The sequence below is a fragment of the Allobosea sp. 10L417 genome (genome assembly GCF_056395485.1).
On record NZ_JBFTJP010000015.1, the window covers coordinates 1 to 56207 of the forward strand.

Below are 56207 nucleotides of genomic sequence, written 5' to 3' on the forward strand. Positions count from 1 at the left end.
CAAGGAATCGCAAAATCTTTGTCCTGTCTGGCAGGAGATGAGCTCGTCGCAGCTCTGTCTGTTCGTATGCAGGTTTCACCGTCCAGCCCGGCATTAGGCCTCGGATCCGACGCCCGTTCAACGGGTAAAGGCGACCGAGGCCACGCATAACCGTGCGTGTCGGCTCGTGACACCTTGAGACCGCAAAATCGGTAGAGTGCGGGCCTAACATTTGGCGAGATCGTCGCGCCATGAAGGAAGGAACGATGCGGCATTCAGCAGCAAAGACCACCAAACGCTTGTTAAGAATCTGAATTGGAAGGGGGTTATTGCCAAGAAATTAGGTGGCGTGCTGCCCGCCTTTCCCGTGATGCGGCGTTCCGGACATCGCAAAAGCGCCACTTGCGCCAGAACCGAACCCTAGCTCCTCGTCCGAAACCGGACCTTCCCGGTGCGGGACGCGATGCGCATTGCACCCAGTTGCGGAGGCCGAATTCGCGCCCACAAACACGACGGCGGCAGCCAAAATACCAGCGGCCATCGGGCGTAGTGCCGGGCCGGCTAAATTACCTGCAACCCAGCTCGCTCAGGCGCTGCCTCTCTGTACAAGAGCATAATCTACATTCTTGATCGCCGCATCGATCGGCGAGCCCTCGATGCGGCAGATCAGCATGTCAGCGGCCGCCCAACCCATCTGATAGCCTTGGGTCCTGATGGTCGTCAGACCGGGAGGGATCTCGGCCGCGATCTCGAAGTCGCCAAATCCTGCAACGGCGAGATCCTCCGGGATCCGCATGCCGCGGCGTTGCGCCTCGAAGATGACACCGACGGCCAGGAGATCCGATGCGCAGAGCACGGCCCGCACACCGCCAGCATCGAGCAACTGCTGCAGCCCGCTCGCTCCTCCACGAAAGCTAGATGCATCCTCCGTCCCGTCCGAAGACACGGGTGAAACCACGATATCGGCCGGCAGGCCCGCCTGACGCAGCGCTTCCAGCGCTCCGTCTCGGCGGGCCTCGTAGCGCCGCAGGCCGGATACGGGGTAGTCGACATATCCGATCCGATCGTAGCCCCTGGCGATCAGGTAGTTCGCAATCTCGGTTCCCGCCTCGCGGTTTCGGAACCCTGTCGCCATGTCGATGATCGGCCCTTCAGTCTCCCAGACCTCGACCACGGGTAGGCCGGAGCCGCGCAGCAGCGCGTAGGTCTCATCGCTGTGGCGGGTGCCCGTCAGCACGAGGCCGTCCGGGCGCCGGCGGATGAACGCCTCTACCGCCGAGGCCTCCGCATCCGGCGAATAGCCGGTGTTTGTGATCATGAACTGATAGGAGGCCTGCCTGAGGCGATCAGCCATGCCCTGAATGCTGTTGGCGTTATTGGAGTTGCGCAGGGATGGCACGACGATCCCGATCATGGCGCTGCGGCCCGAGGCGAGATTGCCGGCGAGCATGTTCGGAACGAAGCCCAGGCGCTCGCCTTCGTTCAACACGCGCGCGCGCGTCCCGGCGCTCACGGCGGACGGGTTCTTGTAGACGCGCGAGACCGTCATAAGCGAGACGCCGGCGGCATGCGCGACATCGGACATGGTGGCCCAGCCCGGTAGTCGCTTCACGGGATCATGGTTCATTGATCGGCTCTGCTGCACGCCTTTTGCGCATCGTTGAGGCTGTTTGAGTCGTACCCTACTTGACAGCGGGCAAAACATAAACCTGGATGTTAGCGATAACGTTAGCGCTAACAAGCGGATTTATCGTGACCGAAGCAGATAGTTTGAAGCAGCGCGTGCTCGGTTGGATCGAGCGTGATCGCGAAGAGATCATCGCCTTCCTCTCGGCGTTCCTGCAGGCCAAGTCGCCGAACCCTCCCGGCGATACGCGGCTCGCTAGCGCCCATGTGGAGCGCTTCCTCACCGAACGCGGATTGCCGTTTCGCGTGTTGAGCGCCCAGGAGCATCTGCCCAACATCGTCGGCTCGGTCTCGGCGGCGCAACCGGGGCGACACCTCGTCCTGAACGGGCATATGGACGTCTTCCCAGCGATCGAGGAATTGCCGGGACAGCGCAGCCAATGGAGCGGCGAAGTCACCGACGGCCGCATATACGGGCGCGGCGCCGCGGATATGAAATGCGGTACGACGGCCTCGATCTACACCTACCGCTACCTTGCCGAGCTGATGCCGGTGCTGCGTGGACGCCTGACGCTGACGGTGGTGTCCGACGAGGAGACCGGCGGCCGCTACGGCACGCGCCACCTCATGGAGTCAATCCCCGAAGAGGTGATCGGCGATTGCTGCCTCAACGGCGAGCCGAGCGGGCTCGCCACGCTGCGCTTCGGGGAAAAGGGCGCACTGCGGATGGCGCTGACGGTTCGCACCCGCGGAGCCCATGGCGCCTACCCGCATCTCAGCGAGAGCGCGATCAAGATTGCCTGTCGTTTGGCGACGGATCTGGAGGCGCTAGCGGAGCTCCTGCCCGAACTGCCGGAAACGGTCAGTGCCGTGATCGGCTCCGCGCCGGCACGTGAGGCGATGAACATCAGCCTCGGCGACGGCGCGGCCGACATCGCCGACCGCACGACGGTGAATATCGGGGTGATCCGCGGCGGGCTCAAGGTCAACATGCTGCCGGACGAGTGCCTGCTCGAAGTCGAGGTCCGGATGCCGCCCGGCCTGAGCATCGAGCGGGTCGAGAGCGAACTCGCCGGCATTATCGCCCGCTATCCGATGGTGACGCGGGAGACGCGGCCGGACCACAGCTATCCCTCGAGCTGGTGCGACCCCGAGGGCGACATGGCCGGCATCTTGCGCGCCAACACACGGCAGGTGACCGGGCGGGAGGCGGTGCCGATCGTCAGCCTCGGCGGTTCGGACGCTCGCTATTGGCGCTGGCGCGGGGTTCCGGCCTATCTCTACGGCCCCTCTCCCAAGACGATGGGCCACCGCGAAGAGCACGTCACGCTCGACGAGCTTTTCGCCGTTCTGCGCGTCCATGCGCTGTCGGCAATCGACTATCTCGCAACCAATAATGGAGGAGAATAATGGCTATGGCTCGGGCTTGTCTTATCGCAGCGGCGCTTCTTCTCGGCGCCCTGCCGGCACCGGCAGCCAATCCGCCGGCGAAGGAGCGGACGGCGACCATCCTGGTCAGGAACGATTCCGTCGGCTTCGACCCGCACAAGTCGACCGGCCGCGGCGCAGCCGAGATCCTGTTCATGATGGCGGACACGCTGGTCTCGGTCGAGGACGACCAAAAGACGCTCCATCCCCTGCTGGCGAAGTCGTGGACCCTGTCCGGTGACGGCCTGACCTATACATTCAATCTGCGCGACGACGTGAAGTTCTGCGATGGCAAGCCGCTCACGGCCGCCGATGTCGTCTATTCGCTGAAGCGTCTGATCGCGCCCGAGACACGGTCCCCGGCCGCCTGGCGCCTCGGCAAGGTCGCCGACATCACGGCCAAGGACGACACGACGGTCATCTACACGCTGAAGGAGCCGCACAACGAGCTCCTGCTTCACCTCGCGCAGAGCTTCGGCTCGATCATCGACCGCGCCAATGTCGAGAAGCTGGGCGCCGATTTCGGCGTCAAGGGCCTGAACGGCACCGGCCCATTCTGCTGGGGCGAGTGGCGTCCGCGCGACCAGTTCGTGCTGACCCGCCACGACGCCTACAAATGGGGGCCGGCGATCTACGACAACAAGGGCCCGGCCAAGGTCGAGGCCATTGTCTGGCGCGTCATTCCCGAGGAGAGCGCGATCCTGGCCGCGATGCAGACGGGCGCGGGCGACATCTCCTATGTCCTGCCGGAATGGTCGATCGATCAGCTCAGCAAGCTCCCGATGCTAACCAAGGCCGAGCCGCGCATCTCGAACTATTCCGCCTATCTGGGCCTGCGTCCGAACCGCAAGATGACGAGCGACCTGCGCGTCCGTCAGGCGATGATCCTGGCGGTCGACCGTGAGGCTCTCGCCAAGAGCATGTGGTTCGGCCAGGCCCGGCCTGCAAAGACGCTCGTCAGCCCCGGCACCATCGACTATTCGGGCGCGACCGAGGCGGGCTACAATCCGACGAAGGCCAAGGCGCTGCTGGACGAAGCCGGCTGGAAACTCGGCAATGACGGCTTCCGCTACAAGGACGGCGAGCGTCTCGCGCCTTCGATCCTGGCCGCTGGCACGGCCGGGTGGCGGTCCCGCCTGGAGGCCATCCAGGGCTACATGAAGCAGGTCGGAATCGACCTGAAGCTCGTCCTGGTCGAGCCCGCGGCCGCGATGGCACAGATCAACACCTCGCCGGACTTCGACGGCTACGCCCTGTTCTCCCCCTACGCCACGGCGGGCGAGGTGCTGATGATGTTCCATTCCGCCAACGTGCCGGCGCCAAACCGATTTAACTGGAAGGACAAGACCACGGACGATCTACTCGCGGCCGGCCAGACCAGCCTCGATGCGACGAAGAAGGCAGAAGCCTATGCCGCCGTCCAGAAGATCGTGGCCGACCAGGCCCTCCTGATCCCCCTGGTGCACGAGCGCCTGTTCCTGTTCTCGACCAGGCGGGTCAAGGGCGTCGATGTACATGGCATCTACAACAGCGCCGTCTACAAGGGCCTCGACATCGAGATCGCGAAGTGAGCGGAACCCTGCTGGCGGAAGGCTTCAAGGCCGAGCCTTATTGGTGGGAGGCCGTGCCCCAGGGCACGGCCGCTCGCCAGCCGGCCCCTGCCGAGGCCGATGTCGTCATCGTCGGCTCCGGCTATGCAGGCCTCTCGGCGGCGATCGCGCTCGCCCGCGCCGGCCGCGAGGTCGTCGTCATTGAGTCTCGCAGCGCAGGCCACGGGGCCAGTACGCGCAGCGTCGGCATGATCGGCGGTCGCCTGCGGCAGGGCTACGCCGCGCTGGCCAGGGATTTCGGGGCGGAGAAGGCGCATGCGCTGCTCAGCGAGACCTGGGGCGCCTATGGCTGGTTCCGCGGCTTCATCCGCGACGAGAACATCGATTGTGACCTCTCGTTGTCGGGCCGGCTGATCTGCGCCTGGACCGCGAGGGACATGGAGTTGCTCAGCCGCCAGGCGGCTTTCCTGACCACGACCTTCGGTATTCCGGCCCAGACCATCGACAAGGGCGGATTGGCCGCGCATGTGGTGACCGATCTCTATCACGGCGCGATGGCGCTGCCCGAGGATGGAGGCATCGACCCCGCAAAGTACCATCTCGGCCTGCTGCGCCTCGCGCGCGCGCAGGGCGTCCAGGTCATCGAACAGACCCCGGTGACGGGGTTGGCCGAGAGCGGCAGGACCACCTCGGTCATGACGGCGGCCGGCGATATCCGCGCTCGGGACGTCATTCTCGCGACCAACGCCTATACCGGACGCGAGCTGCCCTGGTATCGCCGGCGCGTCATCGCCGTCGGGAGCCATATGATCGCAACCGAACCGCTGGCGGCGGGCGTCGTCGAGCGCCTTCTGCCAGGAGGGCAACTGGTCAACGATACGCGCAAGCTCGCATTCGCGTTTCGCGTCAGCCCCGATCGGCGGCGCCTGCTCGTCGGCGGGAGGGCGCTGCAGGTGGACCGCGTCGACCCCGTCGCGATCGCGCGGCGCCTCAAGCAGGTGATGGTGCAGTCCTTTCCCTCGCTCGCCGAGGCTCGCGTCAGCCATGCCTGGGAAGGCCGCGTCGGCTTCACTTTCGACCGCATCCCGCACATCGGCAGACGGGGCAACATTCATCATGTGCTCGGGTGCAACGGCTCGGGGATCGTGATGGGCAGCTATCTCGGCCGCTGCACAGCCGAGTTGGTCCTGTCCGGCCATTCGACGAGCCATTTCGCCCGGCAGGAGCTGCCGAGCCGTCCCTACTACAACGGCATCCCCTGGTTCATGGCGCCGATGACCATGGCCCTGTCACTGCAGGACAGGGCGCGGTCCTGGCTCCGCTGATCCCGACCCATTGTTCAATTCAGGAGAACGAGATGACATTTTCTTTGATCGCCCGCGATGAAAAGACGGGGATGTTCGGCATCGGCATCGCCACGTCGAGCATTGCCGTCGGAAACCGCTGCCCCTGGGCCCGCGCCAAGGTCGGTGCCGTGACCTCGCAGCACCGCAGCGACATCCGCCTCGGCCCGAAGGGGCTCGACTTCCTGTCGGCCGGGCTCAGCGCCGAGGAGACCGTGCGTCGCCTCATCGACGAGAGCGAATTTCCTGATCAGCGCCAGGTCGCAGCGATCGACCGGAACGGCGGAACGGCATTTTATACCGGGCCAAAGATCCCTTCGATCAATTCGGGCTATCAGGGTTTCAACTGCGTCTCGACCGGCAACGTGATCGCGAACCGCGACGTGCCCAAGGCGATGGTCGAATATTTCGAGGGCGCCGCTGGCGTGCCGTTCGTCGAGAAACTGCTGGGCGCGATCGACGCCGGCCTGGCCGCGGGGGGCGAGACGCAGCCGATCATGTCGGCCGCTCTCCTCGTCGTCGACGAGCAGGACTGGCCGCTGGTCGATCTGCGCGTCGACCTCGAGCCCGAGCCGCAGGCGAAGCTGCGTCAGCTCTGGCAGGCCTATGAGCCGCAGCTCGAACACTTCCTCGTGCAGGTCCTGCGCCCGAACGACGTCAAGCCTCGCCAGGCCCCCGAGCCGGTTCAGGCCTGATCGCAAGCGAGCCCGAAAGGCAGTCCCATGCTGAGATACACGGCGCAGCGCCTGCTGCTTGCGGTCCCGGTGGTTTTTGGCGTCCTGCTGATCGGGTTCACCCTGCTCAACCTCGTCCCGTCGGATCCGGCAACCGTGCGCGCCGGGCCGACGGCCAGCGCCGCGGTCATCGCCCAGATTCGCAGCGAAATGGGGCTGGACCGCCCGCTCTGGGAGCAATTCCTGCGCTATGTCAGCAGCATCCTGCAAGGCGATCTCGGCACATCGCTGGTCAACAACATGTCAGTGGCGGAAGAACTGTCCCGTTCTTTCCTGGCGACGCTGGAGCTAATGGCCCTCTGCCTGGTCTGGGCCGTGCCGCTGGCGATCCTCCTCGGTGTCGCCGCCGCGGTAGCGAGAGGCGGCTTCCTCGACCGGCTGATCATCGGCGGGGCCGTCGCCGGCATTTCCCTGCCCGTCTTCCTGATCGGCATGGTCCTGCTGTGGATCTTCGGCTTCCAGATGCAATGGCTGCCCTTTACCGGGCGCGGCGGCCCGCTCTGGACCCTCGACGGCTTTCGCCATGCGGTGCTGCCCTCGCTATGCCTGGGCCTGATCTTCGTCGGCCCGGTCGCGCGGATCACGCGCACCTCCATGCTCGAGGTCTTGGGGGCAGACCACATCCGGACGGCGCGGGCCAAGGGGTTGGAGGAGCGCCTGATCGTCGGACGCCATGCGTTGCGCAATGCCATGATCCCGGTGACGACGTTGATCGGGCTCCAGATCGGCTATCTGATGGGCGGCGCCATCGTCACGGAGACGATCTTCTCATGGCCGGGCGTCGGCCGCCTCGCCGTGGGCGCGATCGTCGCCAACGACCTTCCTGTGGCCCAGGGCGCGATCATCGCCCTGGCTCTCGGTTTCATCGCGATCAACATCATTGTCGATCTGCTCTATGCCGTGCTCGATCCGAGGATCCAGGCCCGATGACACTGGTACCGGGCTCCGCCCTTCCGCAGAGAAATCATGCGCGGCTGCTGCGACGCCTCGCGGCCGATCCGCTTGCCGCCGCCGCCCTCGGCATGCTCGTCGTGTTGGCAGCCGGGGCGCTGTTCGCACCGGTCCTGGCGCCATACGACCCGCTTCGGATCGAGATGACGCAGGTGATGCAGCCCCCGAGCGCGGCCCATTGGTTCGGCACCGACGGCCAGGGGCGAGACATCTTCAGCCGCGTTCTGTTCGGCCTTCGGCTCACCGGTCTGATGGGCTTCTGCGCGATCGCCATCGGCGGCGCACTGGGCACCGCGGCGGGAATGCTGGCAGCGTTCTATCCGCGGCTGGACGGGCTGATCATGCGCCTGATGGACGTGCTGCTCTCGTTCCCGGCCATTCTGTTCGGGCTCGCGATCGCCGCGATCATCGGCGCGGGCACGCAGTCGGTGATCATCGCACTGGCGATCTCCACCATCCCGCTCATGGCGCGGATCGCTCGCGGCGCGGCGCTGACGGTCATCGCACAAGACTATATCGCCGCCGGACGGGTCATCGGCCTGACGGATAGAGGACTGCTGGTTCGCTACATCCTGCCGAATTGCCTCTCGACCATCGTCGTCTTCCTGACGCTTCGGCTCGGTCAGGCCATCCTCCTCGCAGCCTCGCTCGGCTTTCTCGGCCTCGGCACGCAGCCGCCGGCGCCTGAGCTTGGAACAATGGCGGCTCAAGGCATCAATTTCTTCTTCTTCGCGCCGCATGTTGCGATCATCCCGAGCCTTGTGATCTTCGCTCTCGTCCTGGCGACCAATGTGCTGGGTGACTTCCTGCGCGACATCCTTGATCCAAGACTTCGCGGGTAAAGACGCTTCGAGCCGAGCGGACAGACGGCAGGCTGGCGCCATTTGCGGACATTAGGGCTCTGCCCGAAAGCGGACGGTTACCTCCGGCGTTCTGAAGACCGCCTCCACAGTTTCAAACATTGCTCCTTGCAGTGCCGCCTGGCTCGGCGTCATCCTGCAAGATGTTCGACACATGCTCGATACCGCCGGCGGGCGCAGCCGATTGGCAGCGGAAAATGTCTCTGCGCCATGCAGTTCACCTTGCCTCGCCGGACATCGAGAAGATTTTCAGCGCCGGCTGGTGGCAGCTCAACCAGATGCTTTCGCCCGGCCTGGCGTCCTGGCCGCCGCGCTGCTCGATGGTGACGAGGTCTCCGTTGGCGAGTTTGCAATGAACATATCGCGTGCTGCCGAGATATTCGGCGAACTCGACCCGTGCCGGCAGCGCATTGTCCTGGCTGTCCGTGATCGCCCAGTGTTCAGGGCGGATGCCGAGCTTGATCGCCTCCTGCGGCGCGGCGGGCATGGGGCGGTCGAGCGCGATCTCCGTTCCTGCGATGCTGACCCGGTTCGCGGTCAGGCAGGTTGCGTCGATGATGGTCATGCGCGGCGAGCCGATGAAGCCCGCGACGAAGAGATTGGCGGGATGCTCATAGACCTCCCTGGGCGAGCCGACCTGCTCGATCCTGCCGTCACGCAGCACCACGATGCGGTCGGCCAGCGTCATCGCTTCGGTCTGGTCGTGCGTGACGTAGATCATCGTGTTGCCGAGTTCGCGATGCAGACGCGCGATCTCGACGCGCATGCTGACGCGCAACTCGGCATCGAGATTGCTGAGCGGCTCGTCGAAGAGGAAGACCAGCGGTTTGCGCACGATCGCGCGTCCAATCGCGACGCGCTGCCTCTGCCCGCCCGAAAGTTGGCCGGGCCGGCGCTCCAGCAAGGGGCCGATCTTGAGGATCTCGGCCGCCGCCTCGACCTGCCGCCGGATCTCGGCCGCAGGCGTTTTTGCGATCTCCAGGCCGAAGGCCAGATTCTCGCGTACGCTCATATGCGGGTAGAGCGCATAGGACTGGAAGACCATGGCGATCCCGCGCTTGGCCGGGTCGAGATCCGTCACGTCCCGGCCTGCGATCAGGATGTCGCCGTCGGTGACCTCTTCCAGCCCAGCGATCATGCGCAGCAAGGTCGACTTGCCGCAGCCGGACGGTCCGACGAAGACGACGAATTCGCCGCCCTCGACCTTGAGGTCGAGGTCATGGATGACGTCGACCGAGCCGAAGCTCTTGCGCACGCCCTTCAGTTCGATGGTGGCCTTGTCCTGCGCCGGATCGTGCTGCGCGTTCATCGGCCGCCCCTGATCCAGACCAGCATCTCGCCGGGTTCGCGATTGTCCCAGAGGTGATAGGGCACGAGGCGCGCCGTCGTCGCGGCATGATCCGGCGGATGCGTATCGTAGAGGCGCCCCTCCCGTCGCGGCCATTGCTCGCGCCGCACCGGGAGATCGATCGCCACTGCCCCGCCGAGATCGGGCATCTGAACCGTCTTGGCGCCAGAGAGGTCCGCCGGCGCGATCAGGGCGTTGAGGTCGGCGGCATTGTCGACCTCCTCGGCGCAATAGATCAGCGGCCCGCGCGCGATCGCGACCCGGCCGAGATCGGCCTTGACCGCCGGATGGGCATGGAGCGCGCGCACCGGCATCGGCAGGTCGAGCGCGAGCCGGTCGCCATCCTTCCATTCACGGGCGAGATGCACATAGCCATCGCGGCCCTCCGTCATCGGCACAGTCTCGCCATTCAGCGTGACGGAGGCTTGACCGCACCAGCCAGGCATCCGCAGGGACAAGGTGAACTGCACCGGCCGATCCAGCCCGATGGTGACGGCCACCTTTCCGTCAGCCGGATAGTTCGTATCCTGCGTGAGCGTCACCACCTCCGCGCCGACACTGAGCCGCGCCGTGCTGGCGCCGTAGAGATGCACGGCGATTCCGTCCGCCGAGACGCCGTACATATAACTGCCGATCGCCGTCACCGTGCGGGCGATGTTGGGCGGGCAGCAGGGGCAGCGATGCCATGTCCAGCGATGATGGCCTCCGCGGCTCTCCAGCGGGTTGTCGTAGAAGAAGCGCGATCCGTCGATCGAAAGCCCCGACAGCGCGCCGTTGTAGAGCGCCTGCTCCATGATGTCGGCGTAGCGCCGATCCGGCCCGCGCCCGAGCATGCGGCTCGCCCACATCGCCAGCGCCACCGCCGCGCAGGTCTCGGCATAGGCGCTTTCGTTGGGCAGGTCGTAATAGTCGGTGAAGCCTTCGTTGCTGGCCGCCGGGCCGATGCCACCGGTGACATACATCTGCTTGGAGGTCAGGTCCTCCCAGAGCCCGCCCAGCGCCGCCGTCAGGCTGTCGTCGCCGAACTCGGTCGCGACATCGGCCATGCCGGAATAGAGATACATGGCCCGAACCGCATGGCCGACGACCTTGCCCTGGTCGCGCACCGGCAGATGCGACTGGTTGTAGAGATAGGTCTTGTGGCGCCATTGGGCGGGATCGACGCCGCGCGCCGCCGCCTCGACATCAAAGTAATGCGGCTGCTGGCCACGCTGCTCGACGAAATAGCGCGCGAGGTCGAGATAGCGCTGCTCGCCGGTGGCGCGACCGAGCCGGATCAGCGCGAGCTCGATCTCCTCATGCCCGCAATAGCCGGGCTTCTGGCCGGGCTTCGGCCCGAAGGTTGCGTCGATATGGTCGGCATAGCGGCACATCACGTCGAGCAGCCTGCGCCTGCCGGTGGCGTGGAAATAGGCCACCGCCGCTTCCATCAGATGGCCGGCGCAATAGAGCTCGTGGCAGTCGCGCAGATTGGTCCAGCGCCGGCCCGGCTGCATCCTGACGAACCAAGAGTTCATGTAGCCGTCCGGCTGCTGGAGGCCTGCGAACATCTCGATAATCGCGTCCATCTTCGCTTCGAGATCGGCATTGGGCTTGCGGTAGAGCGCATAAGCCGCAGTCTCGATCACCTTGGCGACGTCCGAATCCCAGAACATCTGGACGTTGACGGTGTCGGGTGCGCCATCCGCGCGCATGTGCCAGGGCATCTTCACCGGCGGCACCGGCCGGGCCGGATCGATCTGGTCGAACATGCCGGCCGCGACGCAGCGGTCATAGAGGATCATCGCCGTCCTGTCGGCGACGGCGTCGATGCGCTCGCCCCAGAAGCCGCGAACATCGACGTCGGGCACGGCTGGCGGCCTGTAGCCGCTGGCCCGGGGCTGGTCGTGAGAGGTCATGATGTCACCGCTTGGTTGTCGAGAAGGTTCACTTGACGGCGCCCGCGGTGAGCCCGCGGATGTAGTAGCGCTGCAGCAGAAGGAAAAGTGCGAGGCACGGCGCCATCATCAGCATCACGCCGGACTGGACCGCGCCCCAGTCGATGGTGCCGAACTGCCCGGAACGGACGGCCGCCATCATCACCGGCAGGGTGTATTTCTTCTGATCGGTCAGCAGGATCAGCGCTGCCAGGAACTCGTTCCAGGAGGCCAGGAAGGCGAAGATCGCGACCGTCGCCACGCCCGGCAGCACGAGCGGCAGCATCACCTTGCGCAGCATCAGCAGGACCGAGGCGCCATCGACGCGGGCGGCGTCCTCGATCTCCTTCGGCACGGCGTCGAAGGCGTTGCGCATCATGAAAATCGAGAACGGCAGATGCAGCGTCACATAGATCAGGACGATGCCGGGGAGCGTGTTTTGCAGGCCGAGCTTGGTCAGGATCAGGAAGAGCGGCGTCAGGATCGACTGGAACGGGATCATCACCGTCGAGATGATCAGCACGAACAGGACGTTCTTCAGCGGGAACTTGAAGCGCGAGAAGCCATAGCCCGCCAGCAGGCTGATAATGACCGTGACGACCACGGTCGCCGCGGCAACGATCAGGCTGTTGCCGGCATAGGTCCAGATGCCGACGCCGTATTTCGCCAGATTCTCGTAGCTTTGCGTGCTGAAGCCCTCGACTGGCCAGGGCGGCAGCGGCGGGCGCGCGGCTTCCGCCGAGGATTTGAACGAGACCAGTGCGCTCCAGGCGATAGGCGCGATGAAGAGGAGCGATATGAACAGGCCGATCGCATGATAGCGCGTCGCGGCGAAAAGGCGGCGTCGAGCAGTGGCCACCTTACGGACCTGGCGCGCGGACATCATGCGCCCTCCGGCGTACGCAGCAGGCGCAGTTGCACGACGCTGATGGTGACGAGGATGAGCAGCAGCACCATCGACATCGCCGCGCCGTAGCCGAGGCGGAAGGAGACGAAGGATTGGCTGAAGATCCAGTAGACGGCGGTGACCGTGCTGTTCTGCGGCCCGCCATCGGCGATGATGTAGAACTGGTCGAACGCAAGCATCGAACCGGCTACCGAGAGGATCAGCGCCAAGGCGATCGTCCGCCGCATGAGCGGCAGGGTGATGCGGCGGAAGCGCTGCCAGGACGAGGCGCCATCCATGCGCGCCGCCTCCTGGACCTCCGAGGAGATGCCCTGCAGACCGGTGAGCAGAATGATCATGTTGAAGCCGGCCGTCTTCCACACGACCATGGCGGTGATCGACCAGAAAGTCGTGTCAAAGGAAGCGAGGAGATTGACCGGCCTTTCCGTCAGCCCAAGCCGGTAGGCCAGCGGCGAGAACAGGCCGACATCGACATTCATCAACCAGGCCCAGAGCAGGCTCGCCGAGCCGAAGCCGATCACGACGGGCAGGAAGATCGCCGTGCGGTAGAGCTTGATCAGCGGCCGCGCCTTTTCGGCGAAGAGCGCGAGAGGGAAGGCGACGGCGAAGATCGCGATGGTGACGATCACCGTGTAATAGCCGGTGAAACGCATCGCGTTCCAGAAGCGCTGGTCGCCCATGAGGTTGAGGTAGTTGGCGAGGCCGATGAAGCGCGGCCGGCCGAGCAGCGGCCAGTTGTGCAGCGACATCCAGAACGCCATCCCGAGCGGGACGAGGAAAAAGACAGTCACGAGCAGCACCGCGGGCGCCACGAACAGCAGCCCGGCCATTTGCTGGCGGCGCAGGCGCGAGCCGCGCCGCGTGGCGGATCGTTGCAGGGCGGGAACGGGCTGGGTCATCTCGAATGATCCGGCAAGGTTTGGAGGGCGGGCTCCGGCAGGCGCTGCGTCATTCCGGGACGGCTCGCAGGGCCGGGCCTGGAACCCAGAGCCGATGTCATCGGAATTGAAGTCGAGCGTCATCCGCAGCCTCCCCATCGGACGCATCGGTTCTGGGTTCCGGGCTCGCTGCTGCGCAGCGCCCCGGAACGACGAGGGCGGCGAGCTATCGCCCGCTTACTTCCCCGACTGGTCGATGATCGACTGCATCGTCTTCTCGGCCTTGACGAGCGAGCCCTGCACATCGTTGCCGAAGAACACCTCGTTGAGCATCTGCTTCCACGGGCCAGTACTGCTGTTGATGATGTCGTTGTAGACCGGCGACGAAGGCGTCCGGCCAATCTTCATCGCTTCGGTCGCGATCAGATAGCGCTGGTCGAGGTCCTTCACCGCCTCGGGCGCGACGTCGGCCCGCGTCGGCAGGCTACCGAGCTTGGCCAGCAGGGTCTGGCCTTCGAGGGAATAGACGAAGGTCAGGAATTCCTTCACGGCGGGGAGGTTTTTGCGACCCGCGGTGACCACGAAATTATCGCCGCCGGCGAACGAGGCTTTGCCGCCGGTTTTGCCCGGCAGGAAGGTCACGCCGAACTCCACCTTGGGGTAGTTCTTGACGAGATTGCCGATCGCGAACGCCCCGATCGGCGACATACCGATCCGGTCAGTGGCGAAGCCGCCGAAGAAATTCGAGCCGGGATCGGTCTTGGCGCTCTCGGGCACATAGCCCTTGGCGACGAGGCCGCGATAGAGCGCCACCGCATCGTGCATCTGCGGCGTGTTTAACGTCGCCTTCTTGCCGCCATCGGACAGGATCTGGCCGCCTGATGCCCAGACCAGCGGCATGAAGGTGAAGGCGTTACAGCCACCGCAGGCACCGGAGAAATAGAAGCCGCGTATGTCGCTGCCGATCGCGTTGACCTTGCCGGCATAGTCCTCGATCTCGGCCCAGTTGGTGGGACCCTTCTCGGGGTCGAGGCCGGCCTGCTTGAACAGCTTCTTGTTCCAGAGCATCACCGAAGCGTCGGCCGACATCGGCACGCCGTAGATCCGGCCTTCATAGGTTCCGGCTCCGAGATGAGCCTTGGAGAGCTGGTCGAAGAAGGGGAAGCCCTTTACCAGGTCGGTCAGGTCCTCGAGTTGCCCGGACGCGGCGAAGGCCGGCGTATAGACGAGATCGAGCGAGAGCAGGTCCGGCGCCGAGCCACCGGCAGCCGAGATCGCGTATTTCTGCACCATCTCGGTATTCGGGACGATCTGCAGCTCGATCTGCGTCTTGTGTGCGGCGTTGAACGCCTTCACCAGCGAAGGCATGAAGGCCTCGCTGCTTGAGCGCGACCACATCGTCAGTTTCTGCTGTGCCAGGGCTGTGCCGGCCGATGCCTGCACGGCAACGAGGGCGAGCAAGGCTGCCTTGAATCCCTTCATCTGTGTCTCCTCCGATTGCGGCCCTGGTTTTTGTGGCCGTTTTTGTTCGCGTATGGGGCTCGCTAGGACGAGCGTATGATCAGGCTGCAGGGTAGCTTCCAGACTCCTGTTTCGATCGCCTCGCCATTGACCAGCCGCACCAACGCCAGCCCGGCCTGCCGGCCCAGTTCCTTCAGGTTCATATCGACCGTCGTCAGCGGCGGGCGCGTCTCCTTGGCGACGATCTCCCAATTGTCGAAGCCGACCACCGAGACGTCGCGGGGCACGTTCACCCCGCGCTCGCGCAGCGCGTCCACCACGCCCCGTGCGATCTGGTCATTGCCGCAGAAGATGCCGTCCGGTTTCTCGTTGCCAGACCATAGGGCCTCGACCGCCTGATGGCCCCAATGCTCGGACCAAGAGCCGAACAGGACCTTGTCCTCGGCCGAGACCCCGGCCTCTGCGAGCGCCTGCGTGCAGGCGAGCGCCCGTTCATGCACCACCTCGAATTCGGACGGGCCGGTGATATGGGCGATACGACGGCGCCCTTGAGCCAGCAGATGATTCGCCGCCGCCGTCGCACCCTGGTGGTCATCCGGGACCAGTGTGACACCATCGCTCGGGCCGGCGGTCAGCGCATAGACGACGGGCACGGAAAGATGGGCGAGATCCACCGGCAGCGGCTTGTCGATGCGCTTGCCGGTCGCGATGATACCGTCGACCTGCTTGTCGAGCATGGCATCGACATGAATCCTGGCGAGGTCGGGATTGTCACCGATCGCGCAGAGGAAGACCGATACGCCGTGGTCGATCAGCCCTTCTGAGATCCCGGCCATCAGCGGCAGGGTGAAACGGCCATAGGTATCGTTCGTCAGCAAGCCGACGCTGAAGCTGCGCTTGCGTGTCAGACTTCGCGCCAGAGCGTTGGGCCGGAAGCCGAGCTCCCGAGCGACTCGCTTGATGCGGTCGCGCGTTTCGAGGGAGACGCGCCCGGTGTCGTTGAGCGCCTTCGAGGCCGTGGCGGTGCTGACGCGCGCAGCTTGCGCCACGTCGTAAATCGTCACCCGCTCGCTCGACACTGTGCTTGACATTCGCCGCATTGACCTGAGAAACCGGTTTCTCAAGTGGCTTACCAAAGATATGCGCAATGAGAAACCGCTTTCTCAATCTCGATTGCAGTTCTTCTGATTCCTGCGGGTGCCCTGGGCTCTTGTGCCTGCCGTCCGGCGCCGCGAATTCCTCCCGAACTTGACCAAGCGCATGAAACCGATCCGTCTCGCCCTGGTCGGGCTCGGCAAGATCGCGCGCGACCAGCACCTGCCGGCGATCGCGGCCACGCCCGGAATCGAGCTCGTCGCGGTGGCGAGCCGCAATGCGCGTCTGGATGGCGTCGATGGTTTCGCGACGGTCGAGGAGCTTCTGGCCGACGTCGCCGATGTCGATGCGGTCGCGCTATGCACGCCGCCCATGCCGCGGCGCGATCAAGCGCTGGCGGCGCTCGCTGCCGGAAAGCATGTCCTGCTGGAGAAACCGCCCGGCGCTGCCGTGAGCGAGCTCGCTCCCTTGAGGATGCTGGCGGAGCAGCGGGGTCGGACGCTCTTCGCCGCCTGGCATTCGCGCTTCGCTCCCGCGGTCGAGCCGGCGCGCGCCGTTCTGGCGCGGCATCGGGCCTGCCGCGTCACGATTCTCTGGAAGGAGGATGTTCGCGTCTGGCACCCGGGGCAGGACTGGATCTTCGAGCCCGGCGGCCTTGGCGTGTTCGACCCCGGCATCAATACGCTCTCGATCCTGACGGCGATCCTGCCTGAGCCGGTCTTCATGGCCGGCGCCAAACTGGATTTCCCGGCCAACCGGGAAGCGCCCATCGCGGCGGAACTCGAACTCGCGACCGCGTCGGGCTTGCCGATCCACGCAGTATTCGATTTTCGCCAGAGCGGCGAGCAGATCTGGTCCATCGAGGTCGAGACCGATGTGGGTCGCCTCGTGCTGAGCGCGGGCGGAGTCCAGCTGAGCCATAATGGCGAGGCTCTCGTCGACGAGCCGGAGCAGGAGTATCGCGGCGTCTATCACCGCTTCGTCGAGCTGGTCCGCTCCGGCGCCAGCGATGTCGATACTGTGCCGCTGGCGCTGCTGGCCGACGCGTTCATGCTCGGCCGGCGATCCATCGTCGAAGATTTCGCGTGGTGAGAACGAGGTTGCCCGAGATGTCGGAGCCTATTTCGCGCGATGTTTTTGGGGACCTGCCCGACGGGCGCCCGGTCGAGCGCATCACGCTTCGCGGCGAGGCCGGCTTCGCCACCTCGATCATCACCTGGGGCGCGGCCGTGCAGGCTCTCTGGGCGCCGCATCGCGACGGGCGGTGCGACGACGTGGTACTCGGCCACGACACGCTGGAGCCCTATCTGACGCGGCGGGATTTCTTCGGGGCGACGGTCGGGCGCTATGCCAACCGCATCGCCGGCGCGACCTTCACGCTCGACGGCGTCCGGCACGAACTCGACGCCAATGACGGCAGGAACACTCTGCATGGTGGCGCGGATGGCTTTGACCGGATGCTCTGGACCGTCGAGAGCATCGGTTGCGACCCGATGCCGTCGCTGACGCTCAGCCATACGAGCCCGGATGGGGCGGGCGGCTTTCCGGGCGCCCTGGCGGCGCGGGTCCATTTCCGGCTCACCGGCCCGCAGGAACTGACGATCGCATTCGAGGCGACGGCCGATCGCCCGACGATCCTCAGCCTGACGCATCACGGCTACTTCAACCTCGGCGGGGCGGTCGGCGGCGGCGACATCCTGGATCACGAACTGACGCTGTTCGCCAATCGCTATCTGCCGGTCGATGCCGGCCTGATCCCGCTCGGCGCACCAGCGAATGTCGCCGGTACACCATTCGACTTCCGCTCGCCACGGACGATCGGCGCCGCCATCCGCGCCGACCACGAACAATTGCGGCGCGCTCGCGGATACGACCACTGCTTCGTCCTGGCCGACGAGGTCTCGGCCGCGCCGCGGCTCGCGGCCCGCGTCGTCGACCCGGTCTCCGGCCGTGCCCTCGACCTGATCACCGACCAGCCTGGCCTACAGTTCTACTCGGGCAACTTTCTCGATGGCGGTTCGGGAGGGAAAGGCGGGCGCCTCCATCGCCAGTCCGAGGCCTTCTGTCTTGAACCACAAGCTTGGCCAAACGCACCCAACCGGCCGGACTATCCGTCCACGAGACTGGATGCAGGCGAAGCCTACCGCCGCAGCACGACCTTTCGTTTTCATACGGTCTAGGTTCGCCAAAAGCTGTGTCGTTGCCGTCGAGCGCCAAGAGCTGACTTCAACTCAGCGCCAGGAAGCGGAGTATGCACGTGCTAGCAGCGCAGCGGAAAGTTCCCCCGCTCGCCGCGACCGAAGAAAGTAGGTGGGACCTGTCCGCGCTCATCTGAAATTGCATCATTCAGCCTTTTCCGGCTCTCGCGACCACTCTGCCCACCCGTTCGGCGAAACCGCACGCATCGGCGGGGGGCTCGTCATCGAGCACGCGGGCGGTGTCGAGGAGAAGATGAGCGATGTCAGCGCGCAGGGCACCAAAACAATCGGCCGGAAGCGGCCATCGAGGAACGGTTTAACGAGACCGGGCCCCTGCAGCCAAGCCCGCTCAGCCCTTACCCTGAGTGAGTCGGGCGGTTCAGTAGTTCTTGCGAGATCAGCTTCGCAACCCCGGTGACGGCGGTGCGCAGCGTCTCGATGCGCGAGCGATCTTGGATGCGCAGAAAAGGGATGCTGACCGCTGCCACAACCTTGTTCTGCCGATCATGAACCGGAGCTGCGACCGCCATCACGCCAACTGAGAATTCACCATCGTCGAGGGCCGAGCCTGACCGCCTGATCTGGGCGAGACTCCTGCCGATCTCCTCGGGTTCGCACATCGTCCTGTCTGTATAGCGCGGCAGTGGACTGTTCAGGATCCGAGCAATGTCGCCGCCGTCCATATGAGCAAGCAAGATCCGGCTGGCTGCGCCGGCATGCAGCGGCAGGCGCCGACCAGGTTTGACGGTCAGCCCATAGGCGCCGGAACTATGCGCAACCGCGATGACCAGGACGCCGTCGCCATCCAGCACCGAGAGCTTGCTCGCCTCGCCTGTGGCTTGAGAAAGGCGCTCGAGATGAGTGTTGGCGAGTTTGACCAGCTCGGAATCATGCCCGGTCACGACATTGGCGGCCAGGGACAGAAGACGCGGCCCGAGCAGGTAGGAGCCCGAAACGCTCCTCCTGACGACGTCTCGCGCCTCAAGGGTATTCAGGATGCGGTAGACGGTCGAGCGCGGCATATCGAGAAACTCGCTCAACTCGCGGATCGAGGTGCCGGCCGGGCGCCGCTCTATGATCTCCAGCAGGTCGAGCATGCGCTCGATCACCGGAACCTGGTTTCCCTCGCGCCGCTTCGTGCCCGCCGCGTCGGTCGCTTCGCTCATCGTGATCAACCTTGTCTCCCTTGCGGCCGGCGCCGCTGCAGGACGTCGGCGGCGGTGTCAAACTTTAGCCGGCCGAGGCAACCGACGCCCAGCATCGATTTACAATTGACAGCCCGAACAATCGGCAGATGATTACACAGGAACTGATAAAGTTCAAATGGGAACTGATAACCGCTGGTGCTCCTCGCGTCGTCCGATGCGACGGGGGACGGACCGGCCGCGAGGAACGACATGACGGGCACTACAACGAACGGCTTCAGGATCATGCACACGATGATCCGGGTCGGAGACCTGGATCGCTCGGTTGCATTCTACTCGCGGCATTTTGGCATGACCGTCGTCAAGAAAGTCGATGTGCCCGAGGCGAAATACACCAACGTCTTCATCGGCTACGGCCGCGAGTCGAATGATCCGATGATTGAGCTGACATATAATTACGGCATATCAACCTACGAACCGGGCAACGGCTTCGGCCATCTCGCGATCGGTGTCCGCGACCTCCACGGTGTGTGCCAGGCATTGCGGGAGGCCGGCGTTCGGATCGTGCGCGAACCCGGACCGCTCAAGTTCGGCACCGTGCACATCGCCTTCATCGACGATCCGGACGGCTACCGCATCGAGCTGATCGATCTCGGCACCGGCGATTACGCGGGGCCCGCCGCCTGAACCGAGGCGGCCTTCAGGGTGACACTTCAACCACAGTTCCAACAGATCGGCACCCGAGCCGGCTCCCGTGAGGACACGACCATGACGGCTTGCAGCCCCGAAACGATCCAGTTGCTGAAGCGTGTGCCGACGGCGGCGATCACCGGCATCCTGCTGAAGAAATACGGGCTGCGCATGCGCGCCATTCCGGGCATCGGTCCGATCGATCCGGCCCATTGCCGCTTCGTCGGCCCGGCCTTCACCCTGCGCTATGTCCCGATGCGCGAGGATATCGCCTTGACGGTCGACATCGGCAATCCCGCCAATGCGATGCTGCAGGCGACGCAGCAGATCCCGGCCGGCAGCGTGTTCGTCATGGACATGTGCGGCGTCGGCGCTGTCGGTGGGCTAGGCGACGTGCTGACCACCCGCATGAAGGTGCGCGGCGTGGTCGGCGTCGTCGCCGATGGCGGCATGCGCGATGTCAGCGAGATCCGAGCCTTGGGGATGCCGACCTTCTGCAAGGGGCCGGCCGCCCCGGCGAGCCCCTCGGCGCTCATCCCGATGGCGATCCAGCAGCCGATCGGCTGCGGCGGCGTGCTCGTCTTCCCCGGCGACATCATCGTGGGCGACGAGGATGGGGTGGCCGTCATTCCGGTTCATCTGGCCGCCGAGGTGGCCCAAATGGGCGTCGACAAGGAGGCGCTGGATGGATGGGTCCGCGACCGCGTCGCTGAGGGCGGCGACATTCTCGGTCTGTATCCGCCGAACGAGGCGAACCTGGCCAAGTTCGAGGCCTGGAAGGCAATGCAGGGTTGATCTTCCGGCAGCCTTCAGAAGCAGAACATGCGCGTCCACATCCAGAACCATCCCGATGACGGCAATCCGCGTGCGACGCTGGCTCAGTGGCAGGACGCGGTGGCGAGGGCCGGGCAAAAGGCTCATGGCCTGGAGATCAGCTTCGGCGAAACCGCAGCCGATTTCGCAGCCGTCATCGGCGAAGTCGACGCACTGATCACCACCTCCCGGGTGGTGCAGAATTACCTGCCCTCCGCCGAGCCGACGCAACTCAAGCTGATCTTCCTCACCCATGCCGGGGTCGATTCACTGGCGAAGGGCCGCTTTATTCCGGCGGGCGTTACGCTGCTGAACAACAGCGGCGCCCATGGCGTCAAGGCGGCCGAATACGCTCTGATGGCCGTGCTGATGCTGGCCAACCACATGCCGCTTTTTGCGGGGCAGCAGCGCGAGGGCCGCTGGCACCGGAAGCTGGCCTCCTCGGTGGCTGGCCGCCGGGCGACGATCGTCGGCCTGGGCGCCATCGGCGGCGTGATCGCGCAGCGCCTGAAGGAGCTCGGCCTGCATGTCACCGGGGTCAGGACGAAGGCCGAGCCGCACCCGCATTGCGACGACGTCATCGCGACGGATGATCTTGACCGCATCCTGCCCGGCACCGAATTCCTTGTCCTGATCGCGCCGTTGACGCCCCAGACGACGCATCTGCTGGACCGAAGGCGGATCGCGCTGCTGCCTCCGCAGGCCGGCGTGGTCAATATCGGCCGAGGCGAACTCGTGGAGCAGGATGCCCTGCTCGATGCACTGGATGCCGGCGCGCTGGCAGGCGCGGTTCTAGACGTGGCGACGCCGGAGCCGGTCCCGGCCGGGCACAGGCTCTGGACAACGCCCAATCTCGTCCTGACGCCGCATATGTCGTCCGGCGACCCACTGACCTACATCCCGCGCAGCCTCGATATCTTCCTAGACAATATCGAGGCCTTCCGTGCGGGCCGCCCCCTTCCCAACGCCGTCGATCTTGCACGCGGCTACTGAACCGGACGGGTCTTCTCATGCGCTTCAAGCCTTTCGGCAAGACCGGCCTTTCCCTTTCGCAGATCGCGCTCGGCGGCCATGAATTTCTGAAGAGCGGGCTGTCGCGCGGTTTCAACGAGAACTTCGCCCAGGCCGTCACACGCGGATATGTCGCGCCGGGTTTCGGCGGGCCCAAGCGGCTCGAGATCCTGAAGGCGGCCTATGATCTCGGCATCAACCTCTTCGACGTCACGATTGACTCGGAGAAGGAGGCGCTGGGTCGCAACCTGTCCGAACTGCCGCCGCCCTATCCGGTCTATGTCCAGACCCGCCCCGAAGGCATGTGCTACGGCTACGATCCCGGCAACCGGCAGATGCTCGACTACTCATTGTTGCGAGCCGAGACCGAACGCGTTCTGAAGCTGATCCGCCGCCAGATCGTCGACTTCTTCAATATCGGCCTGATCAATGGATCGATCGACGAGACGCCGGACTATATGGCGCGCCTCGCCGACAATCTCGCCCGCCTCAAGCAGGACGGCCTGATCCGTTTTGCAGTGGCCGACTCCCATGCCGGTGAAAGGCTTTACCTCGCCGAGCTGGGCTCCGGCGGCTTCGATGCGGTCAATCTCGATCTCAGCCTCGGCGAGTTCGACGGTTTGCACGCAGTGGTTCCACGCGCGCGGGAACTCGGCCTCGGCGTCATCGCGCGGGAGGTCTTCTTCAAGGGGGAACTGTTTCCGATCGCCGAAGAGGTGGGATTGACCGACCGTGCGGCCGTGGCGCGAACCGCGCTGGCCTGGGTCGGCCGCCAGGACACGGACGTGATCATACTTGGCGTCGACAATGCAGAGCAATTGCGGGCCAACGCCGCGACCCTCGACGCTGGACCAGCGGCTCTCGACGAGAACCTGCAGTCCAGGCTCCAGGCGGGCGCCGGCTTCAAAGCCTATCGCGACAGACGAACGGAGCTGTTTTTCGAGCGCCGATAAACGGCCGCCATCGCAGACGCATCGGGCCCGCCCCGATGCAAGCAAATTCTTGACAGGCCGCGCCCGACCGCCCACGATCATAACAGAACACGATCTATTCAAATAGGAACAGATACACCCAACCTGGTCGCCGCCAGAGCGACCGGAATCAGAACGATACCGTCCGGGCAAAAGACCCGGCGGCAACAAAAATAAAAACGATCTCAGGGAGGACCGACAGTGAGATACAGGACGTTCAAGCTCCGCCTGGCGATGGCCGCGGCTGCTATCATCTCGGTGACGCCAGCGCTGGCGGGCGAAATCAACTGGTGGGTGTCGGAGCCCGGCCGGGTCAAGGCCCAGCAGCTTGCGACCGAGTTCGAGAAGGAGAACCCCGGCATCACCGTGAAGCTGCAGGCCAACCCCTATGGTGGCCTCGAAGGCAAGGTGATGATCGCGGTGAGGTCCGGGCTGCCGCCCGATATCATCGAAGTTCAGAACTCATGGATCCCGTCCTATCAGGCCACGGGCGCCCTCGAGGAGGTCGGTGCCGCGATCGGGCAGAGCGTGCCCTTGGGCGATTTCGTGCCCGCGACGCTGGCAGCGACTTCAGTCGACAACAAAGTCTATGGCCTACCTTTCCAGGCCGAGGCCTTGGCGATGCTCTACCGCAAGGATCTGTTCCGCGAGGCCGGCCTCGATGACGGAAAGCCGCCCCAGACTTGGGACGAGATGATCGAAGTCTCGAAGAAGCTGACCTATACCAGCAAGACGGGCCAGCGCCGCTATGGCTACGGGATCGCCGGCGGCGGAGCCGAAGGCCAGGGCAACACGCTGTATCGCTCGCTGCCCTATATCTGGATGAATGGCGGCGACATCCTCTCCCCCGACATGAAGAAGGCGACGCTCAGTTCGCCCGAGGCGGTGGCGGGCGTGAAGTTCTATACGGACATGCTGACCACGCTGAAGGTCGCGCCTCCCTCGACGCTGGAGAATGGCGGCCTCGAACTGCGTCGCCTGTTCATGGCCGGCACCATCGCGATGTATCAGGGCACGCCGACGGAACTGGAACGCTTCGCGCAGGACGCGCCCAATTTGGATTACGGCGTCGCGATCATGCCGTATCCCAAGGGCAAGCAGACCTCCGCATTGCTGGGGGGCTGGGGCTTCATCGTGCCCAAAGCCGGAAAGAACAAGGCCGAGGCGCTGAAGCTGCTCCAGTTCCTCGCCAAGCCCGAGCGGCTCGCGCTCTACACGCGCACCTTCCCGACCACCACGACAGCGATGAACCTGCCGCGCTTCGCCGATCCGAGGCTCGACGCGTTCAAGGTGATGCTGACCCATGCCCGGCCGCAACCGGCCATCGGCACCTGGCTCGAGATTTCCAGCGTCTACTACAAGAGCGTCCAGGAGATCCTGATCGGCGGGGCTACGCCGCAGGCCGCGATGGCCGCCGCCGACAAGGCGATCGACGCGATCCTGAAGAAATAGCCGCCAAGGCGCCACGTCAGGCGCTCGCATGCGCCGACGTGGTGGCCCCGGCATGCCCCTCCGCGCCGCAGCGTGACGATGATGTCCAACACAGCACAGAGCTTGGCCCCGATCCCAGTCCATTCGCCGCCGCGCCCGCCGGAGCGTCATGCCGACGCCCCACGCGGGCGGATCGGGCGCTATATCGCCGCCCATAAGGACGGGCCGATCTTCTTCATCCTGCCAGCGATCGCACTCCTGGCGACCTTCATCATCTACCCTATCATCTCCACGCTGATCTTGAGCGTTACTGACGGCAGCGGCGCCTTCGTGGGCGCGGCCAACTACGTCAATATCATCGAATCCGACCGCACGGCGCGTGCCACCGTCAACACGATCTATTTCGTGGCTTCGTCGATCATCCTGCAACTCGTGCTCGGCACGGCGGCCGGGATCGTGCTGAACGAGCGGTTCCGGGGGCAGGCCCTGGTCCGCGCGCTGACGCTGATCCCCTGGGTGATTCCCGGGGTCGTCGGCGCCATGACCTGGGCCTGGATGTTCCATACCGACTATGGCGTGATCAACTATGTGCTGATGTCGAATGGGCTCGTCGACGAGCCGGTCCGTTGGCTGACCAATCCCAGCATCGTGCTGCCGGCGCTGACGGCCGTGAACGTCTGGAAGATGTTTCCCTTCGTGGCGATCATGGTTTTGGCCGGGCTGCAGTCGATCCCTGTCTCGCTCTACGAGGCGGCGAAGGTCGATGGCGCGACCTTTCGCGACGAGGTCCTCTACATCACCTTGCCGCAGCTGCGCCCGATCCTGGCTTCGATCACCCTGCTGCTGATCATTGCCGGCGTGAACTCCATCACGATCATCTATGCGATGACCAAGGGCGGTCCGGCCGACCGGTCGCTGATCGCCTCGATCCAGATTTTCGTCGAGGCGTTCCAGTACTTCAACTTCAACCAGGCCAGCGCGCTCTCGGTGATGTTCTTCATCGTCTCCACCGTGTTCATCGTCGCGCATATCTGGTTCGACGGCCGCCGGAAGGACCGCTGAGATGAAGGCGCGCAGTGCCTGGGTCTATCTGCCGGTCCTGATCCTCGTGGCGATCACGGTCGTGCCGTTCTTCTGGATGATCGTCTCGTCGTTCAAAAGCCTGGCCGAGCTCTACCATATCCCGATCACATGGCTGCCGAAGCAGACGACGTTCGCGAACTACCAGAAGGTGCTCTTCGACTCGAACGTGCCGCGGTATTTCTGGAACAGCACGGTCGTCTCGCTGGGTTCCACCATCATCGCGCTGATCTTCGCGACCCCGGCAGCCTATGGCTTCTCGCGCTTCGAGTTCAGGGGGCGCTCGCTCTGGCAAATGCTCATCCTGATGTCGCATCTGCTCCCGTCGGCCGCCCTGATCGTGCCGCTCTACATATTCCTGGGCTACCTCAACCTGCTGAATTCGCTGATCGGGCTGATCCTGGTCTATCTGGTTCTCACCCTGCCGCTCGCGATCTGGATGCTGACGGGTTACTTCAAGAACATCCCGGTCGAACTGGAGGAAGCAGCGATCATCGACGGCGCCTCGCGCTTTACGATCCTGCTGCGGATCATGCTGCCGCTGTCGCTGCCCGGTATCGTCGTGATCTTTCTCTATTCCTTCGTCGCGACGTGGAACGAGTTCATCTTCGCCCTGTCCTTCGCCAACGATACGTCGGTGAAGACCTTGCCGATCGGGCTCGCCGAGTTTTCGACCGAATACGACACCGACTGGGGGGCGATCATGGCCGCGTCCGTGATCATGAGCCTGCCGATCGCGGCAATCTTCCTCGGCCTGCAGAAGGTCTTCGTCGGCGGCCTGATGTCGGGCGCGACGAAGGGCTGACCGGCAGCACCCCTAACGGTTTCAATCCCTTGCACATAGCGGGCAGCGCCGATCGCCGCCCACCGGAGCCAGCGTCATGAAGATCTCGTCGATCACGCCCTGGATCGTCAAAGCCGAAGGCACCTTCTTCGGTGAATTCCTGTTCGTCGAGGTGCAGACCGACGAAGGAGTCACCGGCTGGGGCGAGGTCACGACCTCAACGCGGCTCGCCAACCGCACGGTCGCGTCATCCCTGTGCCACCTGAACGAGCTGCTGGTCGGCGCCGATCCACTCAACATCGAGAGCATCTGGAACCGGACCTATCGGAACTTCACCTATATGGGCAGTCGTGGCGCCGCCGCGCTCTGCCTCAGCGGGGTGGACATCGCGCTATGGGACATCAAGGGCAAGGTTCTGGGCCAGCCGATCTACGAGCTTCTCGGCGGCAAGGTCCGCGAGGAGGTGCTGCTTTATACCCACCCCGACCAGAACAAGTTCACGACCAGGGAGGGGGTCGTCGAGGAGATCACGGGCATCGTCAACTCCGGTCATACGGCGCTGAAATTCGATCCCTTCCCCCATCTGAACGGGCTCCAGATCCGCCGCAACGGCTATCTCGACGGTGAAATGTCCCGCAAGGGCGAGCGCGTTGCCGCCGAGTTGACCGCGCTGATCCGCGAGACGACAGGCCCGGATATCGAAATCCTGATCGATGCGCATGGGCGCTTCAACGTGCCGACCGCGATCCGCCTGTGCAACAGCCTGCAGGATGCCGGCCAGATCGACTGGTTTGAGGAGCCGGTGCCGCCCGAGAGCTATCACGCCCTGCGGCAGGTGCGCGACAAGGTCAGCGTGCCGATCTCGGTCGGCGAGCGGTTGCACACGCGTTGGGAATTCGTGCCGATCCTGGAAAACCGGCTGGCCGACTACATCATGCCGGATGTCACCTGGACGGGTGGGATCAGCGAGATGAAGAAGATCTCGACCATGGCCGAGGCCTACTACATCCCAGTCTCCCCGCATGACGCCAGCGGACCGATCAATGTCGTCGCAGGCGGGCAGGTGATGATCACGGTGCCGAATTTCTATCGCATCGAGACTTCGATGCATGACCTCTCCTGCTACAACCGCTTCATCGACACGCCCCTCGACAACAAGGGCGGCAGCCTCAGGCTGACGGGCAAGCCCGGCCTCGGCATCGAGATGGACATGGATTTCCTGCGCGGCAACGTCATCGACGGCTTCGGCCGCTAGGCGCGTCGCGAAAGCGCAGCGGGAGCCCGCCTCGCACTCCCCGAACACCTTGCCTCCAAGCAACGCGCCGGCACCGCATCCGGTCATGACCACGAAGGACCCGACATGTCGCTGATCACCTATCTGACCACCGTCCGGTTTGAGGCGGGCGCCCTGTCGGGCCTCGGCAACGATCTGAACGAGCTGGGCATGAAGGCGCCGCTCATCGTCGCCGATCGGGGCATCGAACGGGCCGGCCTGCTCGACCGTCTTCGTGACGCGCTCCCCAATGGCAGCGGCATGGCTACATTTCTCGACACGCCGCCTAATCCGACGGAAAGCGCGGTTCTCGCCGCGCTGGCCGTGTTTCGTTCGCAAGGGTGCGACGGTCTGATCGCCATCGGCGGCGGATCCGCGATCGACCTGGCCAAGGGTGTCGCGCTGCTCGCCAACCATCCCGAACCCCTGGCGCAATATGCGGCGATCCTCGGCGGCATACCCAAGATCACGGCCGCGGTCGCGCCGTTGATCGCGATCCCGACGACCGCCGGCACAGGCAGCGAGGTCGGGCGCGCCGCCCTGATCAGCCTGGACGACGGTCGCAAGCTTGGCTTCATCTCGCCTCATCTAATCCCCAAGCGGGCGATCTGCGACCCCGACCTCACGCTCGGGCTGCCCGCGTCGCTCACGGCCGCGACCGGCATGGATGCGATCACGCATTGCATCGAGACCTATCTGAGCCCCCGTTACAATCCGCCCGCCGAGGCGATTGCACTGGACGGCTTGGTCCGCGCGATCGGCTCGATCGAGCGGGCGGTCGCAGACGGCAGCGACCGCGAGGCGCGGCGCGAGATGATGATGGCGGCGCTGGAGGGCGGCCTCACCTTCCAGAAGGGCCTCGGCGCCGTCCACGCGCTCTCCCATCCGCTCGGCGGCCTGAAGCAGGTTTCGCTCCACCATGGCACGCTGAACGCAGTGCTTCTGCCCCACTGCCTCACATTCAATGAGTCGCATTGCGCACAGAAATATGCGGTCATCCGGCAGCGGCTCGGACTAGCAGCCGGGCACGATCTGGCTGCGCATTTCCAAGCTCTGAACACAAGGCTCGCGATGCCGTCCACTCTGTCCGAAATGGGCGTCCCACCCGACTGTCTATCCCGCATCGCAGAAGCTGCTACGGCCGATCATTCATCCGCCACCAATCCGAGGCCCGCAGATCGGGATGCCTACCTGGCAATCCTGAAATCGGCTTTTTGAGAGTTTCACCGCAGGAACCGAATGGCCGGGAGCAGCCATACCTCGGCCCGCCGCGACGGCGGCGCGCTTCGTCGGCGTTCTGGACATAGGGGATGAGCAGAGTCTGTGCGCCCAGGTCTAGGAACCGCTTGATGAGCACGGTGTCGTTGCTGGCCGGCCGGACAATGGCCGACACGTCATAGGGCGCAACGGCCTGGAGTTGGGCGAGGACCGTCAGCGGGTGCGAGTGTTCGGTGTCGAACAGCAGCCAGTCATAGCCCGAGCCCGCCACGGCTTCCGCGGCATAGCTGCCGGGCAGGCTGCACCAGAGGCCGAACTGATGGCGGCCTTTCCGCAGGGAAATGGTTTTCGGGCAGTTTCATCACGCGGCCTCAGATGAAGGAGACGCCGATGGCGCCCAGCGGCCCGTAGTCCGCATGGATGACGTCGCCTTTCTTGATATCGACGGGGCGCGTGAAGGAGCCGCCAAGGACGATCTGCCCCTTCTTCAATCCAGCCCCCACATCGTGCAGCTTGTTGACGAGCCACGCGATGCCGGCCGCCGGATGGCCCATGATCGCGGCCGAGACGCCCGATTCCTCGATGATGCCGTTTTGCGAGAGCGTCGCCCCGATCCAGCGCACGTCCACGCAGAACGGGCGGATTGTGCGGCCGCCGAGGACGATGGCACCGAACGCCGCATTGTCGGCGATGGTGTCGACGATCGCCCGGGGAACCTCAGTGCGATAGTCAATGATCTCCAGGGCCGGAACGACGAATTCGGTCGCGCGCATCACGTCGTGGACGCGGCAGGCCGGGCCGGAAAGATCCTCACCCATGATGAAGGCGAGCTCGACCTCGAGGCGCGGCTTGATGAAGGCGTCCGTCTTGAGCCGGGCGCCGTCGTTGTAGAGAGCGTCGTCGAGGATACGACCGTAATCCGGTTCGGTGATCTTCGACGCCATCTGCATGGCGCGCGAGGTCAGGCCGATCTTGTGGCCGGCGAGCCGTGCGCCATTGGCGATCCGGGCCTCGGCCCAGAGATCCTGGATGCGATAGGCGTCGGCAATCTCCATGTCGGGAAATGTCTTCGAAAGCTGGATGCAGGGCACGCGGTCGCGCTCGGCTTTCAGGATGGCTTCTGCGGCCTTGCGGCGATCGTCTTCCGTCAGCATTGGGGTGCATCCTCCCTGTCAGGAAACGGCAGCGCTACTTGATGGGCGCGCGCGGCAGAACGGGCTCGCCCGGCTCCATCACATAGGTGTATTCGAGCGCGTACCAGGGAGGCGCGACGTCCGGCCGCGACGGATGCGGCTCGTCATGGCGGACGAAGTCTCCTATCAGGGCCCTGGTCACGCCGAACTGGACATCGGTTTCGATGTGTGGATCGGTGCGGTCGTAGACCTGCGAGATCAGCACCTTGAAGCCCGGCTTGAAGATCAGCGCATGCAGGTGGGCGGGGCGCATCGGGTGGCGATTCTGCGCCTCGAGGAGACGACCGACCACGCCGTCAGTCGGGATCGGATACCCCACCATCATGACCGAGCTGAACCAGAAGCGGCCATCGGCATCGGTCGTGAACTTGCCGCGCAGGTTCATCTCGGCCTGTTCGGGATCCTGATTCTCGTAGAGCCCGACCGGGGAGGAATGCCAGACGTCGACCTCTGCCCTTTCGATCGGCCGGCCGCCTCCGTCGACGACACGCGCACTGACGAAGAGCGACGCTCCGGGCGTGTCGGAGCGGACTATCGAGCCGCCGTTTTCGACCCGAGGTGAATTCAGCCGCCAGAAGGGGCCCAGCAGGGACTGGGAGGTTTCGGTGTTGCCGCCGTCGCCGTTGTTCAGCAGGCAGACCAGCGAGGACACGCCGAGCGAGCCGGCCATCAGCACGAACTCATTGTGGGTGTCGGAGGCGAGCGCGCCGATCTCGTTGAGGATCGCCGTCGCTTCACGGAATTCGGCTTCCGTGAGCCGGACGTCGCGCACGAAGCCATGCAGATGCGTCACGAGCGAAACCATGATGTCCCGCATGCGCGGGTCCCGCGTCCGCTTCATGACGTCCAGTACGGCTGGCGTGACGTCCTGCTGGCGCTCGATGAGCATGCGCGAACCTCCCTCAAAGATGTGCGGGGCGAGGAGCTTATGTTGAATAATCGATTATCTGTCAAATCGAAGCCGGCCGGACCTATGCCCGATTGAGCGCCAAAATACTTGCAGGTAGGCACATTTCGAAGGTTTTCCTTCAGGAGCGGGAGGCCTGTTTGACACTCAATAATCGTTTATTTATAAGGTCTGGACGTTCCGCGCAGCTCCGAAAGGTCTGGTGTTGAAACCCGCCAGCGCGCCGACGATGTCTGGAAGGGCGCCTGCCGAGTCGGCGGCGGCCGGTGGCGTTTCCGCCGCGCTGTGGCGGACTGCCCTTATCGACGACGGCAAGAACACGATTGCCAGTCAACTGGTTGAGCGGTTGCGGGAAGCGATCGTCTCGGGGCAGCTCGAGGCCGGGGCCAAGATCAACCTCCATCGGGCGCGCGAGATCTTTTCTGTCTCGTTGAGCCCTCTGCGCGAGGCTCTGGCCCGGCTCATCCCGGATGGCCTCGTCATTTTCGAGGACAATCGCGGCTATCGCGTCGCTCCCGTTTCATTGGCCGACCTGCGCGAGATCACGCGGTTGCGCGAGGAGTTCGAGGCGCTCGCCTTGCGCCAGGCGATCGCGAATGCGCCTGCGGAGTGGGAGGGCGAGGTGATGCGGACCTTGCACCGCCTCAACAGAGCCGAACGGAACCCCGCGGATTCGGCCACGCTGGAGCGGTGGGAAGCTCTGCACCGCGAATTCCATCTGTCCCTGCTGGCGGGGTGCGGCATGCCGCTGCTGCTGGGCTTCTGCCGAACGCTTCTCAACTTGAACGATCGTTATCGGCGCAGCTTTCTCGTGCGCACGCCCGGCGACCGGAATGTCAGCATGGAGCATAGTGAGATTGCGCAGGGGGCGGTGGCCCGGGATGCTGATTTTGCCTGCGAACGCCTGCGCGAACACATCCATCGGACCGGCAGCAATCTCGCCGATCATCTCGCTGACAGGGTCGCGCCATGACGCAGTTCATGCCGCCGCTCGGTATCGCACACTTCTCCTGCATGGACGTGCCGCCGGTCGAGTTGGTGCATCTTGCTGCCGAGGTCGGATACGCCGCCGTCGGGTTGCGCCTTCACCCTGCATTTCCAGGAGCGCCCTTCTACACGGTTCCAGCGGGAAGCTCGGAGATGCGCGCGGTGAAAGCTGCGCTGCAGGCCAGCAGTGTCCGTGTTTGCGACATCGAATTCGTCGTCATAGACGACGAGTTCTCCGTCCGCGAACTTCTGCCAGTGCTCGAGAGCGCGGGGGAACTCGGCGCACGCCGTCTGAGCGTCTGCGGGGATGATCCGGACGAGGAGAGGTTCCGCGCCAACCTGGCCATGCTTGCCGAGCAGGCTGCCGGATACGGCATGGGGGTCGATCTGGAGATCATGCCCTGGCGCCGCATCGGGTCGCTGAAGGCCGCTGTCCGGGCCGTCGAGGCCACCGGCATGGCAAATGTCGGCGTGCTGATCGACGCCTTGCATCTGTCGCGCTCCGGCAGCTCGCCTGCAGCGTTGTGGGATGTTCCGCAACCCTTGATCCAGAGTGTCCAGCTCTGTGACGCGCCGGCGAGGCGTCCGACTGACAATGACGGGCTCGTTGCCGAAGCTCGCGGCGGCCGGCTCCTGCCGGGGGAGGGGGCGCTGCCATTGCGAGAGCTGCTGGCCGCCATTCCGCCAAGGGCGTCGCTTTCGGTCGAGGTTCCGAATCGGGGCCTGCCGGCCCTGACCCATGCGCGGGCTGTTTTTGAAGCGGCAAAAGCGCTGCTCCAACCCCAGAGCGGGGAGAATCCGGCGACCCGATAGAGCGGGCCTTCGATGAGCCTCCTCTCGAGAAGTCGACGATCGTAGGAGCCAGAGCCCAGCGCCCCTGCCGCCAAAGATGGGCCAAGAGCAGAAGTTGGGACCCCACCGGGAAGCGGACCTCCTATTTGTGCGGCGCGGTCTTCGTACCCATGCAAAACCTGCAGGCCAGACCTCCCCCGGCGTGATCTCGACCGCACCGGCAGAATTGCACATGAGCTGTGCAAGCCGACATCGCGCAGCGCGGCCGAGGGTTGCGTCCGACCTCAACAATACGGCGGGCTGAGGGGAGACGTACCTTGCGATTGCCGCTATGGGGCAGCGCGCTGAGCGCCACGCTGCTCGTACAGATCATCAGTTCGTTTGCTGCAGCCGCGGTTCCTTTGCTCGGCCCGGTTCTGACGCAGCGCTGGGACCTGCCGCCGGAAAGCATCGGCTATATCTCCGCGACCACGTCGATCGGCATCTGCTGGTGCCTTGCCTGCGGAGGTCCGATGCTCGACCATCACGGACCGATCCGTACTCTGCAACTCGGTTTGGCCGCCATCTGCCTGGCGATGATCCTCCTGTCGCAGCCGGTCGCCCCTCTCGGCTTCGTCGGCGCTCTCCTTCTAGGGCTTGGTCTGGCACCAAACAATCCCGCCGGCAGCACGATGTTGATGCGTACGGCGCCTCCTCGGCACCGCAACTTGATCTTCTCGATCCGGCAAGCCGGCGTGCCTCTCGGCGGTGCTATAGCCGGTGTGTGCGTGGCTCCAGCAGTAGTCAGGCTTGGCTTCGTCTATACGATAGGACTTATTGCAGCCATCGTCCTGCTGAGTCTGCTGGCCGTGCAACCGTTCCAGAAGCGCCTCGACGTCGAAAGGGGGAAGGCGAATCCGCGATGGGCGCGGACGTTCCTGTTGCCTTCGGCCCTGCGCAATGCGGTCAAGGTCATCGGTTCCCATCCATCCCTGCCGCTGCTCACCGGCATCGGAATCTCGTTCTCGCTCGCCCAGGCCAGCGTCACCGCCTTTACCGCGACTTATCTGGTCACGCAGCTCGGCAAGGATCTCGGCCAGGCGGGTTTCCTTATCGCAATGATGCTCACCGCCAGTACGGTCTCGAGGATCGGCCTCGGTTGGCTCGCGGATCGATGGCGCCGTGGCCCGCTCCTGCTCTGCCTGCTCCTGCTCACTACGAGTGCCGCGATCACGTTGCTGATTTGGTCGGCGAACGCATCCTCCTGGGCTCTCTATGGCTCAATCGCCTTCGTTGGCGCGACGTCTTTGGGCTGGAACGGAGTCTACATGGCGGAGCTGGCACGACTGTCGCCACCTGCACTCGTCGGCGACATTACATCCGCTGCGAATCTGTTCGGCTTTGCTGGGTCCTTCTGCGGTCCCCTGATCTTCGCGCTCATCGCCAGCCGGACGGCGAGCTTCGACTGGCCCTACATCCTCGTCGCGGCGCAATTGGCCACTTGCGGCATCTTCTCCTTGTGGCGGCGCGGCTGGCGCTGAGCCTAGGGCGGTTTGCTCCCCTGCTTCCTCTGGTAAAGCCGTACGAGGGGGGAGCGTGCGCCAGCAGCGGACTCTAGCTTCTTGCCGAAAAGCCGACCTTAGCGCTTTAGCTGGAAGCAGAGCTTCGTACCGACGTAGGCAGGCGACGGCCTTCTTTAGAAACCGGTTTCGTTATCAGCAGACAGATCGCCGGCGAAGCGCGCGATCGCAAGTCTCATCACCTCTGCGATCTCTGCGGTTCTGTCGAGGCACCGGAACTGCGGGCCTGCAACGACGATCGAGAGTCGCCGGTGGCGGACGGGAAGCGGAAATGCCACGCCGACGAGGTCGGGGCTGAAGTCACCGTTGCTGAAATGATAGCCGCGCGCCGCGGAACGCCGGATCTCGGCCTCGACCGCTTCGATGCTCATCGGTGTCGTTGCCGAATAGCGCTCGAAGCTGAGCTTGCGGTAGAGCGCCTGGCGCTCCGCCGGGGAATATTGGGCTAGGATGGCGCGGCCCGTCGAGCTGGCATGGATCGGCAGGCGATGGCCGACGCGGGCGAAATAGCGGATCGGCGCCCTCGATTCGACGACATGGATGAAGAGCGCATGCGTGCTCGCGGGCGCACCGATCGCCGTGGTTTCCCCCGTTTCCTCGGCGATCTCGGTCACGAGCTGGAGGGCTGCCTCCGGCAGGGGTTCCGCCTTCGAGACCGCCTGTGCCATGGCGAGCCATCGCGGGCTGGGGTAGTAGCCGCCCCGCGCCCGCGGCTCGTAGAGATAGCCCTTCTCCGCGAGGGTGCCGATCAGGTTGAACGTACTGGATCGCGGCCAGCCGAGCTCGTCCGAGAGCTCGGCCAGGGTCGCCGGGCGCTGCCGGCGGGCGAAGAACTCGAGAAGCTCCAGAACATTGGCAGCCTGCTTGACCTGCATACGTCTTCCTGTGCGCCTCGATCGTGACTATGACGGGGAGAGCGACGCCAAAATGCGCTCGGCGGCGCGCAGATGCGGCTTGTCGATCATCTGGCCATCGATTTTCACTACGCCGAGATCGGCCTGATTGCCAAATGCATCGGCAATACGGCGTGCCCATGCGATCTCCTGCTCGCTCGGCCTGAAGGCGGCGTTGACCGGCTCGACATGCTTGGGATGGATCACGCCCTTGGCCATGAAGCCGTCGCGCCGCGCCTCGCGCGCCTCATGTTCCACCGCGGCGAGATCGTCGATCATGACGGCGACCGTGTCCACCGCGACCACGCCGGCTGCGGCCGCGCCGGCGAGGCAAAGGTTACGCGCGAGCTGATACGGCGGCAGCACGCCGCTGGCATCGCGATTGGCGGTCGCGCCGAAGGAGGCCGCGAGGTCTTCCGCCCCCCACATCATCCCCCAGAGGCGCTCGCTGCAGCCGCGATAGCTGCCCAGCCCGAAGAGGGAGGCAGCCGTCTCCGTGACGATCGCCAGGACGAGGGTGCTCCCGGCGGCGATGCCATTGGCGGCTTCCAGGGCGTCCAGCATATGTGCAAGGCGCCGCACCTGGCCCGGCCCATCGCATTTCGGCAGGGCGACGCCGTCGGGACGATAAGGCATTACGGCTGCGAGGTCGGTGGCGCTGAGCCCGGTCTCAAAGGCGTTGATGCGCACGAAGAGCCTCTGACGGCCGCGCGTTGCCTGCAACATGGCGGCCGTCTCGCGCCGGGCCGCTTCCTTGGCATCCGCCGCGACGGAATCCTCCAGATCGAGGATCAGCGCATCGGCGCCACACTCGCGTGCGCGAGCGAATTTGCGAGTGCTGTCGCCGGGAACGAAGAGGAGGCTGCGCATCACGCCGCCGCCTGCCGCCGGTGCATCATCGCCATGCGCCGGCACACCGCCACCACTTCGCCGCGCTGGTTGAGGCATTCGTGCTCGAACTCGACCAGCCCCGCCGTCTGCCGCGACTGGCTCTCCCGCTTGCCGAGGACTTTGGTCCGAGAGCGCAGCGTATCGCCCTGGAACACCGGTTTCGGAAAGCGCACGTCGCTCATGCCGAGATTGCCGATGGTGGTGCCGAGCGTGGTGTCGGAAACGCTCATGCCGATCATGATGCCGAGCGTGTAGAGGCTGTTGAACAGCGGCTTTCCCCATTCCGTCCGGCTCGAGAAATCGGCGTCGATATGGAGCGGCTGCGGGTTCAGGGTCATCAGGCTGAAGCTGATATTGTCCTGCTCGGTGACCGTCCGCGAATAGCCATGTTCGAAGACCTGCCCGATCTCGAATTCCTCATAGTAGAGTCCGGCCATCATCGCGCTCCTGCAGTTCCGTTCGCTTCGGTGATATCGGCGCCGGCGCGGAGAACGCCGGCCTGTTCCAGCCTATCGATCTCTGCCGTGGGCAATCCCCATTCTCCCAAGGCCGCCCGCCCGCCTTCGCCCGGCGCCCGCCCCGCGGTCGGCCTTGCCGCGGGCGTCCCGCTGAAGCGCGGCTGGGGCGCAGGCTGGAGCACGCCCTCGATCGCGATGAAACTCTCTCGCGCTTTCGCATGCTCGTGCACCGGCGCCTCGGCGAGGCTGAGCACCGGCGCGAAACAGGCATCCGTCCCCTCGAGCAGGGCGCACCATTCGGCTCGGCTGCGCTCCGCGAAGCGCCGGGCCAGCAGGTCGCGGGCCTGCGGCCATGACGCGCGCTCGTCGACATCGGGGAAATCTGCGGGATCGAAGCCGATCCGGCGCAGCAATTCGTCCCTGAACTTTTTCTCGATGGGCGCCACGGCGATCCACTCGCCATCGGCGCAAGCGTAGGTCTCATAATGCGGGGCGCCGGAATCGAGGAGGTTGGTTCCGCGTTCCGGTCGGTGCAAGCCGGCCGCCGCTAGGCCGAAGAGGCTCGCCATCAATGTCGCGCTGCCCTCGGCCATGGCTGCGTCGACGACTTGTCCCGCGCCGGATTGCCGGGCGACGAGCAACGCGCAGACAATGCCGAAGGCGAGCAACATGGCGCCGCCGCCATAGTCGCCGATCAGATTGAGCGGGACGCTCGGCGCCTGGCCCGCCCGGCCGATCGCGGACAGCGCGCCCGAAAGCGCGATGTAGTTGAGATCGTGCCCGGCGGCCCGGGCGAGCGGCCCGCTCTGGCCCCAGCCGGTCACGCGCCCGTAGACGAGGCGCGGGTTGCGTTCGAGACATATTTCGGGGCCGAGGCCCAGGCGCTCCATCGTACCGGGCCGGAACCCTTCGATCAGCGCATCGGCCTGCGCGATGAGCGCGAGCGCGCAGGCGATCCCCTCCGGCCGCTTCAGGTCGAGCGCGATTGAACGGCGGCCCCGGCGCGTGACGTCGAAGCGGGGCGGCCTGGCGATGCCGAGGCCGCTCGGCTCGAGCCGGTCGAGGACGACGACGTCGGCGCCGAGATCGGAGAGCAGCATCGCGGCCATCGGGGCGGGACCGATGCCTGCGAATTCGACGATCTTCAGTCCGGCGAGGGGGCCGCTACGGCTTTGCGTCATGGCACGCGCCCTTCGACGAGGCTGCGTTCCAGCATCTCGCGATGTTGCGGCGCCGCGATCGCGATCAGGGCGCGGGCACGCTCGGCGGCACTGCGATGGGCGAGTTCCGCAACGCCATATTCGGTCACGATCGTATCGGCATCGGTGCGGGCGAGCGTGACCGCGCCGACGCGCGGCACGATCCGCGAGACCGCGCCCGTCCGGCCGGTCGCGCGCAGAGCGACGATCGAGCGCCCTCCCATCGAGGCACGAGCTCCGCGTGAGAAATCGCAGAGCCCGCCCGTGCCGCCGACCGGAGCGCCATCGGCGGCCTCCGCATTGACCTGGCCGGACAGGTCCACTTCGATCGCCGCATTGACGGCGATCATCCGCTCCTGCCGGGCCAGAACGGAAAAGGCATGCGTATGGGCGGCGGGGCGCAATCGGATCGCTTCACTGCAATGGAGGAAGCCGAAAGCCGGACTGGAACCGACGACGACATTGGCAATGCCCAGTCCGGGATCCACAGTCTTGCGGGCATTGGTGAAGACGCCGCGCGCCGCGAGGGCCGCCATCCGGTCGCCGAAGACGCCGGAATGGATGCCGAGCTCGCGGTGGCCGGCAAGGCCGTCGAGGATGGCATCGGGAATGGCGCCGATTCCGATCTGGATGGTCGCGCCATCGGGAACGAGCGCCGCCACATGCCCCGCGATCGCGCGCTCGACCTCTCCGGTCGCCACGGCCGGCGCCGAGACCGGCTCCCGGTCCGTCTCGACGATCGCATCGATGCGCAGAGCCGATGGAATTTCAGCCCCGGCGCACCAGGGTGCCCGTGCGTTCACCTCGGCGATCACGCAACGCGCCCGACGGGCGGCGGCCAGGACATAGTCGTTGGCCAGTGTCGCGCATCGGCCACGGGGCCCTTCCGCGAGCTGGATCAGCACGACATCGGCCCGGATCGTGCCCGATGCGAAGCCGGCTTCGAGCGCGCTGTAGTGCAGAGGCCAGACATCGAGCCGCCCACGCCGGGCGATGCGGCTCGCGCGACCCATGGCGCCGTAGCCCGCGAACGGCATCTCCGCCGGGGCTGTATCGAAGCTGTTCGACACCACCGTGCCGAGGAAGGTCTCGAAAGGCCCGACGGCCCCGAAGGCGGCCGGCAGCGCGGCCGCCAATGTCTGCGGTTCGGCAGAAACCTGACCGCACAGCACCCGGTCGCCAGGCCTGATGAAGGCGGCCAGATCCAGCGAGTCTGGTTCGATCCTGCGCATGCCGCTCAATAGGATTTGGGCAGGCCGAGCACCTTCTCGGCGATGAAGCACAGAACGAGCTGCGGGCTGATCGGCGCGATACGCGGGATCATCACCTCGCGCAGATAGCGCTCGACATGGAACTCCTTGGCATAGCCGAAGCCGCCATGGGTCATCACCGCCTGCTGGCAGGCATCGAAGCCGGCTTCGCCGGCGAGGTATTTGGCGGCGTTGGCGCTGGCGCCGCAGGGCAGGCCGGAATCATATTCCCAGGCCGCGCGCATCACCATTAGCCAGGCCGCTTCGAGCTGCATCCAGTTGCGGGCGAGCGGGTGCTGGATCGCCTGGTTCTGACCGATCGGACGATTGAAGACGACGCGCTCCTTCGCATAGGCCGTCGCCCGCGAAAGCGCGAGCTGGCCGAGGCCGATCGCCTCGGCGGCGATCAGCACGCGCTCGGGATTCATGCCGTGCAGGATGTATTCGAAGCCGCGGCCCTCCTCGCCGATGCGATCCTCGACCGGAATCTCGAAGCCCTCGATGAAGAGTTCGTTCGAGTCCACGACCTTGCGGCCCATCTTCTCGATCTCGTGCACCTTGATCCGGCTGCGATCGAAATCGGTGTAGAACAGGCTGAGGCCATGAGTCGGCTTCTTCACCTCCTCCAAAGGAGTGGTCCGGGCCAGCAGCAGGATCTTGTCGGCGACCTGCGCGGTCGAAATCCAGACCTTCTGGCCGTCGACGACATAGCGATCGCCCTTGCGGACCGCGCGCGTCTTGAGCTGCGTCGTGTTGAGGCCGGTATTGGGCTCGGTCACGGCGAAGCAGGCTTTCTCCTTGCCCTGCACCATCGGCGGCAGCATGCGCCGCTTCTGCTCCTCGGTGCCGTTCACCAGGACCGGGTTGAGTCCGAAGATGTTGATGTGCAGGCAGGAAGCGCCCGACATGCCGGCGCCGGATTCGGCGATGGCACGCATCATGATCGCCGCTTCGGTGATCCCCAGCCCCGAACCGCCGTATTCCTCGGGGATGCAGATGCCGAGCCAGCCAGCCTCTGCGAAAGCCGAATAGAAATCCTGCGGAAACCCTCCCTCGCGGTCGCGCTTCAGCCAGTAGTCGTCGCCGAAGCGTTTGCAGATCGCGGAGATCGCCTCGCGGATCGCTTCCTGGTCGTCACTCAGTCTGAAATCCATCGGGTCGTCCTCAATTTTCCGCCATGTCCGGGGTGCGTTCCGTGACGAGCAGAGCCCTCTGCAAGGCGAGCTTGTTGATCTCGCCGTCCGAAAAGCCCGCCTCGCGCAGGATTGCGACCCCGTCCTCGCCCTTGTGAGGGGGCAAACGCGTGATTTCCGACGGCGTGCGGGACCATGTCGTGGCGAGGCGCATCATGCGCAGGCGCCCTTCGGTCGCATGGTCGACAGGCTGGAAGAAGCCGGTTTGCACGAGGTGCGGATCGTTGAGCACGCTGTCGAAATCATGCATCGGCATCGACGGGATGTCGGCACTCTCGAGCAGCTCCAGCCATTCCGCCGTGCCGCGCTGCGTGAAGATGCGCCCGAGCTCGCCATAGACATGGTCGATATTCGCGATGCGGTTGGCGAAATTCGCAAAGCGCGGATCGCGCTGTGGCAGATCCGCCTGGCCGATGGCATCGAGGAAGCTCGCCCATTGCTTGTCGGTATAGATCAGGGCGCAGACATAGCCGTCGCAGGTCCGGTACGGGCGCCGCTCCGGTGAAAGCTGGCGTCCGTAACCCCCGCCGCCGATCGGCGGCTCGAAGGTCAGGCCGCCGAGGTGGTCGCCCAGCACGAAGCCGACCATAGTCTCGAACATCGGTATATCGACTTGCTGACCCATGCCGGTGCGGTCGCGATTGACCAGCGTGGCGCAGATCGCGCCGACAGCGGCGAGCCCGACCACACGGTCGGCGATGGCGGAGGGAACGTAGCCCGGCGTGCCGTCGCCTGCCTTCGCGATCAACGACGACATCACCGAAGCGCCCTGGATCAGGTCGTCATAGGCCGGCTTGGCGGCATAAGGGCCGCTCTGGCCGAAGCCGAAGAGGCCGGCATAGACGAGGCGCGGATTGAGGGCCGCCAGCGTCTCGTAGCCAAGCCCCAACCGCCGCATCGCCTGGGGGCGGATATTGTAAGCCAATACATCAGCGTCGCCCGCCAGCCGGAGCAGGGCCTCCCGGCCAGCGTCCTGCTTGAGATCGAGGCAGATGCTGCGCTTGTTCCTGTTGGCGTTGAGATAGATCGCGCCCATCCCCGGATTGCGCGAGGGGGCGATCTGCCGCGTGACGTCCCCGTCGGGGGCTTCGACCTTGATGACGTCGGCTCCCATGTCGCCCAGCATCTGAGTCGCGTAGGGACCCATCAGAACCGACGTCATGTCGATGATCTTGATGCCTTCGAGCGGACCCATGCCTCATCCTTTCCGAGCTTCGACGGCTCGCTTCGAATTCATATACAGAGATTTTTTATTCAGAAAAGGCCAAATTACTGCTGCAATGCAGCGACGATTTGTTGCGATGCAAGGTCAATTCCTACCGAGTTAAACATGGAATAATTATTGAATATCAATATGATAACCCCAGCGATGTGCTTTTTCGCGCCTCTCGCAACCAGTTGACACTTGAATTCATGGATGTGTACACATTCGCCAAGCTCATGAACAGGAGGCGCTCGTGACCGTCGCGTTGAACTCCGGACTGCGCCCGCATACGCAGGAGGGTTCCCTGCGCCGCTACGATCGCCTCTTCATCGGCGGGGAATGGGTCGCGCCGCTGGATGGCGGGCTCGTCGAAAGCATCGATCCGGCGACGGGGCTGCCCTGGGCCGAGGTCGCGTTCGGCGGACCGTGCGATATCGATCGCGCCGTCGCGGCGGCGCGCGAAGCCTTCGAGGGGCCGTGGCGCCGCATGCCCGGCTGGGAACGCGCGGCACTGCTGCGGCGCCTAGCCGACCTCTACCGCGACTTCGCCGGCGAGATGGCGGTGCTGGAATCGCGGGATTCCGGCCGCGCCATCCGCGAAGCGCGCAGCGATGTCGGCGCACACCACCACTGGTACCAGTGGTTCGCGTCGCTCGCCGACAAGATTTCCGGCCGCACCATTCCGATGGACGACTCGGTGCATTGCTTCACCACCCGCGTACCGGTCGGCGTGGTCGGTGCGATCACGCCTTGGAACGCGCCGATGCTGACGACGACCTGGAAGGTCGCGCCGGCTCTCGCCGCCGGCTGCACCATCGTGCTGAAGCCGGCCGAGCAAACACCTGTCACGGCCTTGGAGCTCGCGGGGCTGATCGAGAAAGCCGGCTTCCCGCCGGGCGTCTTCAATGTCGTACCGGGCAATGGGCACGATGCCGGCGCCCATCTCGTCGCCCATCCGGGCGTCGACAAGATCGCTTTCACCGGCGAGGGCCGCACGGCCAAGACGATCCTGCGCAACGGCGCCGAGAATCTGAAGCGCTTCTCCTTCGAGCTCGGCGGCAAGGCGCCTCATATCATCTTCGCCGATGCTGATGTCGAGCAGGCCGTCAACGCGGCGACATCATCGGCTTGGGCGGTCTGCGGCCAGAGTTGCGCGCTCGGCTCTCGCGTGCTCGTGGAGCGACCGATCTACGACCGAGTCGTCGGCGCCTTCGCCGAGCGCGCCACGAAGGTCCGCGTCGGCATGCCGCTCGAGGAGACCACGCATATGGGCCCGCAGGCCCATGTCGAGCAACTCGACAAGACACTGTCCTATATCGACATCGACAAGTCCGAGGGGGCCGAGCTAGTTGCCGGCGGCAAGCGGCTGTCCGACGGCGCGCTGGCGAAAGGCTTCTTCGTCGCCCCGACGGTCTTCGCCAATGTCGCCAACGACATGCGGATCGCCCGCGAGGAAATCTTCGGACCCGTCGCCTCGCTCATCCCCTTCTCCGGCGAGGAAGAGGCGGTCGAGATCGCCAACGACACGACCTATGGGCTGACCGCCGGCCTCTGGACCAGCGATGTCGGGCGGGCGCACCGCGTCTCCGCGCGCATCCAGGCCGGCATCGTCTGGGTCAACACCTACCGCTACATCCGCTGGTCGACGCCCTATGGCGGCTTCAAGGGCAGCGGCTGGGGGCGCGAGAACGGGCTCGAAGCGCTCGACAACTTCCTGGAAACGCGGACCACGGTCGTCAGCACGACCGGCCAGTTCCCGGATGCCTACGCACAATAGAACAGCCGGAGGAAACGACCATGCGTCTTGCGGGCAAGCTTGCCGTCATCACCGCGGCGGCATCGGGGATGGGGAAGGCCGGGGTCGAGCTGTTCCTGCGCGAAGGCGCCAAGGTCGTCGCGATCGACGTCGACGCCGAGGCCCTGGCGCGCCTCGCCACGGAAGCGAAGGCGAGAGGCCAAAACGTCGAGACGCTGCAGGCGGACCTCTCCCGACAGGAGGTGATGCGCTCCTCCGTTCACGAGGCGGCGGCGCGCCTTGGCGGCATCGACGTCATGTGGGCGCATGCCGGCATTCCCGGCCCCGCCGGTATCGAGGACCTCGATCTGTCGGCCTATGACCGGGCAATGGCGCTGAACATCGATTCGGCAGCGCTCGCCGCCGGCGAGGTCATCAAGCACATGCGCAAGCGCGGAGGCGGCTCGCTGATCTTCACGGCGTCGGTCTCGGGGCTCGTCGGCTCGATGTTCAGCCCGGTCTATTCGGCGGCCAAGTTCGCCGTCGTCGGGTTGACCAAGTCGCTGTCGCAGACATTCGCACCCGACAAGGTCCGCGTGAACGTGATCTGCCCGGGCCTCACCGATACGCCGATGGCGTTCAACTTCACCAGCCGCTCGGGCGATCCGGCCGAGGCGGCCGCGAACGAGAAGAAGCTGCTCGCAGCCGTGCCCCTCGGACGGCTCTGCCGCCCGGACGAGATCGCCCATGCCGCGCTCTGGCTGGCATCCGACGACGCGTCCTTCGTCAGCGGCGTGGCCCTGCCGGTCGACGGCGGCTTCACGGCCCGCTGAGCGCAAGGGGGACAGCATGCGCTTCTTCTGCATCGAAGAGTTCGGCGCTCCGCTCGCCGCCGGCGAGAAGCCACAACCGGTCCCGACAGGCCGCGAGGTCGTCATCCGGGTCAAGGCGGCAGGCGTCTGCCACAGCGACATCCATCTCTGGGAAGGCGGCTACGATCTCGGCTCCGGGCGCAAGCTCTCGCTCCGGGACCGCGGCGTCGCACTGCCGATCACCATGGGCCACGAGACGGTCGGAGAGGTTGTCGCTCTCGGGCCGGACGCCGAGGGCGTCGCGCTGGGCGAACGATGCCTGGCCTATCCCTGGATCGGCTGCGGTCAGTGCCAGACTTGCCGGGACGGTTTCGAGAACTACTGCGCCAAGGCCGGCTATCTCGGTGTCCACCGCGACGGCGGCTATGCCGAATATTTGCGCGTGCCGGATGCCCGCTATCTCCTGCCAATCGGCGATCTGGACCCTGCGCAGGTGGCTCCGCTCGCCTGTTCCGGCGTCACCACCTACAGCGCACTCAGAAAGCTCGGCGACCAGATCGAGCGCCAGCCCGTCCTGGTGATTGGAGCCGGCGGCCTGGGGCTGATGTGCATCCAGATCCTGCGCGCCCTCGGCGGCGTCGGCGCCGTTCTCGTCGATCTCGACCCGGCCAAGCGGCGCTCGGCCCTGGAAGCGGGAGCGCTCGCGGCCATCGACGGCGCCGCGCCCGATGCCCTGGCACAGATCGCCGAGGCCGTCGGTGGCTCCGCCCCGTCTGTGATCGACCTCGTCGGGAACGAGACATCGGCCGCGCTGGGTTTCGATGCCCTCGCCAAGGGCGGGACGATGGTGATCGTGGGGTTGTTCGGAGGCACGGCACCCTGGTCGCTGCCGCTCATCCCGATGAAGGCGGCCCGCATACAGGGCAGCCTGGTCGGCAACCTCGCCGAACTACGCGAGCTCCTCGCGCTGGCCCGCGCCGGCAAGATTTCACCGATTCCGGTGACGCGGCTGCCGCTCGAGAACGCCAACGAGGCTCTGATCGGTCTTCGCGAGGGCCGCTTCGTCGGCCGTGCGGTGCTGTGCCCATGAGCTGAACAACCAGAACGGCAACGGGCGGAAGAATCCGTCGCCGTATTCACCAGGGAGGGAAGGCAACCATGACGAAATCAGGAATCGACCGCAGGCAGACGCTGCTGATGGGGGCGGCGATAGCCATGCCGGCCATCATTCCGTCCCGCGGCCATGCCGCGACGGACGCGCTGAAGATCGGCGTGCTGGTGCCCACCACCGGCGTTCACGCCTCGGACGGCATCCGCATGCTCAAGGCGCATCAGCTCGCCGCCAAGATGATCAACGACGCGGGCGGCCTGAAATCGCTCGGAGGCGCCAAGGTCGAGCTGCTGGTCACCGACATCCAGTCGAAGCCCGAGGTCTCGCGGGCCGAGGCGGAGCGGTTGATCAGCCGCGAACGGGTGAGCGCGCTGACCGGCGCCTGGGCCTCGGCGACGACCATTCCCGCCGCGCAGATCGCCGAGCGCAACCGCACGCCCTTCATGATCACCAGCGCGGTCAATGACGCCTTGACCGAACAGGGCATGAAATACGTCTTCCGGACGGCGGTGAAGGCGAAATGGTTCGGCGGCTATATCGCCGATTTCCTCGACTACCAGAAATCGAAGGGTATTTCGGTCGGCAAGATCGCGCTCGCAACCGAAGACGGGCCCGCCGGCCAGGCGGTGCGCAGCAACTACACCTCGGTCATGCCCGGACGCGGTTATCCGATCCTGACGGACGAGACCTTCCGCACCGGCACTCCCGATTTCAGCACCATCGCCACCAAGCTGCGCACCAGTGGGGCCGAAGGGCTGCTGACCTGCGCCTATGCCGAGGATTCGACGGTATTACTGCGCGCCCTGGCGGCCCAGAATTTCCGGCCGCTCTATGTCGGCTTCGGCGGCGCGCATGTGAACCAGACGGTGCTTGCCGCCGGCAAGCCGAGCGACCGGACCTTCGGCGTCGTCGAATGGTCGCCCGACCTGAACAAGCCCGCGAGCCTGGCCTTCGTCAAGGCCTTCGCAGAAGCTCATCCGGGTGAGACGCCGCTCAGCAACCAGGCCCAGGCCTTTGTCGCGACCTACGCGCTGGCACTCGCCGCAGATGCCGCCAAATCGACCGACCGCAACGCGATTCGCGAAGCACTGACCACGCTGAAGATCACGGACGGGCCCGCCGCGGTGCTGCCGGCCCCCGTTCTCTCCTTCGACGAGCAGGGGCAGTCGCCGGCTACCTGCGTCATCGTCCAGGCCATCGACGGCAAGTTCGTTACCGTCTGGCCCGAAGCCGTCGCCGTCCGTCCGCCAGAACCCATCAAGGGCTGACCGGCCGACCCGTCACAAGCCGCCGCGCCAGTGCCACAAGGCGATCGCGCGGTGCATGAGGAGCCGCATGTCGACGACCATATTTCTCCAGGCCCTGCTCAGCGGGCTCACGAACGGGGCGATCTATGCGCTCGTCGCCGTGGGGTTGACGCTGGTCTTCGGGGTCATGCGCATCGTCAACTTCGCCCATGGCGAGTTCCTGATGCTCGCCATGTATGGCGGCTACCTCGCCTTCACCTTCCTGGGGATCGACCCGATCCTGGCCGTCTTCCTGGTCGCTCCGGTGTTGATGCTGATGGGCTATGTGCTTTTCGGCGGCCTGATCCGCCCTGCGCTCAAGGTGCCGGAAATCAATCAGATGGCGGTCACGCTCGGCCTGTCGCTGTTGTTGCAATACCTCGCGCTCGTCGTCTTCAAGGCCGACAACCTGCTGGTGACGCAGGAGCGGTCCACCGCGAGCATCTGGCTCGGCCCCGTGCTGATCCAGATGCCGCAGGCGATCGCCGCGCTCGCCTCCGTCACCCTGCTCGGACTGTTCTACGTCGTCCTGCGCAAGACTGATCTCGGCCTGATTATGCGCGTCGTCTCGCAGTCGCGCGACGGCGCCGCGCTATCCGGCATCGATATCGGCGGCACCTATCGCTGGGCGATGGCGATCGGCCTCGGCACGCTCGGCGTAGCCGGACCGCTGATGGTCTCGGCGCTCTACGTCAATCCGCACGTCGGCCAGCTCTTCACGCTGAAGGCCTTCGTCATCGTCATCGTCGGCGGCATGGGCTCCTTCGGCGGCGTCCTGATCGGAGCGCTGCTGGTCGGCATCGCCGAGAGTATCGCCGCGTCCTGGCTGACGGCGTCGGTCGCAGCCGCCGTGCCCTTCGCGCTGTTGATTCTGGTCATGCTGCTGCGGCCGGAAGGCCTCGTCCCGGCCGGAGGGTCGCGCTGATGCTCCGCCGCTTCCTTCCGGCGCTGGTGCCGACGCTGCTTGCGATCGCCGGGTTCGGCGTCAGCCTCACCGACCCGTATTTCATGGAAATCTTCATCATGGTCGGGCTGATCGGCACCGTAGCGGTCGCCTGGAATCTGATGGCGGGCTTCACCGGTCTGGTCTCGCTCGGTCATTCGCTGTTTTTCGGCATCGGTGCCTACACCGTCGCCTTTGGCCAGGTCGGCTTCGGGCTCGGACCGCTCGCGACCTGGCCCATCGGCGTGCTGCTGGCGGTCGCGAGCGCGCTCTTCATCGGCCTGCTCTGCTTCCGCTACGGATTGCGGGGCTATTTCTTCTCGATCGCCACGCTCGCCTTCAGCGAGGTGGCGTTCCTGCTCGTCTCGGCCACGCTCTGGCTCGGCCGGTCGGACGGCATGATGCTGCCCTCTTCATCCGAAACGCTGCGCTATCTGCAATTCGATCACAAGTGGCCCTATGGACTGATCGTCGTCACCTTTCTCGCCGTGACGCTTTTCCTCTCCCAGGCATTCCTGACGGCCCGGCCAGGCTATTACTGGCGTGCCTTGCGCGACAACGAAGGAGCGGCCGAAGCGCTCGGCGTGCCGGCGATGCGTTACAAGCTGCTGGTCTTCGCACTCAGCGCCGCGCTGACCGCGCTGGGCGGCGCAATCTTCGCCAACACCTTCGCCTTCGTCGATCCGCGCTCGACGCTCGGCGTCGAACTCTCGATCCAGCTCTTGGTCTTCGGCATCATCGGCGGCCTCGGGCTGCTCTGGGGGCCGTTGCTCGGCGCCGCCCTGCTGATCCCGGCCGGCGAGCTGCTCCGGACCTATCTCGGCTCCAGCTTCCATGGCGTCAACATCGTCGCCTATGCACTGCTGATGATCGTGCTGGCGCTGGTGCTGCCGCAGGGGCTCGGAGGTGTGCTGAACGCGCGGCTCCGGCGCGTTCTTCCAGAGAGGCGGGAAGCGGCCGGGGAGACGGTTGCCATGGAGGCCGCGCCGTGAGCCAGCAGCAGCCACTACTTGCCGTCACCGGGCTCGGCAAGTCGTTCGGCGGGCTGAAGGCGGTGTCCGATGTCAGCTTCGCAGTGATGCCCGGCGAGATCTTCGGCATCATCGGGCCGAACGGCGCCGGCAAGACGACCCTGTTCAACTGCCTGTCGGGCCTGCTCCCGCTGTCCACCGGCACGGTGCATCTCGACGGGTGTCGCATCGACGGCCTGCGCTCGCACGAGATCTGCCGGCTCGGCCTCGCTCGGACGTTCCAGATCGTGCGCCCCTTCCACGGCATGACCGTTCTGGAGAACGTCAAGGTCGCCGCCTTCGCTTGCCACCAGGCATCCGCCGCCGCCGAACAGCACGCGCGGCTCGCGCTGGCGCGGGTCGGCATGACGCATCTGGCCGATCTCGACGCCGAGCGGCTCAGCGTCGCCGAGATGCGTCGTCTCGAGATCGCGCGCGCCGTCGCAACGGAACCGCGCCTGCTGCTGCTCGACGAAATGCTGGCGGGCCTCACCGCGACGGAGGCGGCCGCGCTCTGCGAACAGATCCGGCGGATCAACGCGGAGGGGATCACCATCATGATGGTCGAGCATTCCGTGCCGATCATCAGCGAGCTCTGCGGAAACGCGATCGTGCTCAATTTCGGCGAGATGCTCGCCAGCGGCGCCACCCGCGCGGTGCTGGCCGATGTCCAGGTGCAGGAAGCTTATCTCGGGAGTGCCGTGTCGTGAGTCGCCTCGTCCTGCAAGGCGTCGCCGCCGGATACGGCAAGGCCAATGTCATCCGCGGCATCGACCTGACCATCGAAAGCGGCCGGCGCGTCGCGCTGATCGGCTCCAACGGCGCCGGGAAAAGCACGATCGTCAAGGCGATCAACGGCCTGCTGCCCACGCGCGCCGGAACGATCGCCTGGGACGACGGCGTCCTCGGCACGATGAAGGCGTCCGACCGGACGCGGGCCGGCATCGGCACCGTGCCGGAGGGGCGGATGCTGTTCCCCGACTGCACGGTGAAGGAGAACCTCGTCGCCGCCAGCACCTTCGGACATGCGAAGGAACATCGCGAACAGGGGCTCGATCGGGTCTACGGGCTGTTCCCGCGCCTGCGCGAACGCTCCAGCCAGCGCACCGGCACACTCTCCGGCGGCGAGCAGCAGATGGTCGCGATCGGCCGGGCGCTGATGACGCGGCCGCGCCTACTCGTCCTCGACGAACCCTCGATCGGCCTCGCCCCCAAGGTCGTCGCCGAAATCTTCGAGGTCCTGAGCACGCTCACCCGGGAGGGGCTCAGCCTGCTTCTGGTCGAGCAGAACGTCCAGCTCAGCCTGCGCTCGGTCGACGACGGCTATGTGTTGCGCCAGGGCGAGATCGTACTGCGCGGAGAAGCGGCCGAGCTGCTGGCCGATCCTCAGGTTCGCGCGGCCTATCTGGGGCTATGACGCATGAACATCGCATCTCTCCTCGGCCGCGCCGCCAAGCTGACACCCGGGCGCATCGCCGTCTTCGACGGCACCGCGCCGGTCTGGTGCTATGCGGCATGGGGCTCGCTGGCGGCACGGCTCGCGGGAGGGCTCGTCGAAAATCACGGCCTGAGGCCCGGTGACCGGGTCGCGCTGGTTATGCGCAACTGCCCGGACTATCTGGCGCTGCTCTTCGCCTGCTGGCGAGCCGGGCTCGTCTGCGTGCCGGTGAACGCGAAGCTCCATGCCAGGGAGATCGCGCATATCCTCGACGATTCCGCTGCGGCCCTCGTCTTCGTCACTGCGGATCTCGCCGGCACGGTTTCGGAAGCGCTGGACTTCATACAGCAGCGCCAGCCCCCGGTCGTCGCCATTGGCAGCCGGGATCATCGCGCGCTCGCGCAGTCGGATGAAGCAGCCGAGCGCGATGTCGCCGCCGGAGATCCGGCCTGGCTGTTTTACACCAGCGGCACGACAGGGCGCTCGAAAGGGGCGGTATTGACCCACCGCAACCTGCGGGCGATGACGCTGGGCTATCTAGCGGAGGTGGATACGGTTTCGCCGGGAGACTGCATCCTGCACCCGGCGCCGCTCTCGCATGGCTCGGGCCTCTATGCCCTGCCGCATGTCGCCGGCATGGCCGCCCAGGTGGTACCCGAGAGCGGCCGGTTCGACCCGGCCGAACTCGCCTCGTTGCTGCGCAGCTATCGGGGCTGCGCCTTCTTCGCCGCGCCGACGATCGTGACCCGCCTGATGAGTGCCGGCGTCATCGGCGATGCCGAGCGTGYGGGCCTGAAGGCGATCATCTATGGCGGCGGTCCGATGTATGTGGAGGACAGCCGGCATGCGCTCGAGGTCTTCGGCCAGCGCCTCGTCCAGATCTACGGGCAGGGCGAAAGCCCGATGACGATCACGGTGCTGCCGCGCAGCCTTCACGAGGATGTGGGCGACGGTATGCTCGATCACCGGCTCGGCTCCGTCGGCTACGCACAGGCCATCGTCTCTCTGCGGGTCGCCGGCGATGACGGCGCGACCCTGCCTGCGGGCGAGATCGGCGAGGTGCTGGTCCGCGGCGACAGCGTCATGAGCGGATACTGGAACAATCCGGAGGCGACCGCGGCGGCGCTGCGCGACGGCTGGCTCCATACCGGAGATCTCGGTTCGCTCGACGAGCATGGCCTGCTGACGCTGAAGGACCGTTCCAAGGACGTGATCATCTCCGGCGGCGTGAACATCTATCCGCGCGAGGTCGAGGAGGTGCTGCTCCTGCACCCGGCCGTCGCGGAAGTCGCGGTCTTCGGGCGCCGGCACCCGGATTGGGGCGAGGAGGTCGTTGCGGCGCTCAGCCTGCATGAAGGCGCCTCCGTCGCCACTGCGGAGCTGGACGCCCTGTGCGGGGCACACATTGCTCGCTTCAAGAAGCCCAAGCACTACCGCTTCTTCGACGCCCTGCCGAAGAACTCCTACGGCAAGATCCTGAAGACGGAGCTGCGCCGGCAGGCCGATTGAACCCACCCACCTCAAGAGCGCGGCTGCAACGCGCCTTCCATTCGAGACGGAGGAAAAAACATGAACAGGTCCCTGACGGCGGCGTGCGTTGCCGCGACCGCGCTCGGCGTGCTGAGCGCTTCCGCCAAGGCGGAAACCCGCAAGCTGCGCGTGGCGGATTCCTTCCCCGCCGGTCATTACCTCGTGAAGCTGATCATTCAGCCCTGGATGGCTGAGGTCACCAAGCGCACGAACGGAGGCATCACTTTCGACTATTTCCCGAGCCAGCAGATCGGCAAGGCGGCCGACATGCTGAAGCTGACCCAGACCGGTGTCGTCGATATCGGCTATGTCGCGCCGGCCTATGTCTCCGACAAGATGGTCGCCTCCGAGGTCGCGATGCTGCCGGGCGGCTTCACCACGGCTTGCGAGGGCACGAAAGCCTATCTGGAAACGGCACGCAACGGGCTCGTCGCGGCCGAGGACTACGCGCCCAACAAGATCAAGCTGCTGCTCGCCGTCGCCTTGCCGCCTTATCAGATCCTGACGGTGAAGGCACCTGTGGCATCCGATGCGGACCTGAAAGGGCTGAAGCTGCGCACGACGGGCGGTGCGCAGGATCTGACCCTGCGCAGCATCGGTGCGACGCCGGTACGCATGGCCGCGCCGGACACCTACGAGTCGCTCTCCCGCGGCACGCTCGATGGCGTTCTGTTCCCGCTCGACAGCGTGATCTCCTACAACGTCGACAAGCTGGTGAAGTATTCGACGGAAGGCGAGAATTTCGGCAGCTTCATCGTGGCCTATTCGATCAGCGACGCGGCCTGGAACAAGCTCGCGCCCGAGACCCAGAAGGCCATGACCGAGGCAGCGGACGCGGTCAACAAGAGCGCCTGCGCCGAGGTCGACCGCCAGGACGACGAGACCCGGCAGAAGCTGAAGACATCCGGCGTCACCTTCGCCCCGCTGCCGGCCGCGATGCATACCGGCATCGCTGGCAAGCTCAGCGCCGTCGGCGACGAATGGGCCCGGGGTCTCGATGGGCGCGGCAAGAAGGGCAGCGAGGTGCTCAGAGAGTTCCGGGCCCTTCTGAAGAAGCAGGCCGGCGGCTGATGCGCCGCGCACGGTGTGGAGAAGCCCACACCGTCCGCGTTCACCGAAAGGAGTTCAGATGAAGCCGATCCTGCGCGCGCTGTCCGCCATCGAGGATGTGCTCGGCTGGCTGTCCGCCGCCGCGATGTTCGTGATCATGCTGATCGTCTTCTGCGATGTGATCATGCGCTATTTCTTCCACAGCCCGCTGTCCTGGGCCTATGATCTGATCTCGCTCTATCTCGTCGCCGCGGTCTTCTTCCTCTCGCTGTCGGCCGCCTATACCGAGGGAGCGCACGTCAATGTCGACATCCTGCAGCAGAGCTTTCCGCCGCCTGCGATCCGGCTGACCGAACTCCTCACCACGGCGATCGGCGCGCTCGTCTTCGCGCTCATCACCTATTTCGGCGCGCTGAGGACGATCGATGCCTATGCATCGCGCGATGTGCTGTCGGGCGCCATACCCTGGCCGACCTGGCCTTCGCTGGCGCTGGTGCCGCTCGGTTGCGGGCTCATGACGCTGCGGCTCGCAGTCCAGTTCATCGCCCAGTTGCTCAGCCTCGCCACAGGGCGTGAGGTCGTGCCGGTCAGGATCGGGCATGGCGAGGGAGAACATTTCGAATGATCGTCGCCATCGGACTGGGCGTGCTGTTCTTCCTGCTCGCCATCGGCACGCCTGTCGGCTTCGCCATGATCGCATCGGGCGTCCTCGGCCTCTGGCTGGTCGGCGGCATGTCGATGCTCTCAGGCATCCTCGAGACGGCTCCGCTTTCGACCGTCGGAGCCTATGAGCTCATCACCATCCCGATGTTCCTGCTGATGGCGGAACTCGTGCTCCTCAGCGGCGTCGCGGACGATCTCTTCCGCGCGACGGCAGCGTGGATGGGGCGGGTGCGCGGCGGCCTCGCTATGGCGACGGCGCTCGCCGGCGCCGGCTTCGGCGCCATCTGCGGGACGAGCACGGCGTCGGCAGCCACGCTGTCGGCAACGAGCCTGCCGGCGATGCTCAAGCAGGGCTACGAGCCGGCGATGGCGGGCGGCGTCGTCGCGATCTCCGGCACGCTCGCGATGCTGATCCCGCCCAGCGTCGCGCTCGTGATCTTCGGGCTGCTCGCCGAGGTCAATATCGGTGCGCTGCTGATCGGCGGCATCATACCCGGCATCCTCGTCATGCTCACGATCATGGCGACGGTCTATGTGCTGGTGCTGCTCGATCCCTCCCGTGCCCCGCCTGCAAAACCCGTCCCCTGGCGCGAGAAGATCGCCTGGCTTAGGGTCGTCGGCCCGATGGTCGTCCTGTTCGGGGCGGTGACCGGCGTCATCTATACCGGCATCGCCACGCCGACAGAGGCTTCGGCACTCGGCGCCGCCGGCGCTCTTGCCATCGCAGCCTGGTACGGCAAGGTCACGCTGCCGGCGCTGGTGCGCGTCCTGCGCCGTTCCGCGAACGGCACCTGCATGATCGTGATGATCCTGCTCGGTGCCCAGATTTTCGGCTATTTCTTCACGCTGACCCAGGTCACGCAGACGCTTGTCGGCTGGGTGGGCGCGCTAGAGGTCTCGCGCTGGCTGATCATCGCGATCATTCTGTGCGGGTACATCGTCCTCGGGATGTTCATGGACCAGATCGCCATCCTGGTCCTGACCGTGCCGATCGTGCTGCCGCTGATCAAGGTGCTCGGCTTCGATCCGCTCTGGTTCGGCATCATCAAGATCGTCACGGCCGAGGTCGGGATGATAACGCCTCCGATCGGGCTCAACTGCTTCGTCGTGGCGCGTTATTCGGGGCGGCCGGTACAGGAGATCTTCCGCGGCTCGCTGCCGCACTTCATCGCCCACATCGTCATCATCGCGGTGCTGGTCGCGTGGCCCGAGATCATACTCTGGCTGCCACGCAAGATGATGGCCGGCTGACGATCTTTCCTTCACTCATTTCAGCAGTTCAGCGTGGCGCAAAATGACAGAAGCGGGGTTCTCTACCAGGATGCTCGTCAGGGAATCGTCACTCTGACCCTGAACAGGCCCGAGCTCCGTAATCCGATCTCGGACGAAGATATAGTCACAGCGCTGCTTGCCGCCTTCGACCGGCTCCAGGCCGATCCGGCTGCCCGTGTCGCCATCCTGACCGGAGCCGGCACGGCCTTCTCTTCCGGTGGCAACCTCAAGAAGATGCGCAGCGGCGGCGGCCTTAACGATCGGCTGCCGGTGCGAACGCGACGCAATTATCGCAGCGGAATCCAGAAGCTGCCCCTGGCGCTCGAAGCACTCGAAATCCCTGTCATCGCGGCGGTCAACGGGCCGGCGATTGGAGCGGGCTGCGACCTGACATTAATGTGCGACCTTCGCATCGCCTCCGAAAAGGCAAGCTTCGCCGAGAACTTCGTCAGACTCGGCCTGATCCCGGGAGATGGCGGAGCTTGGTTGCTGCCGCGAATCGTGGGTTTCGCCAAAGCCTGTGAGATGGCCCTCACCGGCGAGGCGGTAGCGGCGCACGAAGCCAAGACTATTGGGCTGGTTTCAGCGGTCGTGCCGCATGGCGAGCTGCTGGATGCTGCCCATCGTTTGGCCCTGCGCATCGCGGCATGAGACATCCGCTGAAGAAGCGACTTGTCCCAAAACTGTCCCAAACCGATGAAAGTCACACGCCGGCAATGCTGCAAAGGCCGGAAAATACTGGCGCGCCCGACACGATTCGAACGTGTGACCTTTGCCTTCGGAGGGCAACGCTCTATCCAGCTGAGCTACGGGCGCTAACCGTGAACGCTGGATAGCCGATCCCCGCCGCTTCGGCAATGCAGGATTTTGCAGGAGGGCGGAGACCGAGGCGGCAAGGTCATTCATTCGCATCGCGTCGGCGTGCCGCGGCTGCTCATTGTTCGTGGTCGATATTTGCCCATCGACCCCTGCGATGGATATCCCGCCTCCGGCACCCTTGTTTACCGGTGATGCCGGTATATCGCGCGATCGCTGGTGGGGTAGAAGACGATCAAGGGGAGGCATGGCGACGCACGCAGATGTTTGAGGTGTCGCCATGGGCATGCCGCTGCGTCGAAGGCGCGCATCCGGCATGCGGCGGCGGACCCAGCCAATCTCCATTCCGGCAGTATGGTATCGCCTATGCCGTCCAGATACCGGGAGCTTGCTCGAATGAACCGCCACGACACGATCCGGCTCGCGATGCTGCCGACGCCCTTCGAGCGATTGCCGCGCCTTGCGAGCGCGCTCGGCGGCAATCGCCGGGCTCCGTCGATCTGGATCAAGCGTGACGACTGCACCGGCTTTGCCGGCGGCGGAAACAAGGCCCGCAAGCTTGAATATCTGGTGGCCGATGCTCTGAAACACGGCGCCGACATGTTGGTGACCATGGGCGCCATCCAGTCGAATCACGCCCGCCAGACCGCGGCGGCGGCGGCACGGCAGGGCCTCGGCTGCCTGCTGCTGTTGACCGACTCGGTCGCAAATCGCGGCGAAGCCTATCGAACCAACGGGAATTGGTTGCTCGACGGGATCTTTGGCGCGGAAATTCGCCTCCTCGCCGCGAGCGAGGACGGTGCCGCGACCGCTGAGGAGGCGATGGCAGGGCTGGCGGCGCAAGGACGGAGGCCGTATTTCATCCCGGTCGGCGGTTCGAATGCGCTTGGAAGCCTGGCCTATCGCGACGCACTTCTGGAGTTGGCTGCCCAGGCGAAGGATGAAGGCTGCCGCATCGACCGCATCCTTCTGCCGACGGGAAGCGGCGGCACCCATGCCGGCATTCTCGCCGGCGTGGAGCAGGCCGGCTTGCCCTGGCGCGTGCACGGCATCAGCGTCTCCCGCTCATCCGAGCAGGCGCGGGCCATCGTCTCCGGGCTGGTTCAGGAGATCTACGGTCTGGAGGATCGCCGGAGGGACGCGATGTCCGCTCTTGAGATCGATGATTCCCGGGTGGGGCCGGGATATGGCCAGCCCACCGCCGAGATGATCGAGGCCGTCCAGCTGGTTGCCCGCACCGAAGGCATTCTCCTCGATCCGGTCTATACCGGAAAGGCGATGGCTGGACTTCTTTCACTTGTCAGAACCGGCGCCATCCGCCCTGA

Annotated in this window: 51 protein-coding genes, 1 tRNA gene and 1 pseudogene (1 of these 53 running past the window's edge); 34 read left to right on the forward strand and 19 right to left on the reverse strand. The window is 65.4% G+C overall.

All coding sequences use genetic code 11. The features are described from left to right. Positions 1-565 precede the first annotated feature (565 nt). Positions 566-1606, reverse strand: a complete 1041-nt coding sequence (locus AC1DE3_RS25630) for a LacI family DNA-binding transcriptional regulator (RefSeq protein ID WP_476780770.1) — start codon at positions 1604-1606, stop codon at positions 566-568. A gap of 125 nt (positions 1607-1731) precedes the next feature. On the opposite strand from AC1DE3_RS25630, the gene AC1DE3_RS25635 reads away from it, so the two are divergent. Genes AC1DE3_RS25635 through AC1DE3_RS25660 form a run of 6 tightly spaced genes read left to right on the forward strand, consistent with a single transcriptional unit; the run spans position 1732 to position 8453 of the window. Next, positions 1732-3015, forward strand: a complete 1284-nt coding sequence (locus AC1DE3_RS25635) for a M20/M25/M40 family metallo-hydrolase (protein ID WP_476780769.1) — start codon at positions 1732-1734, stop codon at positions 3013-3015. Beyond that, a complete protein-coding gene (locus tag AC1DE3_RS25640; RefSeq protein ID WP_476780768.1) occupies positions 3015-4604 on the forward strand; it encodes an ABC transporter substrate-binding protein in 1590 nt (529 codons plus the stop codon). The genes AC1DE3_RS25635 and AC1DE3_RS25640 overlap by 1 nt, the downstream gene beginning before the upstream one ends. Next, positions 4601-5908, forward strand: a complete 1308-nt coding sequence (locus AC1DE3_RS25645; protein ID WP_476780767.1) for an NAD(P)/FAD-dependent oxidoreductase — start codon at positions 4601-4603, stop codon at positions 5906-5908. The genes AC1DE3_RS25640 and AC1DE3_RS25645 overlap by 4 nt, the downstream gene beginning before the upstream one ends. Positions 5909-5940: 32 nt before the next feature. Further along, positions 5941-6621 carry a DUF1028 domain-containing protein gene (locus AC1DE3_RS25650; RefSeq protein ID WP_441509724.1) on the forward strand — a complete coding sequence of 227 codons (681 nt, stop codon included), beginning with the start codon at positions 5941-5943 and terminating at the stop codon, positions 6619-6621. Positions 6622-6648: 27 nt separating this feature from the next. Continuing rightward, the gene (locus tag AC1DE3_RS25655; protein ID WP_476780766.1) at positions 6649-7590 is read left to right on the forward strand and encodes an ABC transporter permease; all 942 of its coding nucleotides are present in this window, start codon (positions 6649-6651) and stop codon (positions 7588-7590) included. After that, positions 7587-8453 (forward strand): ABC transporter permease, encoded by an 867-nt coding sequence (locus AC1DE3_RS25660; protein WP_441509722.1) that lies wholly within the window; start codon positions 7587-7589, stop codon positions 8451-8453. The genes AC1DE3_RS25655 and AC1DE3_RS25660 overlap by 4 nt, the downstream gene beginning before the upstream one ends. 235 nt (positions 8454-8688) lie before the next feature. Here the strand turns inward: AC1DE3_RS25660 and AC1DE3_RS25665 are convergent, their stop codons facing one another. The 6 genes from AC1DE3_RS25665 to AC1DE3_RS25690 all read right to left on the reverse strand — a co-directional run bounded on the left by AC1DE3_RS25665 (position 8689) and on the right by AC1DE3_RS25690 (position 16081). Next, positions 8689-9780 (reverse strand): ABC transporter ATP-binding protein, encoded by a 1092-nt coding sequence (locus AC1DE3_RS25665; RefSeq protein WP_441509721.1) that lies wholly within the window; start codon positions 9778-9780, stop codon positions 8689-8691. After that, positions 9777-11717 (reverse strand): glycoside hydrolase family 127 protein, encoded by a 1941-nt coding sequence (locus AC1DE3_RS25670; RefSeq protein ID WP_476780765.1) that lies wholly within the window; start codon positions 11715-11717, stop codon positions 9777-9779. Before AC1DE3_RS25670 ends, AC1DE3_RS25665 begins: the two co-directional genes overlap by 4 nt. Before the next feature lie 28 nt (positions 11718-11745). Continuing rightward, entirely contained in the window at positions 11746-12621 is an 876-nt protein-coding gene (locus tag AC1DE3_RS25675; protein WP_476780764.1) for a carbohydrate ABC transporter permease, read from the reverse strand. Next, positions 12618-13541 carry a carbohydrate ABC transporter permease gene (locus tag AC1DE3_RS25680; protein WP_476780763.1) on the reverse strand — a complete coding sequence of 308 codons (924 nt, stop codon included), beginning with the start codon at positions 13539-13541 and terminating at the stop codon, positions 12618-12620. Before AC1DE3_RS25680 ends, AC1DE3_RS25675 begins: the two co-directional genes overlap by 4 nt. 216 nt (positions 13542-13757) lie before the next feature. Beyond that, complete coding sequence (locus tag AC1DE3_RS25685) at positions 13758-15002, reverse strand: ABC transporter substrate-binding protein (protein WP_476780762.1); 1245 nt, start codon at positions 15000-15002, stop codon at positions 13758-13760. Between the two features lie 62 nt (positions 15003-15064). Then, on the reverse strand, positions 15065-16081 hold the full coding sequence (locus AC1DE3_RS25690; protein ID WP_476780761.1) for a LacI family DNA-binding transcriptional regulator: 1017 nt from the start codon (positions 16079-16081) through the stop codon (positions 15065-15067). A gap of 160 nt (positions 16082-16241) precedes the next feature. Between AC1DE3_RS25690 and AC1DE3_RS25695 the strand changes: the two genes are divergently transcribed. Beyond that, positions 16242-17168 (forward strand): Gfo/Idh/MocA family protein, encoded by a 927-nt coding sequence (locus AC1DE3_RS25695; protein WP_476780760.1) that lies wholly within the window; start codon positions 16242-16244, stop codon positions 17166-17168. A 17-nt stretch (positions 17169-17185) separates the two neighbouring features. Continuing rightward, positions 17186-18256, forward strand: coding sequence for an aldose epimerase family protein (locus AC1DE3_RS25700; protein ID WP_476780759.1), 1071 nt, complete (start codon positions 17186-17188; stop codon positions 18254-18256). 374 nt (positions 18257-18630) lie between these two features. Here AC1DE3_RS25700 and AC1DE3_RS25705 read toward each other — a convergent pair whose 3' ends face one another. Next, positions 18631-19383 carry an IclR family transcriptional regulator gene (locus AC1DE3_RS25705; protein WP_476852864.1) on the reverse strand — a complete coding sequence of 251 codons (753 nt, stop codon included), beginning with the start codon at positions 19381-19383 and terminating at the stop codon, positions 18631-18633. A gap of 234 nt (positions 19384-19617) precedes the next feature. On the opposite strand from AC1DE3_RS25705, the gene gloA reads away from it, so the two are divergent. From gloA to AC1DE3_RS25750, 9 genes are all read left to right on the forward strand, one after another. After that, positions 19618-20106: a lactoylglutathione lyase gene (gene gloA, locus AC1DE3_RS25710; protein ID WP_476852865.1), complete on the forward strand. Its 489-nt coding sequence runs from the start codon at positions 19618-19620 to the stop codon at positions 20104-20106. Between the two features lie 81 nt (positions 20107-20187). Continuing rightward, positions 20188-20904: an RraA family protein gene (locus AC1DE3_RS25715; RefSeq protein WP_476780756.1), complete on the forward strand. Its 717-nt coding sequence runs from the start codon at positions 20188-20190 to the stop codon at positions 20902-20904. Between the two features lie 27 nt (positions 20905-20931). Further along, entirely contained in the window at positions 20932-21915 is a 984-nt protein-coding gene (locus tag AC1DE3_RS25720; RefSeq protein ID WP_476780755.1) for a D-2-hydroxyacid dehydrogenase, read from the forward strand. Positions 21916-21932: 17 nt separating this feature from the next. Beyond that, on the forward strand, positions 21933-22886 hold the full coding sequence (locus AC1DE3_RS25725; protein WP_476780754.1) for an aldo-keto reductase family protein: 954 nt from the start codon (positions 21933-21935) through the stop codon (positions 22884-22886). Positions 22887-23105: 219 nt separating this feature from the next. Next, positions 23106-24356, forward strand: a complete 1251-nt coding sequence (locus AC1DE3_RS25730) for an ABC transporter substrate-binding protein (protein WP_476852866.1) — start codon at positions 23106-23108, stop codon at positions 24354-24356. A 78-nt stretch (positions 24357-24434) separates the two neighbouring features. Beyond that, entirely contained in the window at positions 24435-25397 is a 963-nt protein-coding gene (locus AC1DE3_RS25735; RefSeq protein WP_476852867.1) for a carbohydrate ABC transporter permease, read from the forward strand. Between the two features lies 1 nt (position 25398). Then, positions 25399-26220, forward strand: a complete 822-nt coding sequence (locus tag AC1DE3_RS25740; protein WP_476794701.1) for a carbohydrate ABC transporter permease — start codon at positions 25399-25401, stop codon at positions 26218-26220. A 76-nt stretch (positions 26221-26296) separates the two neighbouring features. Then, on the forward strand, positions 26297-27454 hold the full coding sequence (locus AC1DE3_RS25745) for a mandelate racemase/muconate lactonizing enzyme family protein (protein ID WP_476852868.1): 1158 nt from the start codon (positions 26297-26299) through the stop codon (positions 27452-27454). Between the two features lie 105 nt (positions 27455-27559). Next, positions 27560-28690, forward strand: a complete 1131-nt coding sequence (locus AC1DE3_RS25750) for an iron-containing alcohol dehydrogenase (protein ID WP_476852869.1) — start codon at positions 27560-27562, stop codon at positions 28688-28690. Between the two features lie 37 nt (positions 28691-28727). On the opposite strand, the pseudogene AC1DE3_RS25755 reads toward AC1DE3_RS25750, so the two are convergent. The 3 genes and pseudogenes from AC1DE3_RS25755 to AC1DE3_RS25765 all read right to left on the reverse strand — a co-directional run. Continuing rightward, positions 28728-29052, reverse strand: a pseudogene (locus AC1DE3_RS25755) (aldolase/citrate lyase family protein); the annotation flags it as partial. A gap of 9 nt (positions 29053-29061) precedes the next feature. Then, a complete protein-coding gene (hpaH, locus tag AC1DE3_RS25760) occupies positions 29062-29844 on the reverse strand; it encodes a 2-oxo-hept-4-ene-1,7-dioate hydratase (RefSeq protein WP_476852870.1) in 783 nt (260 codons plus the stop codon). Between the two features lie 34 nt (positions 29845-29878). Next, positions 29879-30772, reverse strand: coding sequence for a dioxygenase family protein (locus AC1DE3_RS25765; protein ID WP_476852871.1), 894 nt, complete (start codon positions 30770-30772; stop codon positions 29879-29881). Between the two features lie 247 nt (positions 30773-31019). Here AC1DE3_RS25765 and AC1DE3_RS25770 point away from each other — a divergent pair, with 247 nt between their 5' ends. From AC1DE3_RS25770 to AC1DE3_RS25780, 3 genes are all read left to right on the forward strand, one after another. Then, positions 31020-31763, forward strand: coding sequence for a GntR family transcriptional regulator (locus AC1DE3_RS25770; RefSeq protein ID WP_476852899.1), 744 nt, complete (start codon positions 31020-31022; stop codon positions 31761-31763). Further along, positions 31760-32590, forward strand: a complete 831-nt coding sequence (locus AC1DE3_RS25775; protein WP_476852872.1) for a sugar phosphate isomerase/epimerase family protein — start codon at positions 31760-31762, stop codon at positions 32588-32590. Before AC1DE3_RS25770 ends, AC1DE3_RS25775 begins: the two co-directional genes overlap by 4 nt. Before the next feature lie 218 nt (positions 32591-32808). Then, positions 32809-34089: an MFS transporter gene (locus tag AC1DE3_RS25780; protein ID WP_476852873.1), complete on the forward strand. Its 1281-nt coding sequence runs from the start codon at positions 32809-32811 to the stop codon at positions 34087-34089. Positions 34090-34244: 155 nt separating this feature from the next. On the opposite strand, the gene AC1DE3_RS25785 is transcribed toward AC1DE3_RS25780, so the two are convergent. Genes AC1DE3_RS25785 through AC1DE3_RS25815 form a run of 7 tightly spaced genes read right to left on the reverse strand, consistent with a single transcriptional unit; the run spans position 34245 to position 41207 of the window. Then, positions 34245-35003, reverse strand: a complete 759-nt coding sequence (locus AC1DE3_RS25785; protein WP_476794692.1) for an IclR family transcriptional regulator — start codon at positions 35001-35003, stop codon at positions 34245-34247. Between the two features lie 27 nt (positions 35004-35030). Continuing rightward, on the reverse strand, positions 35031-35891 hold the full coding sequence (locus AC1DE3_RS25790; RefSeq protein WP_476852874.1) for an HpcH/HpaI aldolase/citrate lyase family protein: 861 nt from the start codon (positions 35889-35891) through the stop codon (positions 35031-35033). Continuing rightward, positions 35891-36349 carry a MaoC family dehydratase gene (locus AC1DE3_RS25795; protein WP_476852875.1) on the reverse strand — a complete coding sequence of 153 codons (459 nt, stop codon included), beginning with the start codon at positions 36347-36349 and terminating at the stop codon, positions 35891-35893. The genes AC1DE3_RS25790 and AC1DE3_RS25795 overlap by 1 nt, the downstream gene beginning before the upstream one ends. Next, a complete protein-coding gene (locus AC1DE3_RS25800) occupies positions 36349-37551 on the reverse strand; it encodes a CaiB/BaiF CoA transferase family protein (protein ID WP_476852876.1) in 1203 nt (400 codons plus the stop codon). The genes AC1DE3_RS25795 and AC1DE3_RS25800 overlap by 1 nt, the downstream gene beginning before the upstream one ends. Continuing rightward, on the reverse strand, positions 37548-38801 hold the full coding sequence (locus tag AC1DE3_RS25805) for an acetyl-CoA hydrolase/transferase family protein (RefSeq protein ID WP_476852877.1): 1254 nt from the start codon (positions 38799-38801) through the stop codon (positions 37548-37550). The genes AC1DE3_RS25800 and AC1DE3_RS25805 overlap by 4 nt, the downstream gene beginning before the upstream one ends. Before the next feature lie 5 nt (positions 38802-38806). Then, a complete protein-coding gene (locus AC1DE3_RS25810; RefSeq protein ID WP_476794687.1) occupies positions 38807-39973 on the reverse strand; it encodes an acyl-CoA dehydrogenase family protein in 1167 nt (388 codons plus the stop codon). A gap of 10 nt (positions 39974-39983) precedes the next feature. Further along, positions 39984-41207 carry a CaiB/BaiF CoA transferase family protein gene (locus AC1DE3_RS25815; RefSeq protein ID WP_476852878.1) on the reverse strand — a complete coding sequence of 408 codons (1224 nt, stop codon included), beginning with the start codon at positions 41205-41207 and terminating at the stop codon, positions 39984-39986. Positions 41208-41469: 262 nt separating this feature from the next. On the opposite strand from AC1DE3_RS25815, the gene AC1DE3_RS25820 reads away from it, so the two are divergent. From AC1DE3_RS25820 to AC1DE3_RS25880, 13 genes are all read left to right on the forward strand, one after another. After that, on the forward strand, positions 41470-42993 hold the full coding sequence (locus AC1DE3_RS25820; protein WP_476852879.1) for an aldehyde dehydrogenase: 1524 nt from the start codon (positions 41470-41472) through the stop codon (positions 42991-42993). 20 nt (positions 42994-43013) lie between these two features. Beyond that, on the forward strand, positions 43014-43784 hold the full coding sequence (locus tag AC1DE3_RS25825; RefSeq protein WP_441509698.1) for an SDR family NAD(P)-dependent oxidoreductase: 771 nt from the start codon (positions 43014-43016) through the stop codon (positions 43782-43784). 16 nt (positions 43785-43800) lie between these two features. Then, positions 43801-44853, forward strand: coding sequence for an alcohol dehydrogenase (locus tag AC1DE3_RS25830; RefSeq protein ID WP_476852880.1), 1053 nt, complete (start codon positions 43801-43803; stop codon positions 44851-44853). A gap of 68 nt (positions 44854-44921) precedes the next feature. Continuing rightward, the gene (locus AC1DE3_RS25835; RefSeq protein ID WP_441509696.1) at positions 44922-46142 is read left to right on the forward strand and encodes an ABC transporter substrate-binding protein; all 1221 of its coding nucleotides are present in this window, start codon (positions 44922-44924) and stop codon (positions 46140-46142) included. A 67-nt stretch (positions 46143-46209) separates the two neighbouring features. Further along, entirely contained in the window at positions 46210-47085 is an 876-nt protein-coding gene (locus AC1DE3_RS25840; protein ID WP_476852881.1) for a branched-chain amino acid ABC transporter permease, read from the forward strand. After that, a complete protein-coding gene (locus AC1DE3_RS25845) occupies positions 47085-48095 on the forward strand; it encodes a branched-chain amino acid ABC transporter permease (RefSeq protein WP_476852882.1) in 1011 nt (336 codons plus the stop codon). Before AC1DE3_RS25840 ends, AC1DE3_RS25845 begins: the two co-directional genes overlap by 1 nt. Next, on the forward strand, positions 48092-48823 hold the full coding sequence (locus tag AC1DE3_RS25850; protein ID WP_476852883.1) for an ABC transporter ATP-binding protein: 732 nt from the start codon (positions 48092-48094) through the stop codon (positions 48821-48823). Before AC1DE3_RS25845 ends, AC1DE3_RS25850 begins: the two co-directional genes overlap by 4 nt. Next, positions 48820-49530, forward strand: a complete 711-nt coding sequence (locus tag AC1DE3_RS25855; protein WP_476852884.1) for an ABC transporter ATP-binding protein — start codon at positions 48820-48822, stop codon at positions 49528-49530. The genes AC1DE3_RS25850 and AC1DE3_RS25855 overlap by 4 nt, the downstream gene beginning before the upstream one ends. 3 nt (positions 49531-49533) lie before the next feature. Next, positions 49534-51060 carry an AMP-binding protein gene (locus AC1DE3_RS25860; protein ID WP_476852885.1) on the forward strand — a complete coding sequence of 509 codons (1527 nt, stop codon included), beginning with the start codon at positions 49534-49536 and terminating at the stop codon, positions 51058-51060. 60 nt (positions 51061-51120) lie between these two features. Continuing rightward, positions 51121-52152 (forward strand): TRAP transporter substrate-binding protein, encoded by a 1032-nt coding sequence (locus tag AC1DE3_RS25865; protein ID WP_476852886.1) that lies wholly within the window; start codon positions 51121-51123, stop codon positions 52150-52152. Positions 52153-52210: 58 nt separating this feature from the next. Next, on the forward strand, positions 52211-52756 hold the full coding sequence (locus AC1DE3_RS25870) for a TRAP transporter small permease subunit (RefSeq protein ID WP_476852887.1): 546 nt from the start codon (positions 52211-52213) through the stop codon (positions 52754-52756). Then, the gene (locus AC1DE3_RS25875; protein WP_476852888.1) at positions 52753-54045 is read left to right on the forward strand and encodes a TRAP transporter large permease; all 1293 of its coding nucleotides are present in this window, start codon (positions 52753-52755) and stop codon (positions 54043-54045) included. Before AC1DE3_RS25870 ends, AC1DE3_RS25875 begins: the two co-directional genes overlap by 4 nt. 33 nt (positions 54046-54078) lie before the next feature. Beyond that, the gene (locus tag AC1DE3_RS25880; RefSeq protein WP_476852889.1) at positions 54079-54717 is read left to right on the forward strand and encodes an enoyl-CoA hydratase-related protein; all 639 of its coding nucleotides are present in this window, start codon (positions 54079-54081) and stop codon (positions 54715-54717) included. 88 nt (positions 54718-54805) lie between these two features. Here the strand turns inward: AC1DE3_RS25880 and AC1DE3_RS25885 are convergent. Next, positions 54806-54882, reverse strand: a tRNA-Arg gene (locus AC1DE3_RS25885). A 426-nt stretch (positions 54883-55308) separates the two neighbouring features. Here AC1DE3_RS25885 and AC1DE3_RS25890 point away from each other — a divergent pair. After that, positions 55309-56207 carry the 5' portion of a D-cysteine desulfhydrase family protein gene (locus AC1DE3_RS25890; RefSeq protein WP_476780742.1) on the forward strand. The gene runs 73 nt beyond the window's last position, so 899 of the gene's 972 nt are visible here — the first part of the coding sequence; its start codon is at positions 55309-55311; the stop codon falls past the right edge of the window.

Excerpts from the sequence above, each read along its gene's own strand:
- AC1DE3_RS25665 (WP_441509721.1), bottom strand. The coding sequence starts at position 9,780 with ATGAACGCGCAGCACGATCCGGCGCAGGACAAGGCCACCATCGAACTG.
- AC1DE3_RS25745 (WP_476852868.1), top strand. The coding sequence starts at position 26,297 with ATGAAGATCTCGTCGATCACGCCCTGGATCGTCAAAGCCGAAGGCACC.
- AC1DE3_RS25825 (WP_441509698.1), top strand. The coding sequence starts at position 43,014 with ATGCGTCTTGCGGGCAAGCTTGCCGTCATCACCGCGGCGGCATCGGGG.
- AC1DE3_RS25720 (WP_476780755.1), top strand. The coding sequence starts at position 20,932 with ATGCGCGTCCACATCCAGAACCATCCCGATGACGGCAATCCGCGTGCG.
- AC1DE3_RS25750 (WP_476852869.1), top strand. The coding sequence starts at position 27,560 with ATGTCGCTGATCACCTATCTGACCACCGTCCGGTTTGAGGCGGGCGCC.
- AC1DE3_RS25675 (WP_476780764.1), bottom strand. The coding sequence starts at position 12,621 with ATGATGTCCGCGCGCCAGGTCCGTAAGGTGGCCACTGCTCGACGCCGC.
- AC1DE3_RS25770 (WP_476852899.1), top strand. The coding sequence starts at position 31,020 with ATGTCTGGAAGGGCGCCTGCCGAGTCGGCGGCGGCCGGTGGCGTTTCC.
- AC1DE3_RS25765 (WP_476852871.1), bottom strand. The coding sequence starts at position 30,772 with ATGCTCATCGAGCGCCAGCAGGACGTCACGCCAGCCGTACTGGACGTC.
- AC1DE3_RS25700 (WP_476780759.1), top strand. The coding sequence starts at position 17,186 with ATGTCGGAGCCTATTTCGCGCGATGTTTTTGGGGACCTGCCCGACGGG.
- AC1DE3_RS25875 (WP_476852888.1), top strand. The coding sequence starts at position 52,753 with ATGATCGTCGCCATCGGACTGGGCGTGCTGTTCTTCCTGCTCGCCATC.
- AC1DE3_RS25805 (WP_476852877.1), bottom strand. The coding sequence starts at position 38,801 with ATGCGCAGGATCGAACCAGACTCGCTGGATCTGGCCGCCTTCATCAGG.
- AC1DE3_RS25650 (WP_441509724.1), top strand. The coding sequence starts at position 5,941 with ATGACATTTTCTTTGATCGCCCGCGATGAAAAGACGGGGATGTTCGGC.
- AC1DE3_RS25795 (WP_476852875.1), bottom strand. The coding sequence starts at position 36,349 with ATGGCCGGACTCTACTATGAGGAATTCGAGATCGGGCAGGTCTTCGAA.
- AC1DE3_RS25640 (WP_476780768.1), top strand. The coding sequence starts at position 3,015 with ATGGCTATGGCTCGGGCTTGTCTTATCGCAGCGGCGCTTCTTCTCGGC.
- AC1DE3_RS25845 (WP_476852882.1), top strand. The coding sequence starts at position 47,085 with ATGCTCCGCCGCTTCCTTCCGGCGCTGGTGCCGACGCTGCTTGCGATC.
- AC1DE3_RS25660 (WP_441509722.1), top strand. The coding sequence starts at position 7,587 with ATGACACTGGTACCGGGCTCCGCCCTTCCGCAGAGAAATCATGCGCGG.
- AC1DE3_RS25690 (WP_476780761.1), bottom strand. The coding sequence starts at position 16,081 with ATGCGGCGAATGTCAAGCACAGTGTCGAGCGAGCGGGTGACGATTTAC.
- AC1DE3_RS25685 (WP_476780762.1), bottom strand. The coding sequence starts at position 15,002 with ATGAAGGGATTCAAGGCAGCCTTGCTCGCCCTCGTTGCCGTGCAGGCA.
- AC1DE3_RS25670 (WP_476780765.1), bottom strand. The coding sequence starts at position 11,717 with ATGACCTCTCACGACCAGCCCCGGGCCAGCGGCTACAGGCCGCCAGCC.
- AC1DE3_RS25830 (WP_476852880.1), top strand. The coding sequence starts at position 43,801 with ATGCGCTTCTTCTGCATCGAAGAGTTCGGCGCTCCGCTCGCCGCCGGC.
- AC1DE3_RS25715 (WP_476780756.1), top strand. The coding sequence starts at position 20,188 with ATGACGGCTTGCAGCCCCGAAACGATCCAGTTGCTGAAGCGTGTGCCG.
- AC1DE3_RS25655 (WP_476780766.1), top strand. The coding sequence starts at position 6,649 with ATGCTGAGATACACGGCGCAGCGCCTGCTGCTTGCGGTCCCGGTGGTT.
- AC1DE3_RS25695 (WP_476780760.1), top strand. The coding sequence starts at position 16,242 with ATGAAACCGATCCGTCTCGCCCTGGTCGGGCTCGGCAAGATCGCGCGC.
- hpaH (WP_476852870.1), bottom strand. The coding sequence starts at position 29,844 with ATGCTGACGGAAGACGATCGCCGCAAGGCCGCAGAAGCCATCCTGAAA.
- AC1DE3_RS25775 (WP_476852872.1), top strand. The coding sequence starts at position 31,760 with ATGACGCAGTTCATGCCGCCGCTCGGTATCGCACACTTCTCCTGCATG.
- AC1DE3_RS25680 (WP_476780763.1), bottom strand. The coding sequence starts at position 13,541 with ATGACCCAGCCCGTTCCCGCCCTGCAACGATCCGCCACGCGGCGCGGC.
- AC1DE3_RS25725 (WP_476780754.1), top strand. The coding sequence starts at position 21,933 with ATGCGCTTCAAGCCTTTCGGCAAGACCGGCCTTTCCCTTTCGCAGATC.
- AC1DE3_RS25865 (WP_476852886.1), top strand. The coding sequence starts at position 51,121 with ATGAACAGGTCCCTGACGGCGGCGTGCGTTGCCGCGACCGCGCTCGGC.
- AC1DE3_RS25815 (WP_476852878.1), bottom strand. The coding sequence starts at position 41,207 with ATGGGTCCGCTCGAAGGCATCAAGATCATCGACATGACGTCGGTTCTG.
- AC1DE3_RS25810 (WP_476794687.1), bottom strand. The coding sequence starts at position 39,973 with ATGGATTTCAGACTGAGTGACGACCAGGAAGCGATCCGCGAGGCGATC.
- AC1DE3_RS25840 (WP_476852881.1), top strand. The coding sequence starts at position 46,210 with ATGTCGACGACCATATTTCTCCAGGCCCTGCTCAGCGGGCTCACGAAC.
- AC1DE3_RS25790 (WP_476852874.1), bottom strand. The coding sequence starts at position 35,891 with ATGCGCAGCCTCCTCTTCGTTCCCGGCGACAGCACTCGCAAATTCGCT.
- AC1DE3_RS25785 (WP_476794692.1), bottom strand. The coding sequence starts at position 35,003 with ATGCAGGTCAAGCAGGCTGCCAATGTTCTGGAGCTTCTCGAGTTCTTC.
- AC1DE3_RS25835 (WP_441509696.1), top strand. The coding sequence starts at position 44,922 with ATGACGAAATCAGGAATCGACCGCAGGCAGACGCTGCTGATGGGGGCG.
- AC1DE3_RS25870 (WP_476852887.1), top strand. The coding sequence starts at position 52,211 with ATGAAGCCGATCCTGCGCGCGCTGTCCGCCATCGAGGATGTGCTCGGC.
- AC1DE3_RS25735 (WP_476852867.1), top strand. The coding sequence starts at position 24,435 with ATGATGTCCAACACAGCACAGAGCTTGGCCCCGATCCCAGTCCATTCG.
- AC1DE3_RS25800 (WP_476852876.1), bottom strand. The coding sequence starts at position 37,551 with ATGACGCAAAGCCGTAGCGGCCCCCTCGCCGGACTGAAGATCGTCGAA.
- AC1DE3_RS25630 (WP_476780770.1), bottom strand. The coding sequence starts at position 1,606 with ATGAACCATGATCCCGTGAAGCGACTACCGGGCTGGGCCACCATGTCC.
- AC1DE3_RS25740 (WP_476794701.1), top strand. The coding sequence starts at position 25,399 with ATGAAGGCGCGCAGTGCCTGGGTCTATCTGCCGGTCCTGATCCTCGTG.